The 56,466-nt window shown below is 63.8% G+C and carries 45 protein-coding genes; 23 read left to right on the top strand and 22 right to left on the bottom strand.

Going from position 1 to position 56,466, the window contains the following annotated elements; genetic code table 11:
* The 3 genes from RMO95_RS22440 to pedF all read right to left on the bottom strand — a co-directional run.
* Nucleotides 1–88: 4Fe-4S binding protein (locus RMO95_RS22440; protein WP_310452922.1), on the bottom strand; the 88-nt coding region annotated here is incomplete at its 3' end.
* A gap of 340 nt (nucleotides 89–428) precedes the next feature.
* Complete coding sequence (locus RMO95_RS22435; protein ID WP_310452919.1) at nucleotides 429–1,226, bottom strand: transporter substrate-binding domain-containing protein; 798 nt, start codon at nucleotides 1,224–1,226, stop codon at nucleotides 429–431.
* Nucleotides 1,227–1,470: 244 nt separating this feature from the next.
* Nucleotides 1,471–2,163, bottom strand: coding sequence for a cytochrome c-550 PedF (gene pedF, locus RMO95_RS22430; protein ID WP_310452918.1), 693 nt, complete (start codon nucleotides 2,161–2,163; stop codon nucleotides 1,471–1,473).
* Between the two features lie 311 nt (nucleotides 2,164–2,474).
* Between pedF and RMO95_RS22425 the strand changes: the two genes are divergently transcribed.
* The 5 genes from RMO95_RS22425 to RMO95_RS22405 all read left to right on the top strand — a co-directional run bounded on the left by RMO95_RS22425 (nucleotide 2,475) and on the right by RMO95_RS22405 (nucleotide 9,503).
* Nucleotides 2,475–4,544, top strand: a complete 2,070-nt coding sequence (locus RMO95_RS22425; protein ID WP_310452917.1) for a sigma-54-dependent Fis family transcriptional regulator — start codon at nucleotides 2,475–2,477, stop codon at nucleotides 4,542–4,544.
* Between the two features lie 245 nt (nucleotides 4,545–4,789).
* Nucleotides 4,790–5,311: a DUF1097 domain-containing protein gene (locus RMO95_RS22420; RefSeq protein ID WP_310452916.1), complete on the top strand. Its 522-nt coding sequence runs from the start codon at nucleotides 4,790–4,792 to the stop codon at nucleotides 5,309–5,311.
* Nucleotides 5,312–5,535: 224 nt separating this feature from the next.
* On the top strand, nucleotides 5,536–7,845 hold the full coding sequence (locus RMO95_RS22415) for a TonB-dependent receptor (protein ID WP_310452915.1): 2,310 nt from the start codon (nucleotides 5,536–5,538) through the stop codon (nucleotides 7,843–7,845).
* Nucleotides 7,846–7,863: 18 nt separating this feature from the next.
* Nucleotides 7,864–8,430, top strand: coding sequence for a YceI family protein (locus RMO95_RS22410; protein WP_310452914.1), 567 nt, complete (start codon nucleotides 7,864–7,866; stop codon nucleotides 8,428–8,430).
* A complete protein-coding gene (locus tag RMO95_RS22405) occupies nucleotides 8,430–9,503 on the top strand; it encodes a hypothetical protein (RefSeq protein WP_310452913.1) in 1,074 nt (357 codons plus the stop codon). Before RMO95_RS22410 ends, RMO95_RS22405 begins: the two co-directional genes overlap by 1 nt.
* Before the next feature lie 45 nt (nucleotides 9,504–9,548).
* Here the strand turns inward: RMO95_RS22405 and RMO95_RS22400 are convergent, their stop codons facing one another.
* The 6 genes from RMO95_RS22400 to RMO95_RS22375 form a co-directional block, all read right to left on the bottom strand.
* Nucleotides 9,549–10,112: a hypothetical protein gene (locus tag RMO95_RS22400; RefSeq protein WP_310452912.1), complete on the bottom strand. Its 564-nt coding sequence runs from the start codon at nucleotides 10,110–10,112 to the stop codon at nucleotides 9,549–9,551.
* A 124-nt stretch (nucleotides 10,113–10,236) separates the two neighbouring features.
* Nucleotides 10,237–11,994 (bottom strand): PQQ-dependent methanol/ethanol family dehydrogenase, encoded by a 1,758-nt coding sequence (locus RMO95_RS22395; RefSeq protein WP_310452911.1) that lies wholly within the window; start codon nucleotides 11,992–11,994, stop codon nucleotides 10,237–10,239.
* 208 nt (nucleotides 11,995–12,202) lie between these two features.
* Entirely contained in the window at nucleotides 12,203–14,332 is a 2,130-nt protein-coding gene (locus tag RMO95_RS22390; protein ID WP_310452910.1) for a TonB-dependent receptor, read from the bottom strand.
* 109 nt (nucleotides 14,333–14,441) lie between these two features.
* A complete protein-coding gene (locus RMO95_RS22385; protein WP_310452921.1) occupies nucleotides 14,442–15,062 on the bottom strand; it encodes a response regulator transcription factor in 621 nt (206 codons plus the stop codon).
* Nucleotides 15,063–15,079: 17 nt separating this feature from the next.
* Nucleotides 15,080–16,348: an ATP-binding protein gene (locus RMO95_RS22380; protein WP_310452909.1), complete on the bottom strand. Its 1,269-nt coding sequence runs from the start codon at nucleotides 16,346–16,348 to the stop codon at nucleotides 15,080–15,082.
* Between the two features lie 93 nt (nucleotides 16,349–16,441).
* A complete protein-coding gene (locus RMO95_RS22375) occupies nucleotides 16,442–17,179 on the bottom strand; it encodes an energy transducer TonB (protein ID WP_310452908.1) in 738 nt (245 codons plus the stop codon).
* Between the two features lie 208 nt (nucleotides 17,180–17,387).
* Here RMO95_RS22375 and RMO95_RS22370 point away from each other — a divergent pair, with 208 nt between their 5' ends.
* On the top strand, nucleotides 17,388–19,571 hold the full coding sequence (locus tag RMO95_RS22370; protein ID WP_310452907.1) for a 4Fe-4S binding protein: 2,184 nt from the start codon (nucleotides 17,388–17,390) through the stop codon (nucleotides 19,569–19,571).
* 23 nt (nucleotides 19,572–19,594) lie between these two features.
* On the opposite strand, the gene RMO95_RS22365 is transcribed toward RMO95_RS22370, so the two are convergent.
* Nucleotides 19,595–20,224, bottom strand: coding sequence for a DUF4126 domain-containing protein (locus RMO95_RS22365; protein ID WP_310452906.1), 630 nt, complete (start codon nucleotides 20,222–20,224; stop codon nucleotides 19,595–19,597).
* 191 nt (nucleotides 20,225–20,415) lie between these two features.
* Here RMO95_RS22365 and arsS point away from each other — a divergent pair, with 191 nt between their 5' ends.
* From arsS to RMO95_RS22325, 8 genes are all read left to right on the top strand, one after another.
* Complete coding sequence (gene arsS / locus RMO95_RS22360) at nucleotides 20,416–21,414, top strand: arsenosugar biosynthesis radical SAM (seleno)protein ArsS (RefSeq protein WP_310452905.1); 999 nt, start codon at nucleotides 20,416–20,418, stop codon at nucleotides 21,412–21,414.
* Nucleotides 21,415–21,847: 433 nt separating this feature from the next.
* Nucleotides 21,848–23,119, top strand: coding sequence for a (Fe-S)-binding protein (locus RMO95_RS22355; RefSeq protein ID WP_310452904.1), 1,272 nt, complete (start codon nucleotides 21,848–21,850; stop codon nucleotides 23,117–23,119).
* 6 nt (nucleotides 23,120–23,125) lie between these two features.
* The gene (gene glpA, locus RMO95_RS22350) at nucleotides 23,126–24,730 is read left to right on the top strand and encodes an anaerobic glycerol-3-phosphate dehydrogenase subunit A (RefSeq protein WP_310452903.1); all 1,605 of its coding nucleotides are present in this window, start codon (nucleotides 23,126–23,128) and stop codon (nucleotides 24,728–24,730) included.
* Nucleotides 24,731–24,767: 37 nt separating this feature from the next.
* Nucleotides 24,768–26,087 (top strand): glycerol-3-phosphate dehydrogenase subunit GlpB, encoded by a 1,320-nt coding sequence (gene glpB, locus RMO95_RS22345; protein WP_310452902.1) that lies wholly within the window; start codon nucleotides 24,768–24,770, stop codon nucleotides 26,085–26,087.
* A 118-nt stretch (nucleotides 26,088–26,205) separates the two neighbouring features.
* Nucleotides 26,206–27,516: a sn-glycerol-3-phosphate ABC transporter substrate-binding protein UgpB gene (gene ugpB / locus RMO95_RS22340; protein ID WP_310452901.1), complete on the top strand. Its 1,311-nt coding sequence runs from the start codon at nucleotides 26,206–26,208 to the stop codon at nucleotides 27,514–27,516.
* 28 nt (nucleotides 27,517–27,544) lie between these two features.
* The gene (ugpA, locus tag RMO95_RS22335) at nucleotides 27,545–28,426 is read left to right on the top strand and encodes a sn-glycerol-3-phosphate ABC transporter permease UgpA (RefSeq protein WP_310452900.1); all 882 of its coding nucleotides are present in this window, start codon (nucleotides 27,545–27,547) and stop codon (nucleotides 28,424–28,426) included.
* Between the two features lie 10 nt (nucleotides 28,427–28,436).
* Nucleotides 28,437–29,285, top strand: coding sequence for a sn-glycerol-3-phosphate ABC transporter permease UgpE (gene ugpE / locus RMO95_RS22330; protein ID WP_310452899.1), 849 nt, complete (start codon nucleotides 28,437–28,439; stop codon nucleotides 29,283–29,285).
* A gap of 10 nt (nucleotides 29,286–29,295) precedes the next feature.
* Nucleotides 29,296–30,306, top strand: a complete 1,011-nt coding sequence (locus RMO95_RS22325; protein ID WP_310452898.1) for a sn-glycerol-3-phosphate import ATP-binding protein UgpC — start codon at nucleotides 29,296–29,298, stop codon at nucleotides 30,304–30,306.
* 198 nt (nucleotides 30,307–30,504) lie between these two features.
* On the opposite strand, the gene RMO95_RS22320 is transcribed toward RMO95_RS22325, so the two are convergent.
* The 6 genes from RMO95_RS22320 to RMO95_RS22300 all read right to left on the bottom strand — a co-directional run bounded on the left by RMO95_RS22320 (nucleotide 30,505) and on the right by RMO95_RS22300 (nucleotide 35,387).
* The gene (locus RMO95_RS22320; protein ID WP_310452920.1) at nucleotides 30,505–31,308 is read right to left on the bottom strand and encodes an HAD-IIB family hydrolase; all 804 of its coding nucleotides are present in this window, start codon (nucleotides 31,306–31,308) and stop codon (nucleotides 30,505–30,507) included.
* A 192-nt stretch (nucleotides 31,309–31,500) separates the two neighbouring features.
* Nucleotides 31,501–32,319, bottom strand: a complete 819-nt coding sequence (locus tag RMO95_RS22315) for a hypothetical protein (protein WP_310452897.1) — start codon at nucleotides 32,317–32,319, stop codon at nucleotides 31,501–31,503.
* Nucleotides 32,320–32,404: 85 nt separating this feature from the next.
* On the bottom strand, nucleotides 32,405–34,264 hold the full coding sequence (locus RMO95_RS22310; RefSeq protein ID WP_310452896.1) for a diguanylate cyclase: 1,860 nt from the start codon (nucleotides 34,262–34,264) through the stop codon (nucleotides 32,405–32,407).
* A gap of 139 nt (nucleotides 34,265–34,403) precedes the next feature.
* Nucleotides 34,404–34,610, bottom strand: coding sequence for a cysteine-rich CWC family protein (locus RMO95_RS23160; protein ID WP_409574982.1), 207 nt, complete (start codon nucleotides 34,608–34,610; stop codon nucleotides 34,404–34,406).
* Between the two features lie 5 nt (nucleotides 34,611–34,615).
* Nucleotides 34,616–34,795, bottom strand: coding sequence for a zf-HC2 domain-containing protein (locus RMO95_RS22305; RefSeq protein ID WP_310452895.1), 180 nt, complete (start codon nucleotides 34,793–34,795; stop codon nucleotides 34,616–34,618).
* A gap of 1 nt (nucleotide 34,796) precedes the next feature.
* Entirely contained in the window at nucleotides 34,797–35,387 is a 591-nt protein-coding gene (locus RMO95_RS22300; protein WP_310452894.1) for a sigma-70 family RNA polymerase sigma factor, read from the bottom strand.
* A gap of 162 nt (nucleotides 35,388–35,549) precedes the next feature.
* On the opposite strand from RMO95_RS22300, the gene msrB reads away from it, so the two are divergent.
* The 3 genes from msrB to RMO95_RS22285 all read left to right on the top strand — a co-directional run bounded on the left by msrB (nucleotide 35,550) and on the right by RMO95_RS22285 (nucleotide 38,176).
* Nucleotides 35,550–36,050: a peptide-methionine (R)-S-oxide reductase MsrB gene (gene msrB / locus RMO95_RS22295; RefSeq protein WP_310452893.1), complete on the top strand. Its 501-nt coding sequence runs from the start codon at nucleotides 35,550–35,552 to the stop codon at nucleotides 36,048–36,050.
* Nucleotides 36,047–36,655, top strand: a complete 609-nt coding sequence (gene msrA / locus RMO95_RS22290) for a peptide-methionine (S)-S-oxide reductase MsrA (RefSeq protein WP_310452892.1) — start codon at nucleotides 36,047–36,049, stop codon at nucleotides 36,653–36,655. Before msrB ends, msrA begins: the two co-directional genes overlap by 4 nt.
* A gap of 189 nt (nucleotides 36,656–36,844) precedes the next feature.
* Nucleotides 36,845–38,176 carry a TIGR04283 family arsenosugar biosynthesis glycosyltransferase gene (locus tag RMO95_RS22285; RefSeq protein ID WP_310452891.1) on the top strand — a complete coding sequence of 444 codons (1,332 nt, stop codon included), beginning with the start codon at nucleotides 36,845–36,847 and terminating at the stop codon, nucleotides 38,174–38,176.
* A 230-nt stretch (nucleotides 38,177–38,406) separates the two neighbouring features.
* Here the strand turns inward: RMO95_RS22285 and RMO95_RS22280 are convergent, their stop codons facing one another.
* The 3 genes from RMO95_RS22280 to RMO95_RS22270 form a co-directional block, all read right to left on the bottom strand.
* Entirely contained in the window at nucleotides 38,407–41,313 is a 2,907-nt protein-coding gene (locus RMO95_RS22280) for an EAL domain-containing protein (protein ID WP_310452890.1), read from the bottom strand.
* A gap of 97 nt (nucleotides 41,314–41,410) precedes the next feature.
* Nucleotides 41,411–42,187: a hypothetical protein gene (locus RMO95_RS22275; RefSeq protein ID WP_310452889.1), complete on the bottom strand. Its 777-nt coding sequence runs from the start codon at nucleotides 42,185–42,187 to the stop codon at nucleotides 41,411–41,413.
* 317 nt (nucleotides 42,188–42,504) lie between these two features.
* Nucleotides 42,505–43,368, bottom strand: coding sequence for an alpha/beta fold hydrolase (locus RMO95_RS22270; protein WP_310452888.1), 864 nt, complete (start codon nucleotides 43,366–43,368; stop codon nucleotides 42,505–42,507).
* Nucleotides 43,369–43,679: 311 nt separating this feature from the next.
* Between RMO95_RS22270 and RMO95_RS22265 the strand changes: the two genes are divergently transcribed.
* Both RMO95_RS22265 and RMO95_RS22260 read left to right on the top strand, forming a co-directional pair.
* Entirely contained in the window at nucleotides 43,680–45,419 is a 1,740-nt protein-coding gene (locus tag RMO95_RS22265) for an Eco57I restriction-modification methylase domain-containing protein (protein WP_310452887.1), read from the top strand.
* A complete protein-coding gene (locus RMO95_RS22260) occupies nucleotides 45,420–46,160 on the top strand; it encodes a PaeR7I family type II restriction endonuclease (RefSeq protein WP_310452886.1) in 741 nt (246 codons plus the stop codon).
* A gap of 33 nt (nucleotides 46,161–46,193) precedes the next feature.
* Here the strand turns inward: RMO95_RS22260 and RMO95_RS22255 are convergent, their stop codons facing one another.
* Nucleotides 46,194–46,382: a hypothetical protein gene (locus tag RMO95_RS22255; protein WP_310452885.1), complete on the bottom strand. Its 189-nt coding sequence runs from the start codon at nucleotides 46,380–46,382 to the stop codon at nucleotides 46,194–46,196.
* Between the two features lie 119 nt (nucleotides 46,383–46,501).
* Here RMO95_RS22255 and RMO95_RS22250 point away from each other — a divergent pair, with 119 nt between their 5' ends.
* The 4 genes from RMO95_RS22250 (at nucleotide 46,502) to RMO95_RS22235 (ending at nucleotide 52,702) form a co-directional block, all read left to right on the top strand.
* Nucleotides 46,502–47,815, top strand: coding sequence for an IS1380 family transposase (locus tag RMO95_RS22250; protein ID WP_310452884.1), 1,314 nt, complete (start codon nucleotides 46,502–46,504; stop codon nucleotides 47,813–47,815).
* 343 nt (nucleotides 47,816–48,158) lie between these two features.
* A complete protein-coding gene (locus tag RMO95_RS22245) occupies nucleotides 48,159–49,439 on the top strand; it encodes a DNA cytosine methyltransferase (RefSeq protein WP_310452883.1) in 1,281 nt (426 codons plus the stop codon).
* 9 nt (nucleotides 49,440–49,448) lie between these two features.
* A complete protein-coding gene (locus tag RMO95_RS22240) occupies nucleotides 49,449–51,809 on the top strand; it encodes an ATP-binding protein (protein WP_310452882.1) in 2,361 nt (786 codons plus the stop codon).
* On the top strand, nucleotides 51,806–52,702 hold the full coding sequence (locus RMO95_RS22235) for a hypothetical protein (protein WP_310452881.1): 897 nt from the start codon (nucleotides 51,806–51,808) through the stop codon (nucleotides 52,700–52,702). The genes RMO95_RS22240 and RMO95_RS22235 overlap by 4 nt, the downstream gene beginning before the upstream one ends.
* Here RMO95_RS22235 and RMO95_RS22230 read toward each other — a convergent pair.
* Nucleotides 52,686–53,120, bottom strand: a complete 435-nt coding sequence (locus tag RMO95_RS22230; RefSeq protein ID WP_310452880.1) for a very short patch repair endonuclease — start codon at nucleotides 53,118–53,120, stop codon at nucleotides 52,686–52,688. The two genes, RMO95_RS22235 and RMO95_RS22230, sit on opposite strands and share 17 nt — an antisense overlap.
* 76 nt (nucleotides 53,121–53,196) lie before the next feature.
* The gene (locus tag RMO95_RS22225) at nucleotides 53,197–56,391 is read right to left on the bottom strand and encodes an error-prone DNA polymerase (RefSeq protein ID WP_310452879.1); all 3,195 of its coding nucleotides are present in this window, start codon (nucleotides 56,389–56,391) and stop codon (nucleotides 53,197–53,199) included.
* Nucleotides 56,392–56,466: the final 75 nt, after the last annotated feature.

Genomic DNA, 56,466 nt, shown 5'->3' with positions numbered 1-56,466 from the left:
AGACTCCGTAGTTGTCATAGGAACAGGCCATCTCGCACTGCAGACAGCCGGTGCATTTGTTGGCGTCGATGTGCAACGATTTTTGCATTTCCAACCTCCTGTTTGATTCGAATATTCTTGGACTGAATCGTGTCCCTGTTCAGCATGCGACAGGACAATTGCCATTCGCAATTCGCATGCCATGTCTTTATCCGCGGTAACTTTGTATTTCGGCATCCTGCTGCATAACTGTCGCAGCAAAACGCTACAACTGTCGCAAAGCGAGACAGTACCGTCTCAGAAAATTGCCAGTAATCGGTCAACAAGGAAAAGGTGCATTCCCTGTAGGAGCGAGCTTGCTCGCGATAAGCCGTTGTCGCGAGCAAGCTCGCTCCTACATCCATCGGTTTCAACATGTCTGCGTACCAGGTCCCGGCAGACACTCAGCTTCACGGCTGACGATGCTGCACGCCGTGCCGCAGCATGATGGCCTTCAGGGTTCCGTCAGCCATCAGTTCGTTGATCGCCGCCTGCAGCGCTTGCGCCAGATCGTCGCTCTGCTTCTTTACGGCAAGGCCCAGCGGCCATTGGCGTTTCTGCAGGATCGGGTGCGGCGGCAAATCGATGGCCATGCGCGCATCGCCCTTGAGGCCGCCTTCGAGTTCGCCCTGTTGCGCCAACACCGCGGCGACTGCGCCTGCCTTCAAGGCGGCCACCGCCTCGCCGGCGGTACGAAAGGTCTTGATGGTATTGCGATAGCGTCCGTTATCGGCGGAAAGCATGACGCTGGCCGCTAGGGTATCGCCCTCGATGCCGAGCGGGAGTTTTTCGAAGGGCTCGAAACCGTCCAGCGTCGGCAGCTTGTCGAGTTGGCGTGCGATCGCATAGCGTTCCCGGTGATAGGGCGCAAAGAACTTGACCCGGTCCACCTTGGCCATGTAGGCCGGATCGATCGGCGCATGCATCATCACGTCGGCCGGTCCGTAGCCGAGATAGTGGCCCTTCCAGACCATGTTGCGCAGGTCGTCCTCCATGTTCTCGTCGGCATCGAACCACAGCGGCGACATCTTGACGCCGAGCTTTGCCGCCAGCGCCTCGGCGAGATCGACATCAACACCGCGGCCGTCATGCGAGAAGGGCGCGAAATTCCTGTAGAGCGCCACCTTGAGCACGCCGCTTTGCCGGATCTTCTCCAGCGCGGAGAGTTCCTCGGCGTATGCCAGCGGCACGGCAATGAACGCAAACATACCAAACGCTGCAACGGCAGGAATACCCTGCAGAAAACTTCGCCAAGCGACAACAAGCCATCGAATCATGGTGACACCCTCCTCGGTTCTATTGTTTTGCCGCCGGGCGACGGTTGCAACGGGCTAGACCCGGACGGAGCGGGCGCAACCAGGCTGTCGGAGCTGTCGAGCATGGCACGGATGGCGTTGCAACGGGCTAGGCCCGGACGGAGCGGGCGCAACGGGCGCAGCGGACGCTGCGGCATCAATTTGCGCCGGCCATGATCCACTTGATCAGCGACTTCAGGTCATATTCAGGCACGCTGTCCATCGGCGGCATCGGCACCTTGCCCCAGGTTCCCGACCCGCCTTTCTTGACCTTGGCCAGCAGCTTGGCTTCGGCATTTTTGTCCTTCGCATATTTCTTGGCCACTTCGCGGTAGGCCGGCCCGACACCGCGCGCGTCGACCGCGTGGCAAGACAGGCAATTCGACTTCTTGGCCAGCGCCTCCATCTCATTCACCGGTGCCGTTTCCACCTCATGCCGGGTGTCGAGATAGGAACGGATGGCCCAGATCGCTTCCTGCGACAGAATGCCTTCGAAGGGCGGCATGTACACCGCACCGTTGCGCACCTTGCCGCGCATCACGGAATCCCGGAAATAGATGTCGGTCTCCTTGTCCAGGTCGAGCTTGCGCAGATCCGGCGCAATGCCGCCGCTGATGGCTTCCAGGCCGTGGCAGCGCGCGCAGTTCTGGTTATACGCCGAGGTGCCGATACGAATGGCCTCCTTGTCGCCGCGAAAGGGATTTTCGTCCCGTTTCTGCTCGCCCAGCGGCTTCAGGGTGCTGACGTCGACCGCCTGCGGCGTCACGTCGCCATGGGCCAGGGCCATCGGCGAAAACACCGCGCCGGCCGCCAGCGCCAGCGTGGTGAAAAATCGAATCCTTGCGTGCATGTATGGTTTCCTCCAGGAGTAATTGGCCTCGCTTGTGCCGGAACTTGGTCGGCACTGAATCGTTCTGAGAGAGCACTTAGCGTGCCAAAGGGGGGCCCGGGTGCGCAATGTTCTGATTCAAAATGATCCGAAACCGCAGGCACGAAACCTGCACACAGCCTGTTCTGGTTCTCGACATGGGCTGTCGCAAGTTGAAACATCGGATGTATCATTACCGGCCAAGTAGCACATATGGTGCGTTCCAAGAAAACGACACCGACAGCTTTGCGCGCTCCTGGAGCGCAGCGGGGCCGGAGCGAGGAGATCGGTCCATGAAACAAACCAATAATCATGGCGGGCTGGGGTTCACCGCAGCGGCCCGCGCGCGCGACGTGGTGCGCAACGCCGGGTCCGTTCCTGCCGGACTGCTGCCCTCGGCAATCGAAATGTCATGGGCGCGCTGCCTCGATTACGGGCTGGACAGCGACCAGGGCGCCGAGTTCGATCCGCTGGCACGCGTGCTGCTGGCTGAACAGATGGAAAAAAGCCGTCACCTGCTGACCCATGCCCAACCGGTGATGGACGTGCTCTTCGAACAGATCGTCGACACCCAGAACGTGGTGGTACTGGCCAACAACGCCGGTTACATTCTGCACAGCTGCGGCGATCCGGAGTTCCTGACGCAGGCGGAAAAGGTCGCCCTGGCGCCGGGCGTCGAATGGTCCGAAGCCAATCGCGGCACCAATGCGATAGGCACCGCGCTGGCCATGGGCATGCCGGTCGTGGTCAATGGCGGCCAGCACTTTCTTGCGGCCAATCGCTTCCTGACCTGTTCCGCCTCGCCGATCTACGATCCCCACGGACAGTTGACCGGCGTTCTCGATGTGTCCGGCGATCACCGCAGTTCGAACCGCCACACCATTGCCCTGGTACGCATGTCGGTGCAGATGATCGAGAACCGCATGTTCGCGGCTGCCTTCAACGAAATGCTGACCCTGCGCTTCCACGCCCGGCCGGAGTTCGTCGGCACGCTGTGCGAAGGCATGGCCGCCTTTGCCGACGACGGCACCCTGCTCTCGGCGAACCGCAATGCCTGCTTCCAGTTCGGCCAGCACCTGGAGCAGTTGCGCGGCGCCAACTTCAGCGCGCTGTTCGGGCAACCGATCAGCCGCCTGCTCGACCACTTGCTGGTACGCCCGCAGGATTCGATGGCCCTCACCCTGAGTACCGGTGTTCGCGTCCAGGCGCGCGCCGATTTTCGTCCTTCGCACCTGCGTCGGCATTCGCGACTGGCCATCGCGAGCCAACCCGGCACCAATCAAGTCACCCATGCAACGGAAGTCTTGGCGCCGTCGGCCATAAGCACCGCCCGCCGCGACTGCCCCATGGATCGACTGCAGACCGGCGACCCGCAGATCAATGCCGTGGTCAGCAAGGTCAAGAAGGTGATCGGCAAGGACATCCCGATCCTGATCCAGGGTGAAACCGGCACCGGCAAGGAACTGCTGGCGAACGCGATTCATTGTGTCGGGCCGCGCGCGGCCAAGGCCTTCGTCGCGGTCAACTGCGCCGCCATCCCCGAGGGCCTGATCGAGTCGGAACTGTTCGGCTACGAGGACGGGGCATTCACCGGCGCCCGGCGCAAGGGCAGCATAGGCCGCATCCTCCAGGCCGACGGCGGCACGCTGTTCCTCGACGAAATCGGCGACATGCCGCTGTCTTTGCAGGCGCGCCTGCTGCGCGTGCTGCAGGAACGCGTGGTGGTGCCGCTGGGCAGCGCGAAGTCCTACCCGGTGAACATCGCCGTGATCTGCGCCACCCACCGCCGCATCCGCGACAGCGTCAGCAGCGGCCTGTTCCGCGAAGACCTGTATTTCAGACTCAACGGCCTGACCGTCATGTTGCCGCCGCTGCGCGCGCGCACCGACCTCGACGCCCTGGTTGGCTCGCTGCTCAGGGAACTCGGCGGCGAGCACCCGCCGTCGCTCGATCCCGAAGTACTCGAACTATTCCGCCGGCATCCCTGGCCCGGCAACCTGCGCCAGTTGTCGAACCTGTTGCGCACGGCAGTGGTCATGGCGGAAGGCGAATCGACCATCCGCCGCGAACACCTGCCCGACGACTTCGTCGAAGACATCGAGCAGATTCTGGTCGCCGTGCCGACCGCGGAAGCCGCCCCGCCGGCGCCAGAGACTGCCGGCGCCGTCTCGCCAGCGCCAACTTTCGCGCAGCATCCGGCGCAGCATCCGGCGCAGCCACCCGAAGCCGGCGCCGGACGCCTGCAGGATCTGGCGCTGCAAGCCATCCGCGATGCGCTCGCGCGCAGCGGCGGCAACATCTCGGGCGCCGCCCGCGAGCTCGGCGTCAGCCGCAGCACCCTCTACCGCAAACTGCACGGCTGAGAGTCGGCCTTGCAAGGCCCGGCCGGCTGACCGGCTATGGCATGTTCATTGCTGAAATCACTGCCAGGGCGATGGCAGAAGCATGAAGTGTCCAACAATGATGCATAAGCGCACAGGCTTTGCTTCATTTGTCGACACCTGACCGCAAGTTCTGATCGACTGACGGGCCGTTCGCCCGAACAATCGATCGGCGTCGCTGCTTTGAAAACCTGATCGATACGATACCAATCAAAGGAGACGACAGAATGAAGAGTTTGAACGCACTTGCCATAAGCATATCCGTGCTGGGAGCCCTGGCCACCTATCTTGCGCTGGGCCCGCTGGGCGGCGTGTACCTGATCTGGGCGGCGTTCGTTGCCTGGGGTGCGTTCTATGCCCTTGGCGCCGATGTCGCGGCGCTGCAGAAGCTGGTCATCTGCGGGATCTTCGGCGCGCTGGTGGCCTGGGTCGTGGCCGTGGTGATCCTGACCGTGCCGCTGGCAGCTTCCCTGGGCCTGCCGCTGTGGGCCGCGCTGGTGGTCGGGGCAGGCGTCGTGGTGGTAGTGCTGGCCGCCAACTTTCCGGCACTGGCGACCATTCCCGCCACCGTGTTCGGGTTCGCCTCGTCGTTTGCCTACCTGCTGCAAACCCCCGACGTGCTGAAGCCCGACGTGCTGCTGTCGCTGAGCCTGAAGAATTCACTCGTCGTCATTTCGCTGTCGCTGGTGGCCGGCGGCCTCTTCGGCCTGCTCTCGGCGCGCTGGGGTGCGGCCATGACGAAGTCCTGAGCATCAGCTCAGCAAGCCTGTTGCTCAGGGCATGAAAAGGCCGGGGCTTGCCCCGGCCTTTTTCGTCATGATTTTCATGATTCGGCTGCCGGCGATCGCCGTCCCGGCGCGACGGGCTTAGGATTTGCTCGAATCCGGGCACCGTTAACCCTGTTTGCGCTTGTTGCGCGATTGCCGCCGTGGTGACTTCATCTTCCGCAAATTTCAAACCTGCTGCCGACCTGATGCTTGCCGTCCTGTTGTCGACGATGGTGCCGTCCCTTGCCGCGGCAGCCGACATCGAAGCACCGACGGTCGAGGTGGTCGGCCTCTCGCCGATCAAGGGCCTCGAACAGCCCCGCGACGAGGTGCCGGCCCATGTCCAGTCGCTCGGCACGCGGGTGCTCAGGGAAAACAGGCTGCAGCCTCTGCCCGAACTGCTGGGCAGCCGCATCTCCGGCATCAATGTCAATGAGATACAGGGCAATCCCTACCAGGCCGATGTGAACTTCCGCGGCTTCAGCGCCAGTCCGCTGCTGGGAACGCCGCAGGGGATATCGGTGTATCAGGATGGCGTGCGCATCAACGAGCCCTTCGGCGATACCGTGAACTGGGATCTGGTGCCGCGCGCGGCGGTCAGTTCGATCGACCTGATTCCGGGGTCGAACCCGCTGTTCGGCCTCAACACCCTGGGCGGCGCGCTGTCGATTCGCACCAAGGACGGTTTCGCCAACCCCGGCGCCGCGCTGATGGCCGGCGGCGGCAGTTTCGGCCGGCGCGAACTCGAAGCGGAATACGGCGCCAAGCGCGGCGACCTCGCTTTGTTCGCGGCCGGCTCGACCTTCCGCGAAGACGGCTGGCGCGACTTCTCGCCTTCCCGGGTAGCCCAGTCCTTCCTCAAGCTGTCGCAGCAGCGCGGCCCACTGGAATGGGATCTCGCCTACACCCACGCCGATACCGACCTGGTCGGCAACGGCCTGTTGCCCGAGTCGATGCTGCAGGCGCGGCGCCAGGGCATTTTCACCAAGCCCGACAACACGCGCCACCGCCTGCACCTGCTGAGTCTTGGCGCCAGCTACTGGCTCGACGACAAGGCGCGCCTCACCGGCACGCTCTACCATCGCAGCAACCGGGTGCGAACCCTGAACGGCGACGCCAACGATGCCTTCGAAGGCGATGCCGCCCTCGACGGTAGCGCCGGCGCCAACGGCGGCCTGGGCTTCAACACCGACACCGCGGCCAGCAACCGCACCGCGACCGAGCAGCGCGGCTGGGGCGGCGCCCTGCAGTGGTCGCGGATCGACGACAACAACCATGTGGCTTTCGGCCTGACCGCGGATTTCGGCAGCTCGACATTCCAGCAGACCACCGAACTCGGCATTTTCGACAGCCAGCGCGGCGTCACTTCCAGCGGCGCCGGCGAGCTCGCGAACAATCGCCTGAACGGAAAATCGCGCAGTTGGGGCCTGTTCGCCACCGACACTTACAAGCCATGGGCCGATCTGGCGATCACGACCTCGCTGCGCCTGAACCAGACCCGCGTCACGACCCAGGATGAACTCCGGGCGGCGGCGCCCAATCTCGACGGCGACCACCTCTACACCAAGCTGAATCCGGCCTTCGGCGCGACCTGGACGCTGGCGCCCGGCTTCTCGCTGTTTGCCAATGCGGCCCAGGGCAACCGTGCGCCGAGCCCGATCGAACTCGGTTGCGCCGATCGGGCAAATCCCTGCTCGCTGCCCAACGCCATGCAGGCCGATCCCTTCCTCGATCAAGTGGTGACGCAGACTTTCGAAGCCGGCGCGCGCGGCAAGACCGGCAGGCTGCGCTGGAACGCGACCCTGTTCCGTGCCGACAACCGCGACGACATCCTTTTCGTCGGCACCTCGACCAGCCAGGGCTACTTCACCAATTTCGGCCGCACGCGCCGCGAGGGCATCGAGCTCGGCGCCGCCGCCGAAATCGGCGCGCTCTCCTTGCGCGCCGACTACGGCTACGTCAAGGCCAGCTATCAGTCGGCGGCCTGCTTGCTCGCGGCAAACAACAGCACGCGCGGCCAGACCGCGGCCTGCACGGCCGGCGGCCAGGACGACGAAATCCTGGTGCAGGCCGGCAACCGGATCCCCGGCATCCCGCTGCACAGCCTCAAGCTCGGCGCCGACTGGCATGCGAGTACGGACTGGACCCTGTCCGCCGACCTCGTCGCCTATTCCAGCCAATACCTGCGCGGCAACGAGAACAACGCCCATCAGCCCGGCGCCACCGCCGACCTTCTCGGCGGCGGACCGCGCAACTTCCTCGGCGCCGGCACCGCGCCGGGCTACGCCGTGCTGAATCTTGCAACCCGGGTCAAGCTCGACTCGCGCTGGCAGCTTTCGGCACGGATCAACAATCTGCTCGACCGGCGCTATGCCACGGCGGGCGCCCTGGCCGAAAATCCCTTCAATGCCGCCGGCGTGTTCCAGACCAATTCGGACGACTGGACGCGGGAAAGCTTCTACGCCCCGGGCGCGCCGCGAAGTATATTTATTGCAGTCAATCTCAGCCTCGACTGAGTCCACCAAGGAGCCCGCATGAAGCCCCGCCACCTCGCTGTCCTGCTTTCGATGTTCGCTGCCACGGCAGCCGGCGCCGAGAGCTATACCATCGACTCGCGCCACACCTTTCCCGTCTTCGAGGTCAGCCACTACGGCTTCTCGCTGCAGCGCGGGCGCTTCAACAAGCTGGCCGGCAAGCTGGAACTGGACCCCGGCGCGAAGAGAGGCTCGGTCGAGATCACCATCGACATGACGTCGGTGGACATGGGTTTCGAGGACTGGAACAAGCAGATGCGCGGCGAGCGTTTCTTCCAGACCGACAAGTTTCCGCAGGCGCGCTTCGTCGCCCGCGACTTCGCCTTCGACGCCGACCAGCCGGCCCCGATCGGCGGCGAACTGACCCTGCTCGGCGTGACCCGCAGCGTCCAGCTCAAGGTTGGCCAGTGGCGTTGCGCCAAGCATCCGATACTGCCGCGCCAGCTTTGCGGCGCCGATCTGGAGACCGCCATCAAGCGCTCCGATTTCGGCATGACTGCCAACCTGCCCGGCATTGCCGACGACGTAAGGATTACGATTCCGGTCGAAGCTCTCAAGGACTCCTGATGAAACTCAAACCGCCCCGCCCCGCCCGCCGGCTGTTCGCTGCCCTCGGGCTGATCCTCGCGCTACCGGCTGTTGCCGCCGGCGGCGTCGCCTATGTCAGCAACCAGAAGGGCAATGTCACCACCATCGATCTGGACAGCTTCGAAACTGTCGGCGAAATCGACGTCGGCGGCGCCTCGCCGCGCGGCCTAGGCGTCACCGCCGACGGCAAGCTGCTGGTGGTCGCGGCGCGCGACAAGGGCGATCTCGCCGTGGTCGAGCTCGCGACCGGCAAAGTCCTCAAGCGCATTGCTATCGGCAAGAACCCGGAGTTCGTCCGCGTCCGTGGCGACCAGGCTTTCGTCTCCTTCGAACCGGCCTCGGCCGGCGGTCCGCCGCCCAAGCCGGGCTCGAAGGAAGCCGTGGAACTCAAGCAGAAGCGCACCGACGACAAGGAGGAGCCGGCGCGGATTGCGATCGTCGACCTCAAGGCCGGCAGGAAAATCGCCGAGATCACCGGCGGCATGGAAACCGAAGGCATCGAGTTCTCCGCCGACGGCAACAAGATCATCGTCACCAACGAATCCGACAACAATCTGACAGTGCATGACATCGCCAGCGGCAAGCTGCTCCAGACCATCGACACCAAGCCTTACGGCAGCCGGCCGCGCGGCATCAAGATGGCACCCGACGGCAAGTCCTACGTCGCCACCATCGAGTTCGGCAACAAGCTGGTGGTGCTCGACGCCGGGTTCAACGTGGTCAAGGTGGTGGCGACCGGCGACACGCCCTACGGCGTGGCCTTCGGCCGCGGCGGCAGCCGCCTTTATGTCGCGCTGGCCAAGGGCAAGGCGCTGCAGGTGTTCGACGCCGCAAGCCTCGTCAGCATCGCCGAATACCCGATCGGCGACCGCTGCTGGCATTTCAGCTTCACGCCCGACGACAGGCACATCCTGCTCGCCTGCGGCCGCTCCAACGACGTGATCGTGCTCGATGCCGCCAGCGGCAAGCTCGTCAAGCGCATCGCCGACAAGCAGATGCCCTGGGGCATCGTCACTTATCCGAAATCCTTCGGCAGCCTCGATACGCCCTGAGACACAGGCGGCCCAAGAGTTGGCGCTGACAGCACGGCGCCGCGCTCACTCTATGGTCAAGATGGGCAGCCAATGGCTGCGCGGATCGCCCGGCGTCAGGTCGGCCGCGCGAATCGGCCGCAGGCGCCGCTCGACAGGAACGCTGTCCGGGGTGATGAAGGGGTCCATGTCGACATCATGCAAGCGGCCGACGATGCCGCCGCGCCCGGTCAGCTCCATGCGGTAGTAGAGGCCGTTGAAGGGATCGATGTGCAGCGATTTCGGCGCGGTACGCATGAACAGCAAGGCATATTCGAGCGGCACCAGGTCATCGGCGCTGATCAACTGCGCCTCGCGCTCGACCGGGAAATGGCATAGTCGCTGCCGCGGCCCGGTCAGGCAACGAAACGGGCGCATGGCGAGAAAGTATTCTTCCAGCGTTTCGGCCATGGCGATGCTGAAACGGGTCCGCCCCGCCGCCTCGGGCGTGAACACGATGGTGCCGATGCGCTGCCGCTCGCCCTCGGCATTGCTCAGCCAGATGCCGCGACTACCCGACAGCTCGGCGGCCAAGCCCGTCAGCGACGCCAGCATGGGGGCCAGCAGGATCAGCACGTAGCGCAGCTTCATGGTTCGACCGCCTTTCCGATCACAGGCAAAGAAAAAAGGCCGGCGGCAACTTGCGCTGCGCCGGCCTTTGAATGAGGCAATCCGCATTCTCGAACGGATCACATCAGGAGGAGCCCATGCTGCCCTACTTGCCGCTCTTGTGCAGCTTGAAGACCCACATCGAACCACCCTGGTTCAGATAGTTGACCTTCTTCGCCACGTCCCCGCCCCACAGCGGAACCGCACCACCCCAACCCGAAGCGACGCCGATGTACTGCTCGCCATCCTGTTCCCAGCTGATCGGCGGTGCCACGATGCCGGTACCCACATTGAATGACCAGACTTCCTTGCCGGTCTTGGCGTCGGCCGCCTTGAGGAATCCTTCCGGCGTGCCCCAGAACACCAGGCCGCCCTTGGTCGTCATCACGCCACCCCACAGCGGAGCGTTGTTCTTGACTTCCCAGACGATCTTGCCGGTGGCCGGATCGACCGCACGCATGGCGCCGATGTAGTCGCCGCCGATTTCCTTCGGATCCAGCGTCTTGATGGTGAAGCCGGCGCCGAGATAGGCCGCGCCCTTCTTGTAGCTGACCGGCTCGTTCCAGATTTCCATGCCCCATTCGTTGGCCGGCACGTAGAAGTAGCCGGTATCCGGGCTGTAAGCCATCGGCATCTGGTTCTTGCCGCCGAGGAAGGACGGCACGGAGAATACGGAGGTACCCTTCTTGCCGTCGGCGCTCTTGGCCGGATCGCCGGGACGGTTGGCCGCATCGAACTTGGGCCGGCCATTCTCGTCGAGGCCGGTGGCCCAGGTGATCTTCTTGACGAAGGGGAAGCCCTTCTGGAACTTGCCGGTCTTGGCATCGAGCACATAGAAGAAGCCGTTGCGGTCGGCCTTGCCGCCCAGATGCTTGCCGTCCTTGCTCTTGAAGGTGACGAACTCGTTGACGCCGTCATAGTCCCAGCCGTCGTTCGGCGTGCCCTGGAAGTGCCAGACGATCTTGCCGGTGGCGACGTCGATGGCCACGGTGGAGCAGGAATACAGGTTGTCGCCGGGACGCAGCGCGCTGTTCCACGGCGCCGGGTTGCCGGTGCCGAAATAGGCCAGGCCGGTTTCGGAATCGTAGGTGCCGCCGAGCCAGGTCGCGGCGCCGCCGGTCTTCCACAGGTCGCCGGGCCAGGTCGCGTTGGTGGTGCCGGAGATACCGTTTTCCTTGCCGTCCTTCATGCCCATGTGGCCTTCGACCGTCGGGCGCACCCAGACCAGCTTGCCGGTCTTGGCATCGCGCGCCTCGACGCGGCCGATGACGCCGAACTCGCCGCCCGAGACGCCGGTAAGGACCAGTCCCTTGGCGATGATCGGCGCCGCGGTGGCGGAGTAGCCGGCCGAGTATTCGTCGATCTTTTCCTTCCACACCACCTTGCCGCTGTCCTGGTTCAGCGCCACCAGTTGTGCATCCAGCGTGGCGAAGATCACCAGGTTGTCATAGAGCGCCGCGCCGCGGTTGACCACGTCGCAGCAGGGCATGATGCCGTCGGGCAGACGGTGCTCGTATTGCCACAACTTCTTGCCGGTCTTGGCGTCGAGGGCGAACAGGCGGGAGTAGGAACCCGTCACGAACATCTTGCCGTTGTGGATCACCGGTTGCGATTCCTGGCCGCGCTGCTTCTCGCCGCCGAAGGAGAAAGACCATGCAGGCACCAGGTCCTTGACGGTCTTGGTGTTGATCTTGGCCAGCGGGCTGTAGCGCTGGCCCTGGGTGCCGAGGCCCCAGGACAAGACGTCGCCGGTGGTCTTCGCATCGCTTTCGATATCTTTGTCGGTGACCGCGGCGAATACCGGTGCCGTTGCCAGGGTCATCAGGGCGCTGGCAACCAGCACCGACGTCAGGGTACGTTTCATCAAATCTACCTCCTGCCAAGTGTTTTATTGATCATCGGACATGCCCTCGCATATCCGTACGGACTTGGTCAGCAAATAGGATGCCAGCGCATCTGGGCTCATGAAAAGCCGCATGGCGACAGCTTCGCGATGATCGAAGCGTCGCCTGCGGCAGAAGCCACCTGCCGCAAAAGCAGGCAGATGTAGCAGAACGAGACAGCCGCGTGTCTCAGAAGCCGTAGCTGGCGGTCATCCCCAGCAGGTAGTTGCGGCCGGGGGCGGGTTCGAAGAAGTTGCTGTTGCCCTCGTTCACGATGACCGAGCCCGCGTAGTTCCGGTCGCCGAGATTGTCGATGCGCAGGAACTCCTTGAACTTCCAGCCGCTCCTTGCCTGCTCGAAGCCCAGCCGCAGGTTGGCGATGGCATAGGCCTCGGCAGCGTCGGAGTTGCGGTCATCGACATACACCTTCGACACGGCGCGCGCTTCCAGCGCCGCGAGAAAACCGCTGGCCGGATGGCGCCAGGACAGTTCGGCAAAGGCCGTGGTCGCCGGCACGCCCGGAATCCGGTTGCCGGCATTGACCACGGTTGTCGGTACCAGGCAGGGCGTGCCGGTACAGGTCAGGAAGGCCTGGTCATACACGGCACGCAATGCGGTGAGGGCGCCATAGACGCGGAAGTTCCCCGGCAAGCCCACGTCGGCGCTCAGTTCGGCGCCTTCGCGCTTGGTGCCGGCGACGTTCTGAAACACGGCGCGGCCGCCGCTGTTGGACAGCGTCACCAGCTCGTCGCGGGTCTTGACCTGGAAAATCGCCGCGTTCAACAGGGCATCGCTGCCCAGCGCCGCCTTGACGCCGAGTTCGAGGTTGTCGCTCGTGCTCGGGCGCAAGCCGAAATTGAGTCCGGCGCCACCGGCCCGGTAGGACAACTCGTTCAGGGTCGGCGTCTCGAAGCCGCGGCCCCAGGCCGCGTAGAGATTCACCGCATCGCTGACGCGGAAGGTGGCGCCCAGCGATCCGGTCACGGCGGCAAAGTCGGTACGACCGCTGTCGTCGCCGTTGCCGGTGATGACGAAGTGGTCCTTCGAGGCCACCTTGACCATGCTGTTGCGCAGGCCGGCCACCAGACGCCAGCGCGGCGTCGGCTCCCATTGCGTCTGCAGGTACTGGTCGAAGTTGAAAATCTCGTTGGCCTCGTCGCGCTTGATCCGGCCCAGCACCCCCAACTGCGCGCCGATGAAGTTCTGGAAACCGCGACGGGTTTCGTTGAGCATGTCGTAATTGATCCCGGCGCTGGTCGTGACGGGACCGCCGGCCAGTTCGCCGCGATGCGTCCAGCGCAGATCGACGCCCCAGTAGTCGCGCACCAGGTCGATCACGCCGCCGGCCTGCCCGGCGGGCACTTGCGCGCCGACGGTGATCGCCTGGAATTGGATCGTGTCGCGATGACCGCGATAGAACATCAGGTTCGCCGTGTCGCCAGCGCCAACTTTCAGTTCGTAATTGAGCCCGACCTGCTGCTGGCTGACGCTCTTGCGCACGTCGAAGTCGTACGCCGCCTGACGTGCCTGCTTCGGGTTGGCTTCATAGGCGGCGCGCGTGAGGCCGAGCGGATCCTGGATGTCGGGCATATCCACGCTGTTGACCACCAGCGTCAGCCTGGAATCGGCCGCCGGCGCCCAGCGCAGCTTGGCGTTGAGGTTCTCGCGCTTGGCGGCGCTGTGGTCGCGATAGCCGTCGGTGCGGAAAGTCGAGGCATCGACCACGTAGTTGAGGCCGCTGCGCTCGCCCGACAGCTTGGCGCCGATGCGCTGCGTGCCGTAGCTGCCCAGCGCGATGCCGGGTTCGAGGCGCATCCCGGGCGCGCCGTCTTCGGTGAATACGCTGATCACCCCGCCCGACGAATTCCCGTACAGCGACGAAAACGGCCCGCGCAGGACTTCGATGCGCGCCGCCGAACCGAGGTCGATGTGCGAGACCTGGCCCTGGCCGTCGGGCATCGTCGCTGGAATGCCATCGGCGTAGATGCGCAGGCCGCGCACGCCGAAGCTGGCGCGGGCGCCGAAGCCGCGCGAGGATATCTGCAAGTCCTGCGCATAGTTCTGCCGGTTCTGCGCGACGATGCCGGGAATGCGCGCGAGCGATTCGGAGAGATTGATCTGGAGCTGGCCGTCCTGAATCTGCGCCTGGTTCAGGCTGTCGATCGAGACCGGCAGGTCGAAGCCCGATTGCTCGACGCGCGTCGCCGAGACGATGACGGGGCCGGTGGTCAGGGTGGGCGGTGCGGCGAGCGCGCCGGCGACATGGATGCCGCCGATCAGGGCGGGCAGCAGCAGGCGGGCGGTAGTGGGCAGGGACATGGGTTTTCCAGGGAGATTCGACAGAAGCTGGATTGTTGCCGGGATCGCCCGGCAACGCCCGCGTCGAATCGCGCGTCTTCGGCTCATGATTTTCATGAGCCGGATTTTTTTAGGCGTCGATCAGCCCGTTGCGGATCGCGATCAAGGTCAGCTCGGCGGAATTTCCGGCGCCGAGTTTCTGCTTGATGTTGTAGAGGTGGGTGCCCACCGTGCGCGGGCTGAGGAACAGCACCTCGGCGATGTCGGCCACCGACTTGCCGCGCGCCAGCATCACGAACACCTCGAATTCGCGCGCCGACAAGGCCTCCAGCGGATTGCCCTGGCTGCCGACCTGCTCGACCACGATTTCCTGCGCCAGCGCCGGTTCGAGAAACAGCTTGCCTGCCGCCACCTGGCGAATCGCCTCGATCAGGGCATCGGCCGCGCTGCGCTTGGTCAGGTAGCCGAGCGCCCCGGCCGCCAGGGCACGCCGCGGATGCGCGGTGTCTTCATGCGCGGACAGCACCAGCACGCGCACCGCCGGCCACTTCGCCAGCAACCTTGAGAGCGTTTCCAGGCCGCCCATGCCGCCCATCGAAAGGTCGAGCACCACCACGTCGGGAGCGACCTCGGCAAAGCACTTCAGCGCCTCTTCGCCGCTGCCGCATTCGCCCACCACGCGCAAGTCGCTGGTGGTATCGAGCAGCAGGCGAAAGCCCATGCGGACCACGGCGTGATCGTCGACCAGCATGATGCGCAAGGTCTGGGTCACTCGGAATCTCCCGGCAGCGGAAGCACCATGCTAACGCGGAAGCCGCCACCGGCACACGCCGCCGCATCGAGGCTGCCGCCCAGCGCCACGACCCGCTCGCGCATGCCGACCAGGCCGTGGCCCGCACTTGTCACGCCGGTTGCCACGCCACTTGCCGCGCCACTTGCCGCGCCACTTGCCGCGCCGTCCGCCGTGGAACCCCGACCGTTGTCCTCGATGCTGGCTTCCAGGCGGCCCTCGCGACGCGCCACCGCGAGCCGGATATGGCTCGCCTGCGCATGCTTGAGCACATTGGTCAGCGCCTCCTGCATGCAGCGAAACACCGCCAGCGTCACGGCCTCGCCGAGATCGCCAAGATCGCCTTCGAGCGTCAGCGCAAGTTCGATGTCCGGATGCAGGATCCGCCATTCGCGCCCGAGGTCGGCCAGCGCCGCGGCAAGATCCTGTTGCTCGAGCACGGCCGGGCGCAGTTCGCGCACGATGCGATGCACACTGTCATAAAGACCGGCGGCAATCCCGTCGATCCTGGCCGAGCCCTGCACCGCGCCGCCCGACTCGCCGCTGCGCGCGATCGATGCCGCGATGAGGCGGATCGCCGTCACCGACTGGCCGAGCTCGTCATGCAATTCGCGCGCCAGGCGCTTGCGCTCCTCCTCGACACCGGCCTGGATCAGGCGCGTCACCTCACGGTTTTCCGCCAATTGCTGGGTGGTCGCCACCAGCCGCCGCGCATCGGCCTCGGTCGGCCGCAACAGGCGGCGCAGGAACAGCAGCAGCGCCATATGCAGCACGGCAACGAAACCGAGGCCGAGCAGGAAAATCGCGGTCATGCTGTCCCAGGCATCCAGCACCGCACGCGAGGCATCGGGGACGATCTCGATACGCGCTCCCGGCAAGGCGATCACGGTCCCCTCCAGCCGCGGCCGCATGCGCGCCTCGAACCAGTCGGGAGCGCGGCGACCGGCCTTGTAGGTCGTCGGGGGCGAGGTGTAGCGCAGCACGCCGTCGTCGGAATAGAGGCGGATATCGTTGGCGCGGACCCGCCCCAGGTTTTGCAGGTAATCGACCATCACCGCCGGCGCCGAGCCGAATACCCGGCTGGTCTGCGCCGCGGTGCCGAGCACCTGCACGGTGACCCGGTGCGCGGCCTCGATCTCTTCCTGGATCGAACTGCGGTGGTTGTCCACCAGCAGCCAGGTCAGGGCCGCCAGAAAGCCCAGGTTGAGGCCGGCCACCATCAGGTTCAGCCGCAGGCGCAGGCTCATCGATGCATCACTCGGCTTGGTGGCAAATGTCCAGGGAGTCTAGTAGTCAGTCAACGGGGAAAAGGCGCATATCGGTTTCAACATGTCTGCGTACTAGGAAGTGATCCGGAAAACAACAGGCACATCGACGATGAGCGGCCGCCCGGCCAGGGCAGCGGGCAGGGACGGCAGGGGGACGGCCTCGCGCACCATATCCAGCGCCTGCCGGTCGAGTGTGTCATGGCCGCTTGAGCTTAGCACGCGGACCATGAGCAGGCGGCCGTCCGCCGCGAGTTCCAGCTGCAGCACGGCCGTGCCCTGCCACTGGCGCAGCAAGGCGATGCGCGGGTAGCGCTGGCGCGTGGCGACCGCGCCGGCCAGTTCGCGGCCGTAGGCGGCCAGCGCTCCCGCGTCGATCGCCGGCGGACGCGGCGGCACCGCGGTCGGGCTGGGGCGTGGCACCTCGATCGGCGTCGCGACAGCCGGCGCCACCTCGCGCAGGACGGGGGCGTCCTGCCCCACTTCCCGGGCCGGGCTGGCAAGCACAGGCGTGCTTCGCTGCGGTGCGGGCGCGGGACGGGCCAGAGGCTGTGTCGCGGCGGCTGCGAAAGTTGGCGCTGGCGGCACGGCGAGCGCCTGGGGTTCGGGTGCAGGTGCGGCGAGGCGGATATGCAGGGCTTGCCGCGGCTCGGGCTGGTCCCTGCGGCCTTCCAGTCCGGGCAGCCAGCCCAGGGCAAAGCCATGGATCAGCACCGAGGCGAGCACGGCCGCGCCAAATGGCCAGTCGGCCCTGGCGCTGGGCCGGGCCATGGCGGGAAAACTGAAGGGATATCCGAGTACGGCGGTATTCATGCCCCAAAGCTAGCGCATCCGGCGGCCGGGTTCCATTCCCGGCCGGCAATTCATGAAAATCATTACCGGTGCGGACCTGGCCGCGGCACCCGGCGCGGCAATGAAAAACTCCTTGGCCTCATCCTTGCTTTGAATTTCGGGTTGATCTCGAAGCCGGCGCGGAAACAGATCCGACGCGGGCCGCAAACATGAGGAGCAGCAGTGGCACTTGACCAAACACGCACGACCCTGGCGGCGCCGACGCGCGCCACCCCTGCCGATGCGCGGGCATAGGCTGATCCGCGCCGCCCTGGCTTGCGCAGGCCTCCTGGCGGGCTTGTTGCTGGGCTTGCTGTGCTGCCTCCCGGCGACGGCCGGCGACCTGAGCCGGACCGATGTCGAGCGGCGCTTTCCGCGTCCCCTGCATGTCGGCGAAAAACTGCGCGACGTGCCCGCCTGGCCGCTGACCAGCGAACTCCAGCCCGATGCCGGTCCCGTCGGCTATGTCTTCGAATCGATCGACCTGGCGCCGATACCGGGCTTCGAGGGCACGCCGATCAACCTGCTGGTGGCGATCGATGCCGACGGCAAGTTCCTGGATGTCGAAGTATTGCGCCAGCACGAACCGGTGTTTCTCGGCGGCCTCGGCCCGCTGCCGCTGCAGGACTTCGTCAGGCAGTACCAGGGCAAGAGCCTCAAGCAGGAAATCACGGTTTCCAGCATTTACGGCAATACCCGCGCCGCTGGCGGCGGCAACCGCGTCGTGCTCGACGGCGTGACCAAGGCCACGGCCTCGGTGCGCATCGTCAACCAGTCGGTGCTCGCCGCGTCCCTCGCCGTCGCCCGTGTCCGCCTCGGTTTTGCCGATCCCGGCAGCGGTGCGCCGGCGGCCGTGCCCAAGCCGCAGCCCTTCGAAGCCATGGACCTCGCCGCCCTGGTCCGCCGCGGCTACGTGCAGCGCCTGTCCCTGAGCAACGCGGATGTCGAGAAATTGTTCGCCGGCAGCGAAGGCGCCGGCAGCGACGAGCAGGCACTGAGCAAGCCCGACCAGCTCTTCGTCGAAATCCATGTGGCCTATCTCAATGCGCCCAACATCGGCCGCAACCTGCTCGGCGATGCCGCCTGGGCCAAGTTCCGCAGCTATCTGGCGGACGAGCGCCCGGCGTTCTGGATCGCCACCCGCGGCCGCTATGCCCTGGTCGATGAAGCCTTCGTGCCGGGCACCCCGCCGCCGCGCCTGGCGCTGGTGCAAAGCGAACTGCCGATCGAACTGCGCGATGCCAACCGCGATTACGCGCGGCTGCCCGCGCTCGGCGAACTGAGCAGCGCCCTGATATTGACCGCGCCGGCCCATGCCGGACTCGATCCGGGGCGGCCGATGGAGTTTCGCTTCAGCGTCAGCCGCGCGCGCGGCATGATCCTGCTGGTGGTGACGCAAAAGCACATCAGCCTGCGCTACGCGCCGCCCGCCGAACTCTTCGACTACCCGCCCAGGCCGCTGCCGGAATGGCTGCAGGCCTGGCAGGGACGGCTGCCCGACCTGCTGGTGATCGGCGCCGCGCTGCTGCTGCTCGGCGCCGCGCTGCTGCGGCCGCGGTGGATTGCGCTGAAACCGCGCCGCCTGTTCTGGTTTCGCAGCGGCTTCCTTGCCTTCACCCTGGCCTACATCGGCTGGTACGCGCAAGGCCAGTTGTCGATCGTGCAGATCACCGGCGCGGTCAAATCCCTGGTCGCCGGCGCCGGGCTCAAGAGTTTTCTCTACGATCCGGTTTCGCTGTTGCTGATCGCCTTCACCCTGCTCAGCCTGGTGATCTGGGGCCGCGGCACTTTCTGCGGCTGGCTGTGCCCTTTCGGCGCCCTGCAGGAGTTCGTGGCGCAGCTCGCCGGCGCGCTGCACCTGCCGCAATGGCGCATGCCGCCGCGACTGGCGCGACTGCTGGCGCGCGGCCGCTATGCGCTCCTCGCGCTCCTGGTCGGCGCCGCCGCGCTGGCCCCCGCCGCGGCCGGACGCATGGTGGAAATCGAACCCTTCAAGACCGCCATCACGGTCGGCTTCCAGCGCGAACTGCCCTTCCTGCTCTGGGCCGGCGGCCTGCTGCTGGCCGGCGCCTTCGTGTACAAGTTCTTCTGCCGCTTCGTCTGCCCGCTCGGTGCGGCGCTGACCCTGGGCGGCCGCCTGCGGCGCTGGAACTGGTTGCCGCGCATCGAGGCCTGCGGCCAGCCCTGCCAGAAATGCCGCAACACCTGCCGCTACGAGGCGATCCTGCCCGGCGGCGCCATCGACTATGACGAATGTTTCGAGTGCCTCGACTGCGTCGGCATCTACCACGACATCCGGCGCTGCGGACCGCAACGGCTCCAGGCCGCCAGGGGCAAACCCATCGACTTCCGGCGGCGCCGGGAAAATCCCTGAGCGCCATGGCCTGAGCCTTACGGCTAGGGATTGGTGCCCGGGGTCCAGCGCGGCAGCGACAGGCCGCGAATCATCCCGGCGACGCCGCGCCAGAGTTTCGGCAGCAGCCAGACGATCAGCGCGACCAGCACCAGCAGCAGCGCCAGCATCAGCCACGGGTGGGCGAACATCAGCCACAGCGCGGCGAGCACCGCGATGTCTTCGCCGGCCGATGCGGCGATATTGGTGAAGGGTTCCGGCGAGGCGTTGATCAGGGCGCGCGTTCCGGCCTTGGTGAAGTGCGTGCCGGCCGCCAGCGTGCCGCCCAGCAGCCCCATCGCGGTCTGCCATTCGACGCCCTGGCCGCCGAACACCAGCGCGGCGAGCGCCGCACCGGCGGGAATGCGGATGAAGGTATGCACGGTGTCCCAGACCGAATCCAGCAGCGGGATCTTGTCGGCGAAAAACTCTATCGTCAGCATCAGGCCGGCGGCGCCCAGCACCCAGGAGTGTTCGAGCAGCTGCAGGCCCGGCGGCAGCGCTATCCAGCCCAGCCTGCCGGCCAGGCCGACGACGAACAGCGTGGTGTAGAGCCGCAACCCCGAGGCCCAGCCGAGCCCGGCGGCCAATGCCAGGAGGCCGGCAAAGTCGAGCGGCAGATGGGCCAGGTCCATGATCGATGCTCCGTCCTGAGGAAAGCTCACGCCGCCACTATAGCTCCTGGCCACAATTCCTCAAGCCGAGTCCGCAGGGAACTGTGCAAACTGCCACATGCGCCGGCAATCTGCGGCACGCTTTTTGGGGCACACTTGTAAAAAATCGCGGATCTGTCCGACCAAACCTGACCATCCCCCGGAGACACGGCATGCATGACACGCTGCACCTGCTGACCCACACCGACTTTCCCGCCATCAGGCGACGCGGGATCGAAACCCTGCAACTCAACCTCGGCTACCGCTGCAACCAGAGCTGCCTGCACTGCCACGTCAACGCCGGGCCGAAGCGCACCGAGGAAATGACGGCCGAGACCATCGATGCAGTATTGGACTTCATCGCCGTCAGCCCCGGCATCAGGACCATCGACCTCACCGGCGGCGCGCCGGAACTCAACCCGCAGTTCCGCCGCCTGGTGATCGCGGCGCGCGCGCGCGGCCTGCATGTGATCGACCGCTGCAACCTGACCATACTCGAAGAGCCGGGCTTCGAGGATATGGCCGATTTCCTCGCCGGCCACCGGGTCGAGATCGTCGCCTCGCTGCCCTGCTACCTCGAAGAGAACGTCGACCGGCAGCGCGGCAAAGGCGTGTTCGAAACCAGCCTGCGCGCGCTGCAGAAACTCAATGCGCTGGGTTACGGGCAGGAGGGCAGCGGCCTCGGCCTCAACCTGGTCTACAACCCGCAGGGGCCCAGCCTGCCGCCGCCGCAAGCCGCGCTGCAGGCCGACTACAAGCGGCATCTCGGCGAAAGTTACGGCATCGTCTTCAACGAATTGTTCACCCTGGCCAACATGCCCATCCAGCGCTTCGGCAGCACGCTGATTTCCCGGGGCCAGTTCAATTCCTACATGCAGCTGCTGCGCACGGCGCACCATGACGACAACCTGGACCAGGTGATGTGCCGCAGCCTGGTCAGCATCGACTGGCAGGGCTATCTCTACGACTGCGACTTCAACCAGCAACTGGGCCTGGCGATTCCCGGCGCCCGCAGCGGCCGCCTGCATATCACCGAGGCCGCCGCGATCGGGCTGGAAGATCAGCCGATCCGAGTCGCCGATCACTGCTATGGCTGCACCGCCGGCCAGGGCTCGAGTTGCGGCGGCGCGCTGGGCCATGAGACCGCCGCCGCGCCGAGCTGCGGCAGTTGAAGCGGATACCCGCGACGCCGGACGGCGAGAACACCAACCTCGGCGCGCTGCCAGCCGTGCTCAAGCCGGCCTAGTAAGCGGGCATGTTGAAACCGATGGATGCAGGAGCGGGCTTGTTCGCGACAACGGCTTATCGCGAGCAAGCTCGCTCCTACAGGGAATGCGCCTTTTCCTTGCGCCTTTTCCTTGTTGACTGACTACTAGCCCGCGCCCACAGCCCGGCCCGCCGCGAAGAGTTGGCGCTTGCCGGCGCGCGAAGCGCTTTCCCCGGCAGGCAGAGTCCGGCCCGGCGACGGCAACGCGGGGTGGACGCCCGGTTGCCAAATGAGTATGCTGATCCAGGAGGTCGGCGGCGGGCTGCCGCAATCCGCAGCAGCCCGACCCGAGATGCGGGCCCAGCCCGCAATTGTCCGGTCAGCGCGCGATTTGGATCATGGCGGAATCTGCGATAGCAAGCATCAACTTCAAGGCCGCAGCGCTTGAGTTGCTGCCCGAGGGTGCCAACTTCGAGGCCTGCCTGACCTGCGGGCTCTGCTCCTCGGGCTGTCCGGCCTCGGGGATGGAGAACATGGATCCCCGCAAGTTCATCCGCATGGCCCTGCTGGGCATGGACGAGGAACTGTCGACCACGCCCTGGATCTGGTGCTGCACGATGTGCAAGCGCTGCCAGTACGTGTGCCCGATGAGCATCGACGTCTCGCAGCTGGTGTTCCTCGCCCGCGGCAACTGGCCCGAAGACCGAAAGCCCGCGGGCATCGTGCGCTCCTGTCAGCTCGCCACCTCCAGCGATTCGACCAGCGCCATGGGCATGCCGCCGGCCGACTTCGTCTCGGTGGTCGAGGAGGTACTGGAGGAAGTCCGCGCCACGCAGCCGGATTTTCGGCACCTGCAGGCGCCGATCGACAGGCGCGGTGCCCACTTCTTCGTCAACCAGAATTCCCGTGAGCCGATGAACGAGCCGGAGGAAATGGTTCCGCTGTGGAAGATCTTCGATGTCGTCGGCGCCGACTGGACCTATGCCTCGAAGGGTTGGGCGGCGGAGAACTTCTGCATGTTCTCGGGCAACGAAGACGCCTGGCGCGAAGTCGTCCGCAAACGCGTCGACGCGGTCAATCAACTCGGCTGCGAGGTCTGGCTCAATACCGAGTGCGGCCACAGCTACTACTCGATGTGGCAAGGCATCGAACGCTTCGGCCTGGAGGCGAATTTCCGCCTCGAAAGCATCGTCACCTACTACGCGCAATGGATCCGTGAAGGCAAGCTGCCGGTCAATTCGCGCTGGAATACCAAAGGCATCAAGTTCACCGTGCAGGATCCCTGCATGATCGTGCGCAAGGCCTATGGCGATTCCATCGCCGAGGACATGCGCTTCGTCGTCAGGACCCTGGTCGGCGAGGAGAACTTCGTCGACATGCAGCCCAATCGCAGCGCCAACTACTGCTGCGGCGGCGGCGGCGGCTTCCTCCAGGCCGGCATGACGGAACACCGGCGGGCCTACGGCAAGCGCAAGTTCGACCAGATCGCCGCCACCGGCGCCGCCTACGTGCTGACGCCCTGCCACAACTGCCATTCGCAGATGCACGACATCGGCCGCTTTTACGGCGGGCATTACGGCGTGGTGCATCTGTGGACGCTGATCTGCCTTTCGCTGGGGATACTCGGCAAGAACGAGCGCATCTATCTGGGACCGGAGCTGCGCGGCTGAACCTTCATGAGCGCGAACTCATCACCGACCGCCACAACACCTGAAGCAACGACCCTGGAAACCGAGGTCCTGATCATCGGCGGCGGCGTGACCGGCGCCGGGATCATGCGCGACCTTGCGCTGCGCGGCATCCACAGCCTGCTGATCGACAAGCGCGACCTGTGCGCCGGCGCCTCCGGCGGCAACCACGGCCTGCTGCATTCCGGCGCCCGCTATGTCTCGACCGATCCCGACGCGGCGACCGAATGCCGCCGGGAAAACTCGCTGCTCAAGCGGCTTGCGCCGCAGTGCATCGAAACCGCCGGCGGCCTGTTCGTCGCGGTCGAGGGCGACGACCCGGAATTTGCCGAACGGTTTCCGGCGCTGTGCCAGCGTGCCGGGATCGAGTGCGAAGAACTCAGCCCCGGCGAGGCGCGCAGGCTGGAACCCGTGCTTTCGGAAAAGCTGTTCAAGGCCTATCGGGTGCCCGACGCCACGATCGATCCCTTTCACCTGGCCATGCTGAATGTCGATCACGCCCGATTGCTCAACGGCAGCATCTATCGCCCGCACACGGAAGTCCTGGGCTTCGAGATCGCGGCGGGAGAAATCCGCGCGGCCATCTGCCACGACCATCTGCACCAGCGCCAACTGACGATCCGCGCCAGGCAGTTCGTCAATGCCGGCGGCGCGTGGGCCATGAACATCGCACGGCTGGCGGCATGTGCCGACGTGCACCTGCTCTACGCCAAGGGCACCATCCTGGTCAGCAACGACCGCCTGGCGCAGCGCGTCATCAACCGACTGCGGCCTCCCGGCGACGGCGACATCCTGGTGCCGGCCGGCACGGTTTCCCTGCTCGGCACCACCTCGACCCGCGTCGAGGATCTGGAACAGGTCGCCCCCACCGCGGAGGAAATCGACCGCAACATCCGCGAAGGCGCGGTGATGATTCCGGCACTGGCCGGCGCCCGCTACATCCGGGCCTTTTCGCGGGTGCGACCGCTGTTGCAAACGAGCGGAACCACGGACCGCGCCGCGACGCGCGGCTTTGCCCTGCTCGACCACGCATCGCAGGGCGTGAGCAACTTCTGCACCATCACCGGCGGCAAGCTCACGACCTTCCGCCTGATGGCCGCAAGGACCGCCGATCTCGTCGCCCGCCGCCTCGGCAACGACCAGGCCTGCGTCACCGCGACCGTGCCGCTGCCCGACGACGAAGCCAGCAGTTGGGCCGATCCCGCCGCCGCGCCGAAACGCTGGCATCACGACAGGGATCCCGATGACATGATTCTCTGCGAATGCGAAATGGTGCCGCAGTCGGCGATCGAACAGGTCTTCGCCAACTCGCCGGGCATCGAGAAGGAGCGGACTATAGACTTGATCGCGCTACGTACCCGGGCCGGCAAAGGCCCCTGCCAGGGATCGTTCTGCGGCATCCGCATCGGCTCCTATCTTTACGACCAGGGCTACTACCGCGACGCGACCGGCCTTGCCCACTTGCGCGACTTTCTCGACGAGCGCTTCAAGGGCCAGCGCAGCGTGATCTGGGGGCCGCAGGCGGCGCAGATGGAACTGGCCGAAGCCCTGCACTGCGGGCTGCTCGGCCTCGACACGCTGAAGGACGAATGATGCGCAGCGCGCGGAAGACGCGGCAGTGGAGCGACAGATGAAGGACACGCCGCGGCATTTCACCACGCAACTGGCCGTGATCGGCTCGGGGATCGCCGGTTTCGCCGCGTCGATCTTCGCCCTGAACCGCAAGATCGCCATCGCGCAGGTCGGCAACTCCGGGGCGCTGGCCTACACCACGGGCTACCTCGATCTGATCGGCAAGCGCAACGACGCCGTCGTCAGCGACCCCTGGCAGGCCCTGGCCAAGCTGCGCGAATCGGAGCCGAAGCATCCGCTGAGTCGGGTCGACGCCGGCGACATCCAGCGGGCCTTCACCGAATTCACGGATTTTCTCGGCGCCTGCGGACTGGCCTACAGCGCGCCGGGGGCCGGCAATATCACGGCGCTGACCCCCGTCGGCACCCTGAAGCAGACGCTCTGCGTACCGGCCACCATGGCCGCCGGGCCGCGCGCCCTGACCGCCAACTCGCCCTGCGTGATCGTCGATTTCAAGGGCTTGAAGGGTTTCAGCGGCGTCGAGCTGGCGGCCAACCTGCGCGAGCGCTGGCCGCAGCTGACGACGCAGCGCATCGGCTTTCCCGGCATGGAGCGCGGCGAGATCTATCCCGAAGTCATGGCGCGGGCGCTGGAAGTTGCCACGACCCGGGAACAGCTGGCCGAGGCATTGAACGCCGTTGCCGGAACCGCCACGGTCATCGGCGTCCCGGCGATCCTCGGCATGCACCGGCCGGACCAGGTGCGGGCGGAACTGAAACGACTCACCGGCCGCGAAATCTTCGAGATTCCCACCATGCCGCCTTCGGTGCCGGGCATCCGCCTGCGCGAATTGTTCCAGCAGGTGTTGCCGCAAAAAGGGGTAAGCCTGATTCCCCAGCAAAAGGTCACCTCCCTGAGCTTCGACGGCGACGGCGCGACCCTCGCCCTCCGCGACGCCTTCGGCCCGATCCGGATCCATGCGCAGGCGGTGATCCTGGCCACAGGCCGTTTCCTCAGCGGAGGCCTCGATGCGCATCCGGCGGGAATCCGCGAGCACCTGCTGGACCTGCCGGTGACCCAAGCAGCGGACAGGGCCGACTGGTACCGCGCCCGCTACACGGATCCGCGCGGCCACCCGATCAATAGTGCCGGTATCGAGGTCGATGATTCATTCCGGCCTTTGACCCGCGAGGGTCGTCGCTACCATGAGCGCCTGTTTTCCGCCGGAGTCATTCTTGCCCACCAGGACTGGATTCGGGGCCGCAGCGGAGCGGGCATCGCCATCGCCACGGCCTTCAAGGCGGTGACCGAAGCGGAACGGTTTCTGGCAGGCCGGCAAGCCATGTTCCCCGGCGCCCCGCCGGTACAATGTCATTGACATTATTGCCCACTTACCCCGCATGATGCCAATTGTGAATATCATTACTGGAATTCACGTTATATTGATGCAACTTCCCCAGCGAAAATCGGAATTCAGGCAACCAAAGGAGAACACCATGCGATTCAAAGCACTCAGCGCTACGTTATTCGCCGCCGGACTTCTTGGCAGCGCCACGGTCCAGGCCCAGACCGAGATTCAGTGGTGGCATTCGATGGGGGGCGCGCTCGGCGAGGCGCTCAACGGACTGGCCACCAAGTTCAACGCCAGCCAGCAGGAATACAAGGTAGTCCCCGTCTACAAGGGGCAGTACCCCGAATCGATGACGGCTGCGATCGCCGCTTTCCGCGCCGGCAACGCGCCGCACATTCTGCAGGTGTTCGAGGTCGGCACCGCGACCATGATGGCGGCCAAGGGCGCCATCGTTCCGGTGGCCAAGGTGATGACGGACGCCAAGGAACCGTTCGATCCGCAGGCCTACCTGCCCACCGTGGCGGGCTACTACTCGGACATCAAGGGCAACATGCTGTCCCTCCCCTTCAACAGCTCGACCGCGCTTTTCTACATCGACCGGAACAAGTTCAAGGCGGCCGGCCTGCCGCCGGTGCCGCCCAAAACCTGGAAGGAGTTGATCGCAGTCGCGGAGAAGCTGAAGGCGGCCGGGCAGGACTGCGTTTATACGTCCGGCTGGCCAGCCTGGGTTCACATCGAGAACTTCAGTGCCTGGCACAACGTGCCGATCGGCACCAAGCAGAACGGCATGGGCGGCGTCGACACCGAGTTCAAGATCAACTCGCCACTGCACGTGCGCCACGTCGCGATGCTCGGCGACATGGTGAAGAAAGGCCTGTTCACTTACGCCGGGCGCACCAACCAGGCGGACTCCAAGTTCCAATCCGGGGAGTGCGCGATGGCAACCATCAGCGCTGGCGCGCTGGCAGGCACCATCAAGGCGGGCAAGACAGATTGGGAACTGAGCTTCCTGCCGTACCACGACGATGTGAAAGGCGCACCGCAGAACTCGATCATCGGCGGCGCTTCGCTGTGGGTGATGGGCGGCAAGAAACCGGCCGAGTACAAGGGCGTGGCGAAGTTCCTGTCCTTCCTCTCGCAACCCGAAATCCAGATGGAATGGCACACCACCACGGGCTACGTGCCGATCACCAAGGCCGCCTACGAACTGACACGCAAGTCAGGGTTCTATGACAAGAACCCGGGGCGGGACATGGCCGTCAAGCAGCTGACCTTGAACACGCCGACCGAGAACTCGAAGGGCCTGCGCTTCGGCAACTACGTGCAGGGCCGCGAAGTGATCGAGGAGGAAATGGAGGCCGTATTCGCGGGCAAGAAGGACGCCAAGACGGCGTTGAACGACGCCGTGAAGCGCGGCAACGAGATCCTGCGCAAGTTCCAGGCAGCGAACAAGTAAGCTCAGTGACACCGGCACGCCGAACGGAATGGAAAAGCGCGTAGTCTTCCGCTCGGCGTGGCTGCCCTATGTTCTGCTGGCGCCGCAGCTCGCCATCACCATCATTTTCTTCTTCTGGCCGGCGGGACAGGCCGTCTGGTATTCCTTCCAGTTGCAGGATGCATTCGGCCTGCACAGCGAATTCGTCGGCTTCGACAACTTCACGGCCCTGTTCAGGGATCCGCACTACCTGGAGTCGTTCAAGACCACGGCCGTGTTCAGCGTCTCCGTGGCAGGCCTCGGCATCGCGATCTCACTGCTGCTCGCCACCATGGCCGACCGGGCGGTACGCGGCGCGCTGGCCTACAAAACGGTCCTGATCTGGCCTTACGCGGTGGCGGCAGCAGTCGCCGGCGTGCTGTGGGCGTTCATGTTCGCGCCGTCGATCGGCATCGTCACCTACGTGCTCAAGGGCCTCGGCGTCGACTGGAACTGGATCATCAAGGGCGACCAGGCGATGCTGCTGATCATCATCGCTTCGGTGTGGAAGCAGATCAGCTACAACTTCCTGTTCTTCCTCGCCGGGCTTCAGTCGATTCCGAAATCCCTGATCGAGGCGGCGGCGATCGACGGCGCGGGGCCGGCGCGGCGTTTCTGGACCATCGTGCTGCCGCTGCTGTCGCCGACCGCCTTCTTCCTGCTGGTGGTCAACATCGTCTACGCGTTTTTCGAAACCTTCGGCGTGATCGACGCGACCACCCAGGGCGGGCCGGCGCAGGCAACCCAGATCCTGGTGTACAAGGTGTACCACGACGGCGTGAAGTCGGCCGACATCGGCGGCTCCTCGGCGCAATCGGTGATCCTGATGATCATCGTCATCGCGCTGACAGTGATCCAGTTCCGCTTCATCGAGCGCAAGGTGCAGTACTGATGGGTGTCCGATGGTAGAGAAACGGCCGTTGCTCGACTTCGTCACGCACGCCGTCCTGATTGTCGGCGCCTTGGTGATCGCGTTCCCGCTCTACGTCACCTTCGTCGCGTCCACGCTGTCGCTCGAAGAGATCATGACGGTGCCGATGCCGCTGCTGCCGGGCGGCCATTTCATCGAAAACTATTCCCAGGTGCTGTTAGGCGGGTCGACCACGGGCTCGAAGGCGGCGGTGCTGGACATGCTGATCAACAGCACGGTGATGGCCCTGGCGGTGCCGCTGGGCAAGACCACCATTTCGATCCTCTCATCGTTCGCCATCGTCTATTTTCGCTTCCCGCTGCGCAACTTCTTCTTCTGGATGATCTTCGTCACGCTGATGCTGCCGGTCGAGGTGCGCATCATCCCGACCTTCAAGGTGATGGCGGACCTCGGCCTGCTCAATACCTATGCCGGCCTGACGCTGCCGCTGATCGCCTCGGCGACCGCCACCTTCCTCTTCCGCCAGTTCTTCATGACCATCCCGGACGAGCTGGCCGAGGCGGCGCGCATCGACGGCGCCGGGCCGATGCGCTTCTTCTGGGACGTGGTGGTGCCGCTGTCGAAGACCACCATGGCGGCGCTCTTCGTGATCCAGTTCATCTACGGCTGGAACCAGTACCTGTGGCCGCTGCTGATCACCAGCGACGAGTCGATGTACACGGTGGTGATCGGCATCAAGCGCATGATCGTTGGCGGCGACTCGGCCAACGAATGGAACCTGATCATGGCCACGGCGATGCTGGCCATGCTGCCGCCGGCGGCAGTGGTGCTGCTGATGCAGAAGTGGTTCGTCAAGGGACTCGTGGAAACCGAAAAATGAGAAAGCAATAATGGCCAGCGTATCGATCCGCAACGTGCACAAATCCTTCGGCGCGGTCAAGGTGATCCAGGGCATCAACGTCGACATCGGCGACGGCGAGTTCGTGGTGATGGTCGGGCCTTCGGGCTGCGGCAAGTCGACGCTGCTGCGCATGGTGGCGGGGCTGGAGACCATCACCTCGGGCGAGATCGCGATCGGCGAGCGCGTGGTGAACGACATCGAGCCCAAGGACCGCAACATTGCCATGGTGTTCCAGAACTATGCGCTCTACCCCCACATGTCGGTACGCCAGAACATGGCCTATGGCCTCAAGATCCGCCGCATGGCCCCGGCCGACATCGAGGCGCACGTCAAGCGGGCAGCGGAGATCCTGGAACTCGGGCCCTATCTCGATCGCAAGCCGCGCGAGCTTTCCGGCGGCCAGCGCCAGCGCGTCGCCATGGGCCGCGCCATCGTGCGCGAACCCGCGGTATTCCTGTTCGACGAGCCACTTTCCAACCTCGACGCGAAGCTGCGGGTGCAGATGCGCGCCGAACTACAGGCGCTGCATCGCCGCTTGGCGACCACCAGCCTCTACGTGACGCATGACCAGGTCGAGGCCATGACCCTGGCGCAACGCATGATCGTGATCAACGCCGGGCGCGCCGAGCAGATCGGGGCGCCGCTCGACGTGTACGAAAAACCGGCCACCACCTTTGTCGCCGGTTTCATCGGTTCGCCGCCGATGAACCTGATTCCGGCCCGGCGCAAGGACCGGGACATCCTGCTCGGCCTGCGCCCGGAGCACCTCGAACCCTGTGCGCCGAGCGAAGCGATGCTGACGGTCGACGTCGACCTGGTGGAGCCACTCGGCAGCGACACGCTGGTCTATGGCCATCTCGCCGACGACGCGAACGGCGCCCGGGTCACGGTGCGCCTGCATCAGTCGTTTGCGGCGCACGTCGGCAAGTTGCCGGTGCGCTACGCGCAAGAGCACGAACACTATTTCGATGCGGCCAGCGGGCTGCGCATCGAGATATGATCCCAAGAAGCATCAGTTCAATCCGCAGATGACGCAGATTACGCAGAGAGAACAACAAAGTGGCCGGTACCCTCGGCTGACCCGGCAGGTGGTATGACCTGACCAAGTAACGCCCTGATCCATCTGCGTTAATCGGCGAAATCTGCGGATCAAATGGTTTTTGCAGGTTGATGCACGGCCTCGCGCCGTTCGCGAGGACTACCGTGCTGCCAGCAGCAACTCGCTGAGTTCGACGAATCCCGCGCCGGCACGCGCGGCGGTGACCCAGGCCGGTTTATGCGCCAGACGGCCGGCACAATCGAGCACGTTGGCGACGCCCACTGAATTCGGAAAGAAACCGAACATCGGCGCGTCGTTGGGCGAATCGCCGACGAACACCCAGCGCTGTCGTTCCGCCCCGGCCTCCAAAGAAATTCCGAATTCTTCGGCCAGCATGCGGCGCGTCGTGCTCAGCTTGTCGTAGTCGCCGAACCAGCCGTTGACGTGGATGGAACTGATCTTGGCGCGCATGCCGGCCGCTTCCATGCGCCGCACGATGGCGTCCACGGCGGCCGGCGGCAGGGGCGCGACATCCTCGCAAAAATCGATGGCCAGATCGGCAACGCGGCAGAACTGGTCCGAGGCCAGCGCGGACCCCGGCACGGCAGCGAGTATTTCGGCAGCCAGAGCGTCGATCCGCCTTTGCCGGTCGGCCGGCGGCAGGCCGGCGAACACGGTCTTGAGCCGCCTGGCGCCGGCCTCGTAGCGCATCCAGAAGGCGCCATTCTCGCCCACCACGGCATCGACCGGCCACATGCGTGCGATGTGGTCGCACCAGCCGGCGGGTCGGCCGGTCACCGGAATCACCTTGATACCGGCGTTTTGCAGGCGCTCCAGCGCAGCGTAAGCGGCGGCGGTGAGGCGTCCTGCCGTGGTGATCGTGTCGTCGATATCGGCCAGCACGCCGACGGTCCGCGCGCGCGCCGCCAGGGAAAATCCAGCCAGCGGCTGCATGTCGTCCATCGCGCTCACTGGACTACCCTCCAATCCTTGGTAGCGAATGAATTGGCTTGGATTGTCATCGATCGGCGCTTGCGGGATGGTGGCGGGATTACCCTTTTATCATCCAATGAGCGCTCGCGCAATCGGCCGCCGACAAGGCCGGCAACATCGGTTTGCGGCGCTCGTGGCGCCCATCGCCGGGCAGGAGCGCCGTCAGTACTGCTGATTGCGCAGCCGCTGGGCCTCGTTGTAATTGCCCCGCGCGATGGCGTCCTGGATCGCCTGCTGGCGGATGGCCCGGGTCTGGTTGGCGGCTTCCTGGTCGCGGCGACGCGCGTCGGCCAGAAGCCGGGACTGTTCCATCTGCTGGCGGTATTGCTCCGCATGCGCCGCCTGCTGCTCCTGGCGATAGGCGGAATCGAGCCGCGCCTTGTCGTCCCGCATGCGCGCCTCCAGCAGTTGCCGGTCCCGCAATTCGGCGGCGCGCTCCTGCGCCGCGATCGAAGCCTCCAGCGCGACCTTCTGGTTGTCGACGACCCGGTCGCTGATCTCGGCCTTGCGCCGGATCTCCTCGCTGCGAATTTCGGCGTCCTTCAGGCGCAGTTCGCGATCCGATTTGTCCTTCATGTAGCCCAGTCCGAGATAGCCGGCGCCGAGCAGCACGATCGCGACCAGCAACACCTTCATTCCGCCGCCGGCCTGCGCGGCAAGCGCCGGTTCCCAGGCCTGATCCATGCGCGCGGATGTGGCCGGCCGACTCTTGAGCTGTTCCATCAGGCGCCGGTCGAACTGCTCGCGCGCAACCGCATCGCCCAGGGTTTCCACGGCATAGCGCGTCTCGGCATCGAGCGGCTGGCCGGATTTCCTGAGGCCGCCGATGAGCTCGGCCAGTTCGGCGTCGCTGCAGTCGGCAGGCATCCCGAGAACCGAATACAGGGAGTTCTTGCGCCGCATCGCAAGTTGCCCGCGCAAATCGACGCGCAGACGCTGGAGGTCGTATTCCGCCTGCCGGTAACTATCTTCGGATGTCATGACGCTCCCTCAATATCCATTGCCAAAGTAGGGGAATATAACCCAAGCTCATGACGCCGGCAATATCCAAAACCCATACGACAGGTCAATAGCTGGCGCTGGCGTCCCACATCGCGGGCGCGAAACGCACCACGCGATTGCGGCCGCCCGACTTGGCCTGATACAGGGCCACGTCGGCAAACTTGACCACCTGCCAGAAGGTGTCCGAATCGGCCGGAAATTCGGCGACGCCGATCGAGATGGTTTTTTGCAGGATGCCGCCGGCCAGCGGGATCTTGGTCGCCTCGACCTGGCCGCGGATTTTTTCCGCGACTTCCATCGCCGCAGCGGCGCCCGTGTCGGTCAGCAACAGCAGGAATTCCTCGCCGCCGTAGCGCACGGCGATGTCCGAGGCGCGCACGCTGCGCACCAGGATATCGGCCAAGGTCTTGAGCACCTTGTCGCCGACCTCGTGCCCGTGGGTGTCGTTGACCTGCTTGAAGAAATCCAGGTCGAGCATCAGCACCGAGAACGCGCTCTTGCGCCGCTGGCTGCCGGCCACCAGCGCGCCCACGTATTCTTCGAGGAAGCGGCGGTTGTAGAGGCCGGTCATGGCATCGCGCAGGGCATTTTCGCGCAGATGTTCCATCAGGCGCCTGGCCTCCAGCACGGGTCCGGCCTCGCGCAGATAGACGCTGACAAACGGCATCATCAGTCGCGCCAATGCGCCTTCGTCGGCCGCGACGACGACTTGCACCACGCATATGGCCGAACCGGACTGGGTGATCGGCATGCAGATGTGGGTTTCGCCGGCCGATCCGGGACGGAACATGGTGCATAGCCCGGGATAATCCACTGCATTGACTTCGTGGCCGGTGCGGTGGGCGCGGCAGAAACTGGCATCGACCACCACCTGCGGATCACAATGGCGGCACGCGGCGCCGGCTTCGCCATCGACCAGGATCGGCGTCATGCGGTTCTTGCTCGCCGCAACTTCATAAATCGAGAAGCGCTTGAAGTCGTATTTGCGCTGCAGCATGTCGGACAGGCGCTGATAGATTTCGAGCTTGGTCTGGTCCTCCTCGATCGCCTGCTTGAACTGCGAGGCCTCGACCAGGCTTTCCACCAGCTCCGTAGTGTGCACCAGCTGGTTGCCGCCTTCGCGGACCACCTGGTGGCCTATCAACTGGCCGACGCGGGTGCGAATGGTGCCTACCTCGCGTTCGAGGAAGGCCATCAGTTGATTGATGTTGAGGGCGATCTCGTCCACTTCGTCATTGCTGCGCTGGCGGACGCGCCCGGAAAAATTGCCGCCCACCGCCAGCGAGGTGACCTCCTGCACGCTTTGCGCGGCTTCCGCCAGCGGATTCATCATGCGCCGCAGCAGCCCCAGTGCCAGCAGCGCAGCCACCAGCACGGCCAGGCTGACCATGACCACGGCGATGATGCCCTGGCGCCGCACTTCGGCCAGGGATATGTCGATGCTGACCGCGCCCAGCACCGTGCCGGCGCTCACCACATGGCATTGCAGGCAGTTGGGTACGCCGTCATTGCCGGCAACATAGGGAATCACCGCACGAAACATCAGTTCGCCGTCGACGTCGGTCACCTCGAAGCTTTCCTTGCCGGTGCGCAATACCGCGGTGACATCCTGGCTGGCGGCGCCTTCGCTGGACAAGCCCGGCCCGAACTGCTTGACCACTGCCGGGCCGCGTGCCACCCGCACCTGGTGCACGCCGGGAACTCCGGCCAGCCGTGTCAGTAGCTGCTCGCGCTTGCTTATGCTGCCGTTGATCATGCTCTCGGTCAGGGCGACCTTGACCGTCTCGGCCACCGAGCGCGCATGGCGTTCCGCGGTATAGATCGAGAAGCGGCGAAAGCTCAGTGCGGAAAGCACGGTCAGCACCACCACCAGCACGGCGAGGATGCCGACGAAGAACACCTGGGTTTTGTCTTTGAGTTTCATGGATTCAGGCCGCCGCGTCCCTATGCTGTTTGCCTGCGCGAAAAATGACGCATGCTAGCAAATAACCATGACTTCGGGATGGTAAATCGAACCGGTGCATGCAGGCATGCGTAACGCCGAATGCCGCGATCATCGGCGCTCAAGTCGCGTCTATCGAAGACAGCCTTTGCCTGAGGCAGGCCGGGCAGAGACAGGTCGCCGGCGCTGCGGGATCGGCCGGCGCCGGCAGCGGCAACAGCGGCGGCAGCCTGGCGCACCAGCACTCCGCGTCGCCGGCTTCCATGTCGCAGCGAAATGGTGCACCGCATTGCGCACAGACACCGGTCGGCGCGGCGCTTGCCGACACGGCATTCACGGCGTGCCGCTGCCGAAGCGGCGGCACGCCGCGCGCAGCACCGCCATCTGCCGGCGGTAGTTGCCGCAGCCGGTGCAGATCCAGACATGCAGGCGCAGCCCTGCCCGCTCGGCCAGGCTCAGCGGGCGGTCCTGTTCCTGCGACATCAATTCGGTGGCTTGTTTGCAACTCAACATCTCAGGTTTTCGCTCCGGCAAACCAACTCTCTTCAAGGCAGGTACGCAGCCCCATCCGGGCGCGATGCAGCACCACCCAGCAATTGGACGCGCTGATCCCGGTTTCCTTACAGATTTCCCCGGTCTCGAAGCCGAGGAATTCACGCATCATGAAGACGCGCGCGGTCTTCTCCGGCAGGTGATCGAGGCAGGCCTCGAACACGCGCCAGAACTGCTGCTGCTCGAACGAGGCTTCGGGATCGGCCCAGCGTCCGGGCCGCGCAGTCTCCTTCCAGTGCCCGCGCCGATCGAACAGCGACTCGCTCAGCAGCTCGTCGCCAGCTTCGCTTCCGTCCTCATCCCCGGCCAGCGAGGTCGCGGTGATTTCGCGGCTCTGGGCGCGGATGATGTCGATGATCTTGTTGCGCAGGATGGAAATCAGCCAGGTCTTGTAGGACGAGCGGCTTTCGAAGCGATGGCCGCCCGTCAGCGCCGCGAGCAGAGTTTCCTGCACCGCATCCTCGGCGGCACCGGCGTCGCGCAGCTGCAGGCGTGCGAAGCGCAGCAGGTCGGGCCGCAGGGCGTTCAGCTCGCTTTGACGATCCAGTTCCATGGCGCTCGCAGGGCTATCGGAGGGAACGCATTTTGACCCAGGATGACTAAGATGGGCAAACCTTCCGCATTTGTAAGGAATGCGGGAGCCGGCACGACTAAGGCACATCGCACGCCACAAGCACGCGCATCCCCGACAGCGCCCCGACCACAGGAGAACAACATGAACCGTCGCCACTGGATTTCCCGGATTTCCGGCCTCGCCGCCGCAACGGCGCTGCCCTGGGGCAGCGCCGGCGCCACCAGCGCCTTTGCGCTGAGCAAACCGAAACAGGAATGGAAGAAGCTGCTGAGCCCGGACGCCTACCGCGTGCTGTTCGAGGAAGGCACGGAGCCCGCCGGCAGCAGCGCACTGAATGCGGAAAAACGCGCAGGCAGCTTCATCTGCGCCGCCTGCAACCTGCCGCTGTTCGACAGCGCCCACAAGTACGAAAGCGGCACCGGCTGGCCCAGCTTCTGGCTGCCGCTGGCCGGCGCCGTCGGCACCTCGACCGACTTCAAGCTGATCCTGCCGCGTACCGAGTATCACTGCTCGCGCTGCGGCGGACATCAGGGCCATGTCTTCAACGATGGCCCGCAGCCCACCGGCAAGCGTTACTGCAACAACGGCGTGGCCCTGGCCTTTGTGCCCAAGGGCGCGCCATTGCCGGCGCTGCGGACATGAAGCCGCTGGGAAGGATCGCCGCACTACTCTGCGCGCTGCTGGCGGGCACCGCTTATGCCCAGGCACCCGCGGCGCCAGGGGCCGGCCGCGCCACGGCGATCTTCGCCGGCGGCTGCTTCTGGTGCATCGAAAAGGACTTCGAGAAGCTCGCCGGGGTGATCGAAGTCGAGTCCGGCTATACCGCCGGCAAGACGCCGAAACCGAGCTATGAACAGGTCAGTGCCGGCGGCACCGGCCACGCCGAAGCGGTGCGCGTGATCTACGACCCGCAGAAAGTCGGCTACCCGCAGCTGGTCGATTATTTCTGGCGGCATATCGATCCGACGGCAAGGGACAGGCAGTTCTGCGACGCCGGTACCCAGTATCGCAGCGGCATCTACTGGCAGAACGAGGCCGAGCACAAGGTCGCCGAAGCCAGCCGCGACGCCCTGCTGAAGAGCGGCAAGTTCAAGACCATATACACCGAGCTGGCCCCGGCCTCGACCTTCTGGCTGGCCGAGGAATACCATCAGGATTATTACAAAAAGAACCCGATCCGCTACAACTACTACCGCAAGTCCTGCGGCCGCGACGCGCGGGTGGAGGAAATCTGGGGCGGCAAGTGAAGCGAGCGGATGGCGTGCGCGGCTGCCCGCCCGCTTCATCCGCCTGTTTCTGCCCGTTCGCCCGCAAGAGTTGGTGCTGGCGACCCGCCAAAGACCTGGCACCGGCGGGTAAGGTATGCCAATCCCCTGCGCCGCAAGCGCTGCCGGCCTGGGTGGGGCGCCTCCATGCCTGGCGGCGAGGCTAGCCACATGACGCAGGCCGAACTCTCGATCGTCATGCCGGTGCTGAACGAGGCACCGCAGATCGCGGCACGCCTGCAGGCGCTGCAGCCTCTGCGCGCGCAAGGTGTGGAGCTCATCGTGGCCGATGGCGGCAGCAGCGACGGCACCGCGCAACTGGCTGCGCCGCTGGCCGATCGGGTGCTTGCCGCGCCACGCGGCCGCGCCGCGCAGATGAACGCCGGGGCAGTCGCCAGCCGGGGCCGGATCCTGCTGTTCCTGCATGCCGACAGCGCGCTGCCGGAAGCGGCCCTGCCGGCGCTACGGCAGGCCATCGCCGGCGGCGCGGACTGGGGGCGCTTCGACGTGCGCATCGACGGACGCCACCCACTGCTGCGCATCGTCGAGCGCATGATGAACTGGCGTTCGCGCCTGACCGGCATCGCCACCGGCGACCAGGCGATTTTCGTGCGGCGCGAGGTTTTCGAAAACCTGGGCGGCTACCCCGAGCTGCCGTTGATGGAAGACATCGCGCTGTGCGCCGCGCTCAAGCGACGGACTGCGCCCGCCTGCCTGCGCGAAATCGTCACCACCTCGGCGCGGCGCTGGGAACGGCATGGCGTGCTGCGCACCATCCTGCTGATGTGGTGGCTGCGCGCGGCCTGGTTCCTCGGCGCCGACCCCGCGCGCCTGGCGCGCCGCTATGGCTACCGGCCGCGTGCCGCCGGGCTGGATTCCGCTCCGATCGGGATCGCCGTGATGGCCAAGGCGCCGCTTGCCGGCTACGCCAAGACGCGCCTGATTCCGGCCTTGGGCGCCGGGGGCGCGGCGCGCCTGCAGCGCCAACTGACCTTGCGTACCCTGGCCACTGCCCATGCCGCCGGCATCGGCCCGGTGACGCTGTGGTGCGCTCCCGATGTTCGCCAGCGTTTTTTCCGCGCGCTACGGCGGCGCTGCGGCTTGGAGCTGCGCGTCCAGACCGAGCTCGATCTCGGCGCGCGCATGGCGCACATCTTTGCCGAACACGGCAAGCGGCCGCTGTTGCTGATCGGCACCGACTGCCCGGCCCTGACTCCCGAACACCTGCGGCAAGCGGCGCAGGCCTTGCACGATGGCGCCGATGCCGCCTTCATCACCACGGAAGACGGCGGCTATTTTCTGGTCGGCCTGCGGCAGCCGGTTGCCGAGCTGTTCGCCGGCATCGACTGGAGCACCGAGCGCGTCATGGCGCAGACGCGCAGCCGCTTGTCGGCACTGAATCTGCGCTGGCGGGAAACCGCAAGCCTGTGGGACGTCGATCGTGCCGAGGATGTCGCGCGCTGGCAGGCGCTGCAGCAGGCTGCGAGTTCAGGCTGGCAATAGTTGGCGCTGGCGCTGCGGGTACGCGGCCGCAGTGAGCGCAGGCACTCAGAGCCTGAGAAGAAATCGTCCTCCAAGGGGACTTCCTACGGGGCGTAGCCGCGAGCCGCAGCGGGGTGCGGCCGGAGCGCAGCTACCGGAACGTACGTTGTTGTACATGAGGATAGCCGGGGTTGGCAAATGAGCCGCCCAAGCCCCGATCCGGCACGCGCAGTAGATTTATTCACAAGCTCTCAGTTGAACCGGTCGCGGCCGGGCTGGTCGGCGCGCGCCAGGATGGCGGGCAGTTCATCGCGGACGAATTGCACCGTGCGCGGATCCTCGATGAAATCGGCGGCGGAGGTGCCGAGCAGGATGCGCTCCGGCGCCAGCGGCTCGGAAACCACGTAACCCTGCACGTAGTCCACGCCCATCTCGGCCAGCGCGTCCAGTGTCGGGATGTCCTCGGCCCATTCGGCGATGCACTTCATGCCCAGGTTTCGAGTCAGATCCACTATGGCCTGGACAATGGACTGATTGGCCGGGTGCGCCAGCAGATCCTTCACGTAGGCGCCGTCGATCTTGATTGCGTCCGCCGGCAAGCGGCGCAGGTAGGAAAACGAGGTGTAGCCCGCGCCGAAGTCGTCCAGCGCGAGCTTGGCGCCGAATTTCCGCAGGCCGTCGATGAACTGCTGGGTATTGGCGAGATCGTGAAGTGCCACGCTTTCGGTGATTTCGATGCACAAGCGCTGCACCGACGAGCGATGGCGCGCCAGGATGGCGAAAGCCTCCTCGATGAACTTTTCGTCATTGAGCGAGCCGCCACTCAGATTGACCGAAACGTAGCTGGAGTTCTTCAAGTGTTGGGCGTTTGCCTCCAACCATTCCAGGGTCCTGGTCAGCACCCATTTGTCGATTGCCGCAATACGGCCGTTCCTCTCTGCCGCGGGAATGATCTTCCAGGCGGGAACGATCGACCCGTCCGTATCGCGCATGCGCAGCAGCACTTCGAAGTTCAGTGAGCCGTATGGATCGCGCAGGGACATGATCGGCTGCATCAGCAGAAAGAGTCCTTCCGGCTGGGCCTTGCCAAGACGGTGGATCAGGCGCAGTTCATCCCGATGGTCGGAAAACACCGACATGTCCCGCTGGTAGATCACCAGGTTGCCCTCACGCTCGCTCTTGGCTTCGCGACAGGCGCGGTCCGCGAGGGACACGGCGTCATCCTCCTTGATGCCTCGCGTAATCTCAACCAGCCCGATCGAGCATTTCACGTTGAACGCACGCTCTCCTTCGGTGAATGGCCCGGTCGATATCGCCGTGATGATGCGTCGACAGGTGTCCGTGGCTTCCTGCAGCGCCCCTTTGGGAAACACCACCACAAATTCGTCGCCGCCGACGCGCCCGAGCATTTGGCCGCCGCCCAGTGTCTGGTTGATGCGCTCACAGACCTGGCGCAGCACCATGTCGCCCGCGATATGGCCGAACAGGTCATTGATGAGCTTGAAGCGATCCAGATCCACATAGGCCAGCGCCATCGCCTCATCGTCCGCCAGCGCCTCACTGGAGGCGTTGAACACGCGCTCGATGCCGCGCCGGTTGAGGGTGACGGTCAAGGGATCGTGGTCGGCCAGGAAGCGCAGCCGCGCGCTGGCTTCGACGCGTACCGTAATGTCCTGTACGGACCCCTCGATCCGACCTTTGTCCAGCGTGGCTTTGACCAGGAAGGACTTCCTGCGCCCATCGGCGCCGGCGCGGCCGGTGAGTTCCAGATCCTCGCTCGCGGCGCTGACGAGGAAGGTCTGCAGGCGCTCCCATGCGCCGGCATCGAAATCGTCGCCCCACCGGCCTGCGCATGAACTGCGCTCCATCATGACTGTGTAGGCCGGGTTGCATTGCAGAATGCAGCCTCGGCTGTCCAGCGAGAACAGCCCGATCGGTATTGCCTCATAGGTATTGCGCAGTTCGTCCTGGGCCTTTCTTCGCTCCAGCTTTTCCTGCCTTATCTGCTCGGCGATCGCCAGGGCCGCCAGCAGGCTGGACGCCAGCGCCGCCGTCACGCTGTTGACGCTGCCAATCAGGTCGCGGAAGGCAAGTGCCGCCGCTACGACCTCGTTGAGACTGGCCAGCAAGGCCACGGCAATTCCCGCCCCGTACCACATGGCGACCTTGGACCGCGTCTCGACCAGGATCCTCCCCAGCAAATAGACGAGCATCGCGCCGCCGGCGGCGGTCAGCACCCAGAGCACTGGCAGAAAGATCGCGTATGGAAGAAACATGGCCGCCATCAAGAGCGGGACGCAGGACCACTGCCCGGCGCGCAGCAACCATTGAAGCGCCGGCCGTTTGAGGTCTTCTACGAACAGGCGGCTGAAGAGAACCAGGGTCAGGACATAGTAGGCCGTGGTGGTCAGCTTGCGCAGGGGCGTCAGCCAGTCCGGCGGGATGGTACGCTCCAGCCACTGTGCGTCCCATCCTGCGGATATCGCGGCAAGGCGCAGGTTGGCCACGAGCCAGGCGGCGAACAGGACGTACAGCCACTCGCGGTTGATCAGGGCCACCATCAGGACAAAAATGGAGAGCACGATCAGTCCGCCGTCGAGCAGACCGGAGTTGCGATGGAATTTGTGCTCAGAAGTCTCGAACTTTGGTTCGGACCACATCGTCGCAGCAATCTGCGCGGGGCCGGTATGGGTTGCCCGGCACAGAACGCCGGTGGCAGACGTCAGGGGGGTAAGGCGCAGGGCAAAACCGGTTTTGGACGCCCGCATGGCGCCTTGGGCCGTGCTTCGGTTAGCCCGTCCCAATGGGGTTAGGTCGAGGGCGCTCCAGCACTCCACATCCAAGGCATGCCTCGACGGAAGCTCAACGATGGCGGGTTGATCGCTGGCCGGGACGGTGAAGCTGAACCAGAACGGCGCTTCAGACAAATGGGTGCTGAAGTCGGTAACCTGCTCTTGCCCAGCCAAGACGCCGAGAGCGTCGGATGACGACATCTCGGCTTCGTCCTGTTGCACCACAGCAAATTCGATCCGACTCGCGCCGTCTTGTGGATACTGGCTCGGCAGTAGGAGCAAGACTGCCAGCGACGCCAGGGTTACCGCTATCGGGACCGCATAGACCGACAACCGATAGAGAAAACCATCAAGGGTGGCGCTCAACTCCCCGGCAATTAGTCGCTGCATTCTGTCCAACGTAAAGGGTTCCGATGGCTTCCTTCAGCGATTGTACTGCCCTATTTGCCAGATATATTTCTCCTCAGCAGGCTACCTTGGCCCTATATCTCGGTTGAAACGAGATCCATCCCGGCGTGGCATCCAAGTCAATATCGGGGTGCTTGGTGTGGATCACGAAGTTGTAGAGCGGATGATTGGCCTGGCTCCATACAGCCCGGGCGCGGTCGATGTTGAACGCCAGTACCCGGTGAGGAATGTTGCCGGCGTGGCGCATCGGGATGAATCCGCCATCGGGGAACACGTCTTCGAACAGCAACGCCTGATACTGGCGGTCGAGCGGCGAGCGCGCCGCAATGACCATCCATTCGATGCCTTCCATGACGCAAAACTGGTAATAGGCCTTGAACAGGGCGGTTTTAACCAGGCGCCCGGTGCGACCGAGGGCCACGCCGAGACGGGTGGCTTCGGCGTGGCTGCCGCCTTCGAGCCATGACGGCAGTTCCACCGACTGCTCAAGGGCCAGCTTGCGGTATCGATTGGTCTGAATTCGCATCGTGCCTACAGGTGATCCGTCCAGTTTGGATTCCGCCAGCAGCACCACGGAACCTGGCTCGCTGTCGGCGACTTCCTCCTTCTCCAGGAGCGACGCCACCTCGGGAACATGGCGCCCATAGGCCGAGTGGCGAATGAGAACCGCCTTGTCGAGCTGCTCCTGGCTGGTGACGATCCTGACGGTGAAAGGAAGCCGTTCTTCGACCAAGCCACGCGCTGCATGTGGCTCTCTGTCGTTGGCCAGAATGCTGCCAAGCTGTGCCGCGTTGAACTGGTGTCCTGATTGCACGGAAGAATTCAGATTCATTGCAGATCTCCTGATTTGGGAAAGTTGGGTGAGAAACTCCTACGGCGGAATGAAACGGCTGACCACGCCAGCAGCCGCACGAGGCCATGCCGCGGGCTTGGTCAGCCATTTCGCACTTAAGTATGATGGATGCAGTGATGCGGGACCAAGCGCCAACAACGATATGGATCGTCACTCCGTGGCGGGAAAACGACGGATTCTTGGTGTGAATCAGGATGTTGGGGTGCTTTGCTGCATTGCGTCAGCGATTCGGTATGCCAAATATCGCGTCCGAACCGGACTGCCGTCCCGCCAACGCCAACTTTTGCGGCTCGCCGTCAGCCCGCGGTGCGCTCCATCCAGTCTGTCACCAGCGGCCACAGCGCAGCTTCGCTCTGCGGCTTGAAGAAGCCGAAGTGGCCGATGCGCGCCAGGCCCAGCGAAGCCGGATCGACCAGGCGGTAATCCACGGCCCGCCGCCGATAGGCGCCGTGCAGCAGGCGCGAGCCGGCTTCGAGCAGCAGTTCGTCGTCGCTGAATGTCAGCGCCAGCACCGGGTAGTCGGCCGTGGCATAAGCCTCGCGCGCGCCGGGTTCGCCGCTCAGCAGATACTCCGGCGTCAGGCACCAGCGCCGCCACTGGAACATCGCGCCGCTCGGCAGGTCGCCGACGACGCCGATGCGGGCGCCGGGGAAGTAGCCGAAGAGCGGGCACAGCGCCGGCGCCAGCACATGCCACATCAGCGGCGCCGAACGCCGCACGCGCGGCGCCAGGTGGCGCGTCGAACCGCTGCCGACGGCGATATTGGCCAGGCCGGCAATACGCTCTCGCGACGGCAAGAGCGGCGCCACCTGACCGCCGAAGCTGTGGCCGACGACGAACAGCGGATCCTGCGGCGACGCGGCGGCGATCATCTGCAGCAAGGCGTCGTAATCCTTGCGCAGCCAGTCGCCGAGGTCGGCCTTGAGCTTGCGCCGCGGCCCATTCAGCGATTCGCCGATGCCGCGGTAATCGAAGGTCCAGGCGGTGTAGCCGCGCCGCGCCAGGTAGCGCGCAAACGGCGCGTAGAAGGCTTGCGGCACGGCCATCGCCGCGGCGATCACGACCTGGCCGCGCACCTGACCGTGCATCTGTCCTACCGCGTCGAAACGGTAGGCGGCGAGGCGGTGGCCGTCGCTGGCGGCGAAGCTGATGGGCGTCATGGTTTGCTGCCGGTGGTGGCGATGCGGGTTTTTACCATGCAGTACAGGTTTCAATGAAAATCCCGGCTCGCCGTGACCAGGCTGCCGCGCAAGAGTTGACGCTTGCCGGCCCGCGAAGCGGAGTCCCCGGCAGACAGAGTCCGACACGCCAGGTCATTGGACACGACGCCGCTGGCGCATGGATGGCTTTGCGGATCAACTGCGTGGGCAGGCATAATGAGGTTCTGAGTTTTCAATCCAGTCATGGATGCTGTTGTTCGACAAAAGCCACCGATTGCCTGTCGAACATGAGGCGCCAAACATTAAGGATCATGAGTTTGACATCCCGGCAGCTCCACCTCGATTTGGATGGCGGTTCGAGCCGGCCTCATTCCGCCAAGGTCGCTGCCGCGATCGAGAAACTATCCGCCGCATCCGGAGCAGAATCGCGCGGCGCAATCTTCACCCGCGCCGAAGTTGTCGAATTCATTCTCGACCTCGTCGGCTACACGGAAGACAAGCCCTTGACCCGGCAGCGACTGCTGGAGCCCTCGTTCGGCGGCGGCGATTTTCTGCTGCCCGCGGTGAGCCGCCTGCTGGGAGCGTGGCGGACTGGAGCCGGCACCAAGTCGGCCCTGGAGGATCTGGGCGACGCAATTCGCGCAGTGGAGTTGCACCGCGAGACCTTCGATGCCACGCATGCCGCGGTAATCGCCCTGCTGAAGCAGGAAGGCTTGGCGCAGAAAACCGCGCAGGCTCTTGCCGATCGCTGGCTGACGCATGGCGATTTCCTGCTGGCGCAGTTGAATGGTCAATTCGACTTCGTCGTCGGCAATCCTCCCTATGTGCGCCAGGAGATGATTCCCGCTGCCTTGCTGGAGGTGTACCGAAGCCGCTATCCGACCATGTATGACCGCGCCGACCTCTATATTCCCTTCATCGAGCGCTCGCTGTCGGTCCTGTCGCCTGGCGGCAGCCTGGGCTTCATCTGCGCCGATCGCTGGATGAAGAACCGCTATGGCGGACCGCTGCGCAGCATGGTTGCCGAGCAATTCCACTTGAAAATGCACATCGACATGGTGGGCACCCCGGCCTTCCATTCCGACGTGATCGCCTATCCGGCCATCACCATCATCAGCCGGGAAAACCCCGGCGCAACGCGCATCGCCCATCGCCCGACCATCGACCGCGCCACCCTGACCAAACTGGCCGCGGCCCTGCGTGCCGATGACTTGCCCAAGGATTGCACGACAGTCCGCGAACTCGCCGGTGTCACCGACGGTGCTGAACCGTGGCTGCTCGAATCCGCGGATCAGATGACGCTCATCAGGCGACTTGAGCGGCAGTTTCCGACGCTGGCAGAAGCGGGTTGCACCGTCGGCATCGGCGTCGCCACCGGGGCGGACAAGGCCTTCATCGGCGATTTCGACAGCCTCGATGTCGAAGCGGATCGCAAACTGCCACTGGTAACCACTCGCGACATCGCGTCCGGCGAGGTGCATTGGCAGGGACAGGGCGTCATCAATCCCTTCGCCGAAAATGGCGGTCTGGTCGATTTGCAGGACTATCCACGTTTGCGCCATTACCTCGAAGCGCGACGGGAGATCATTGCCTGCCGCCACTGCGCGCAGAAGTCGCCGGACAACTGGTATCGCACTATCGACAGAATCACGCCGGCACTCGCAAAAAGGCCGAAGCTGCTGATCCCCGACATCAAGGGCGAAGCCCACATCGTGTTCGAGGGTGGAAATCTGTACCCGCACCACAATCTTTATTACCTCACGTCGGAGGAGTGGAACTTGCGGGCCTTGCAGGCCGTGATGCTGTCAGCCGTCACCCGCCTGTTCGTGGCAACCTACTCAACCAAAATGCGTGGCGGTTTTCTCAGGTTCCAGGCGCAATACCTCAGACGGCTGCGCTTGCCGCATTGGCGCAGCGTTTCCGAGTCGTTGCGAGGCGAGCTGATAGCGGCGGCGACGAAACGCGACATACAGGCCTGCAACCAGGCGGCATTCAAGCTGTACGGCCTGAACCACGAAGAAAAATCCGGTCTGGGAGGCAACGGGGACTAAATGGCGCTTGATCTTGTCGATTACGAACAGAAGGCCCGCAAAGCCATGAAAGCCTTCTGGAAAAAGCGGAAAGCCGCCACACAAAAGCAAATCGAATCCGGCAAGGCCGACCAGGGCGAACGGGCGGGCGTCACCAGCGGCAAGAACATGGACGGTTTCGTCGCGCTGGTGGTCGATATCGTGCGCGCCAACGGCCTGGCCCATGCACAGATTCATCAGAAGCGCGCGGTACTGACCTTGCCGGGTTACTTCCGGCCGACCAAGCTCTGGGATCTACTGGTCATCCACAAGGGCGACCTGATCGCCGCCATCGAGTTGAAGAGCCAGGTCGGTCCCTCATTCGGCAACAACTTCAACAACCGCACCGAAGAGGCCATCGGCACCGCGCACGATCTTTGGATCGCCTACCGTGAAGAAGCCTTCGGCAAACAGCCGCGCCCGTTTGTCGGCTGGCTGATGATGGTCGAGGATGCCGCGAAGTCCAGGTCGCCGGTCAAGGACACGTCGCCGCATTTCCCGGTATTTGCGGAATTCAAGAATGCGTCCTACCTCGAACGCTACGACCTGCTATGCCAGAAGCTGGTGCAGGAACAGCTTTACACCACCGCCAGCATCATCACGTCGAAGCGCAGTGCCGCCACCAACGGCGAATTTGCGGAAATGTCGGCGATGACCGGGCTCAGGACCTTTGTTACTGCGCTGGCGGGTCACGTTGCTGCAGAGGCGGCACGGCTTGGATGAAATGCTGCTGTAAAACCGTTGCTGCGGATATGCTCAATGAAAATCCCTGCTGCTCGTCGCCAGCGACCCGAGCAGCTCGCTGTGGTCGAACAGGCGCTTGGCGACCAGGTGCACCACGGCATGTTCGCCCTCGCCTTCCACCTGCAAAGTCCCGGCCACGCCCAGTAGCCGGCTGCCGAGCAAGAGTTGGCGCTGGCGACACGCCAGGTCATTGAACACCACGACGTTGGCGCAGCCGGTTTCGTCTTCTAGCCCGAATATTTCACCAAAGTAGGTCGGCGGAATCGCCGTGAGGCGCGTTAATACTGGTGTCTAGACAGGATTAACGGAGTATTCCGCCGATGCCAAATTGTACGCGTGGGGAAATGGAGTTTGGGCGCCTGGGTCGTTGCAAGATCGAGGCGAATTTTGAGGGCGGTGCGCTCAGTTCCGATGGCGGCCTGATGCTGCTGCGGCAAGTCGACCGACGCATTGGATTGTCACGGGCGGTAGCGGAAGCCCTGCACGACCCACGGCGTCCGGAGCGCATCACGCATGAAATGCGCGACTTGGTCGCGCAACGGCTGTATGCCCTGTGCTGCGGCTACGAGGACCTGAACGACCACGCCGCCCTGCGCAACGACCCACTGATGCAAACAGCCGTGGGCACGTGTGATGAACTGGGCAGCAGCCCGACCTTGTGTCGGCTGGAGCAACGGGCCACGCGATCGGATATCGTGGCCTTGAACCGGGTGCTGATCGACCAGTTCATCGCCAGCCATACGCAGGCGCCGGAGGAACTGGTGCTGGATATCGACGCCTCCGACATTCCGCTGCACGGGGAGCAGGAACAGACCGAGTTCCATGCCTACTACGATCACTATTGCTACCTGCCGCTGTATGTCTTTGCCGGCCGCGCCATGCTCGCCTGCGTCTTGCGCCGCAGCCGGATCGACGGTGCCAAACACGCCGCCGCCGTGATCAAGCTGATCGTGACCCGGCTGCGCCAGACCTGGCCGGCGGTGCGGATCATCGTGCGTGGCGACTCCGGGTTCTGCCGGCAACGACTGATCCGCTGGTGCGAACGCCACGGCGTCGGCTACGTGATCGGAATGGCGAGAAATGCCCGCTTGCAGCACCACGTGGCAGACTGGGAGCGCCTCATGGAGCAGGCCTACGAGGAGACTGGGACCAAGCAGCGGATGATTGGCCAGTTCTCCTATGCGGCCAAGAGCTGGGATCGGGAACGGCGCCTGATCACCCGCCTGGAGTTTGGCGCCCAAGGCACCAATCCGCGCTTCATCGTGACCAACCTCGACCGTCCTGCCGAGGAACTGTATGACGACCTCTACTGCCAGCGGGGCGAGGCCGAGAACCGGATCAAGGAAACTCAGCTCGACCTGTTTGGCACGCGCGCCAGTTGCCACAAGTTCCTGGCCAACTGGTTGCGCATCCTGTTCTCGGCGCTGGCCTATACGCTGATGCAGCGCCTGCGCGAGATCGCGCTGGCCGCCACTGATCTGGCGAAGGCCACCGCGGCGACGATTCGCGTCCGCTTGCTCAAGATCGGCGCGGCGGTGATTCGCAATACGCGGCGCATCCGCATCTTGCTTGCCTCCCACCATCCGCTGCGCGATATCTACTTCATCGCCGCCAACGCCTTGGCGTCTCCATAGCGACTACCGAGTGCGTCCCCGACATGCTGATCTTCGGGGGTTGGGGGTGGTCCGTCCAGATTTCGCTCAATTGATCAAAACTTGATCAATTGCCGCCCCTGGCATCGCGATCAACCCGTTCGACATAGTTCCACAGCCAAATCATGGGGCTGGTGAAATATCCGGGCTAGGGTGATGAAGATGACGCCGCTGGCGGTGCCCGGACGCTGACGACAGGTGACGAAGCCGGCGCAGCGCACCAGGGCGTGATCGCTGCGTTCGCGCAGGGCGTCGGCGGGTCAAATGGTGTCTCAGCATCCCCAGCCTGACTGTTTTCGTATATCCTTGTAGCATGGACATGCGGGTGACTAAACAAGCGAAACTAGCAGGAAGCGCCAACAGCCTTGCGCTTAACTTTTCGGATGTTTTTGCTGGTTGTGGCGGGCTGTCGCTTGGGCTAACAAACGCTGGGTGGCGAGGCTGTTTCGCAATTGAGAAGAATTCGGAAGCATTTGGCACCTTAAAGGCGAACTTGATTGCCGGTCGACGGCGACGATTTAATTGGCCCGATTGGCTTCCCCAAGAAGCCATTTCAACCAAGGGTCTGTTGGAGGGTTACCGAACCCAACTGGAGCATCTCAAGGGTACCGTGACCTTGTTAGCAGGGGGGCCGCCATGCCAAGGGTTCTCCTTGGCCGGTAGGAGAACACACGCCGATCCCCGAAATTCGTTGGTCAATGATTACATTGAAATCGTCAGTATCTTGAAACCCCGTTTCTTGGTCATCGAGAACGTCCAAGGATTTCAGCTTCCGTTCAAGAAAAACGTGGATGATGGAAAAGGGGATATCCCCTACTCCCAAAGAGTGCGGGCGCAATTGGAGGGGATCGGTTATCGGGTCTTTACCGAACTTGTTGATCTAAGCGGCTTTGGTGTTCCACAGACTCGGCGACGATTTATCCTAATAGCGATTCGGAACGATGACGTAGCGCTCGTTAAATTGGGCGAGAGAACGCCGTTCGACTTACTTCGGGGCCAGCGGAAACATTTCCTGGCAGGAAAGAAACTACCAACAAGTAGGCCCGTAACGGTGAAGGAAGCCATCGGCGATTTGGAAATTTCCGGCAAGCAATTGGAAGAGAACAAAGAAACCAAGTTCAAAGGTTTCACTCAGATTTGCTACCACACCGGGACATCCAAATCCCCGTTTGTCAAATTAATGAGGAAGCAAGCGCCCAAGATGCTGAATAGCCTCCGGCTACCTCGGCACAACAACACGACCATTGGGCAATTCGAGCGAATCATGGCGACTTGCAAGCCTGGCCAAACAATTGGTGACATAGACAGGAAACGGCTGGGAATTAAGAAACAAGCGCTCACCCCACTTGCGGCAAACGCGCCCGCCGCGACGATTACGACGCTCCCCGACGACATCGTCCATTACTCTGAACCTCGCATCTTGACGGTTCGCGAAAACGCACGGATACAAACCTTTCCCGATTGGTTCAAGTTCACCGGCAAGTACACGACGGGCGGGAAGGCGCGCAAGAACGACTGCCCGCGCTACACACAAGTAGGCAACGCCGTCCCGCCCCTCTTCGCGGAAGCACTCGGCCGAGTCTTGAAATACCTTGCTTCGGCATAGAGACTGAAGATGGCCGCGCCGCTTCATTTCAAGACTAATACGCTGCTCAAGAATCTGGTCGGGAAAGACCTAATCAACGATGACGACATCGCTATCGTTGAGCTGGTAAAGAATGCTTATGACGCTAATTCGGAGTCAGTTTCGGTCAAGTTCGAGGGGTTTTCTGATAACGGTGAAACCACTCCTGATGCGCGCATTGTTGTAGCCGACGAAGGTACAGGGATGTCACTTGCCGATATCAAAGACAAGTGGCTCAACATCGCGTACTCGGAAAAGAAGCTAGCCCCGCAAGAAAACGGGGCTTATTACGCAGGCAACAAGGGGATCGGTCGCTTTTCATGCGATCGACTTGGTACTCATCTCGACCTGATTACTCGCGCCAAGGGCGGCAAGCTACTCCATCTTGAACTCAACTGGCCCGACTTCGAAATAGAGGGGGAAATTGATCTCACCATCCAAGAAATTGACATTGCAATATCGAACATCAGGGAAAGCCGGGCAGTTGAGCTAGCAGGTATTAAGGCCTTCCCTGAACATGGCACCGTACTGGTAATTTCCAACCCGAGAAGCAAATGGGACAGAGATCGACTGCTACACCTTAAGCGGTCGCTGGAGAAATTCCTCAATCCCAATCAAACATTCCTCAGAAATCGCTTCAAGGTCACCCTGTCTGTTCCTGAGCTAAAAAGTGGGGATAAAGATAAGGACTACACAGACAGGGTTCATGGTGAAATCAAAAATCAAATTTTCGACAAGCTCCAGTTCAGGAGTTCGTACATAGAGGCCACGATCTCACCGAAGGAAGGCACGATCGCGACCGAGTTATTTCACGAGGGTGAGCCTGTATTCAGGCTTGTGGAACGAAATGACGCTTACCCCTTATTGAAAGATGTTCGGGCCGTTGTCTATTTTCTCAACCCTTACAAGAAAGCCTATTTCAAGCGCCAAACAGGCTTACGGCTGGTCAGCTTTGGGTCGATCTTCCTGTTCCTCAATGGATTCCGTGTAGCTCCTTACGGTGATCGTGGGAACGACTGGTTGGGACTTGATGTTCGGAAGACTCAGGGGACAACGCGCTATTTAGGCAATCGCGATATCGTAGGCAGAATTGAAGTCAGCGGTTCCGAAGACGACTTTAAGCCGGTGTCGAGCCGAGAAGGCCTTAAGAATACCAAGGCATTTGGTCAACTCAGGGAGGGGTTCTTTCTTGATGTTCTGCGCCGGCTAGAGCGGTTTGTAGTCGATGGGCTCGGATGGGATAGCGTGTCTCCGACCTTGAATAGCGCCCTTCGTAATGAAGAAGGACTTGATTGGAATGACACGCCAGAAGAGTACACGGAATCGTGGGATCGAAAGCGCCAACGAATCGCCCTTTCCATATTGACCCTTATAGGCTCCTCGCCCGACAGGATAGTTAGTTTTTGGTTTAGCCCAGCCTTGCTGGAGCACGTCTACCAAACACGGACGGACGAAGTTAAGAGCCTTCTCGCGACCATTGAAGGCGTCGATCCCGAAAAAGTCGACAAGAACCTCAAGCAAGGCCTAGCCCGAATTCGCGCCTTGGTCGAGCAGAAGGAGCAAGAAGCCGCTGCCGCGAAAAAGCAGTCATCAGAATTGCGCGTAACAGTCGCAAGTCAAACCCAGAAGATTCGGAAACTGGAGGGAGAACGGGAAACCTATCGCGCACAAACGCTCTTCCTCCAATCGGTGGCAACACACGACGCCAAAGATTTGGTGGCCTTCCATCACCAGATCAACCTGGACTCGGAAATAGTCCAGAACTACCTCGCCAAAGCGATTAGGGCAGCCAAGGGTTTGTCCGGCAGCAAGTCGGTCATTGAGTTTCTAGAGAAAGCGGCGCTCACCAATCGTCGCATTGCTGCCGTGGCTCAATTTGCAACTAAGGCCAATTTCCGCGCCGCGGCGCGGAAGGAACTCACCGATATCCCTGCATTTGTTCAGCAATACCTAACGCATGTCGCAAAGGACTTTAGCGCTGCCAGTCTCGATCTCAAGGTCGACAACTCGGTTGCGGAGGCGTTCGAGGTTAAGGTTAGCCGAATAGAGCTTTCGATTCTGATTGACAACATCATTAACAATGCCAGCAAGGCTCTTGCTGGGAAACTTCTCGTAACGATCAAGCTAGTCGGCAGGAATACGCTCAACATTTCCTTCCTGGACGATGGGCAAGGGTTATCAAAACAACTGCCATCTGTGGATGCGATGTTTGACATTGGGATAACCACCACTTCTGGCTCTGGCCTAGGCTTATTCCACGCAAGGAAGATCGTCGAGGAGATGGGCGGAAAGATTGTGGCGATCCCGCGCTCACCGAAAGGGATGGAAATCAGGGTGGAGGTGACGCGATGAAATTGACCTATTCGATACTGTGGTTCGACGACAACGAAAGCTTTCTGGATGGCCTCGACCTAGACTACCTCAGGGATGAGATACAGAAATGGGGATTCTCTCCGCGCATTGTTCTAGTCACTACGGATATAGATTTCAAGTCACACGAACCCTACGACGCCTTCGACTTGCTCGTTGTTGATTACGAGCTTGAACAGTATGGGCATGGGCAAGAATTCATTGCCCAATTGAGGGAGCACCAAGTTTTCACGGAAGTCATCTTTTACTCAGCCGGTGACGCTGGATTGCTGTGGAATGCTATCCACGACCGGAAACTAGAAGGTGTCTACGTTGCGAACAAAGGGGCGGTTGGCTCAAAGATACTCAGGGTGGGTCACCAATCAATTCGGAAGGTGCTTGACCTTGAGAATATGCGCGGCATAGTCATGGCAGAGGTTGCGGAATTGGACTTACTGCTGGATTCCATTCTCGCCCGTGCGATTGACGGGCTACCCGAGGAAGCCAAAGCTGAATTTTTCAAGCGATTCCACAAGAGCGCCGCCGAGCAGGCAGACCAACACAGTGCGCTCCTTGCAGTATTCAGTGAAACCCCCACGACGGAAATCCTGATGCAGCTATCCGGTAGCGCAAAGCGTTGGCATAACTTCAACCGCCTTAAAAGGTTTCAAGAGCGGCTTGCTCAAGCCGCAATTGGCGACTATGAGAAAGACATAGTACACCCACGCAACCACCTTGCCCATGGCATTGCCGCGGCGCATCCCGAAACTGGGGGAACGGTATTCCGGTTCAATGGCAAGGAATACCACTTCGACAACGAAGTGAGTATCACGCTGCGCCACACGATCATGGGATACAAGAGCGCATTCGAGCAGATTCTTACCGACTTGAAATAGCAGATGTCCGACAGGGGCGGCCGAGAAATTTCCTGAGCAACCTCCTTACGCTATCGACATCGGCCAGATCGCATTCCCAAACAATCATCCACTTCCAGCCAAGGTCCGCTAAGGCTTGCTGCGACCTCTTATCCCCCTTTTGGTTGTCCCTGAGTTTTTTTCGCCAAAACGCATTCTTGGGAATATGCGCTATGTCGCAATCCTCATGGACGTGCCAAAAGCATCCATGTACAAATACCGCTTTCCTCCGTCCGATGAAAACAATATCGGGGCAACCAGGAATGTCCTTTCGATGGAGTCGATACCTGTATCCCATTGAGAACAACATCCTGCGGACGGCCATTTCCGGTTTTGTATCGGCTGACCGGATCGAGCGCATGATCTTGCTACGCTTGGCTGGTGAGAGATTATCGACCATTGCCTATGTGCCGGGAATGTTGGTACCTGGAATATTGGAAGTAGAAGCGCCATGGGATAGTAGCGCTGGAAGGTACTCAGTGAAAATCCCGGCTCGCCGTCGCCAGCGACCCGAGCAGTTCGCTGTGGTCGAACAGCCGCTTGGCGACCAGGTGCACCACGGCATGCTCGCCCTCGCCTTCAACCTGCAAAGTCCCGGCCACGCCCAGCAGCCGGCTGCCGAGTAAGAGTTGGCGCTGGCGACACGCCAGGTCATTGAACACCACGACGTTGGCACAGCCGGTTTCGTCTTCCAGGGTGACGAAGATGACGCCGCTGGCGGTGCCGGGACGCTGGCGGCAGGTGACGAGGCCGGCGCAGCGCACCACGGCATGGTCGCCTCTGCTGCGCAAGTCCAGCGCCGACAGGTAGCGCTTGGCCGCGAGCCGCGCGCGCAGCAGCGCCAGCGGATGGCGGCCCAGCGTGAGGCCGAGGCTGCGGTAATCGGCGGCGATGTCTTCGCCTTCGCGCGGCGCCGCGAATATGACATCCTCTTCGCGCAAGGCGACGCCGGCAAACAGGTCGCGCTGCAGCGGCAGCGCGGCGGCCGCCCAGGCCGCCTGGCGGCGGTGTCCGGCCAGCTGCGTGAGCGCCCCGGCGGCGGCCAGCGCGTCGAGCTCGCTTTGGGTCAGTTCGGCGCGCCGCGCCAGATCGGCCAAATCGGCAAAAGGCGCGGCAAAGGGCGCGGCCGCGCGCGCGGCGACGATGCGCTCGCCGGCCGCTGCGGCCAGGTTGCGCACCTGCTGCAGGCCGAGGCGCACGCCGGCAAGCCGCGCGTTTTCCATCCCTGCTTCGAGCGTGCATTCCCAGGCGCTAACGGTGACATCCACCGGCCGCACCTCGACGCCGTGGCGGCGCGCGTCCTGCACCAGTTGCGCGGCGGAATAGAAACCCATGGGCTGCGAGTTGAGCAAGCCGAGCAGGAAGGCCGCCGGCTCGTGGCGCTTGAGCCAGGCCGAGTCATAGGCGAGCAGCGCGAAACTCGCGGCGTGCGATTCGGGAAAACCGTAGTCGCCGAAGCCCTGGATCTGCCGGTAGAGCGCCGCGGCGAACTCGTCGGCATAGCCGCGACTCTTCATGCCGCCGAGCAGCTTGTCGCGGAAAGGCTCCAGACCGCCCTTCTTTTTCCAGGCAGCCATGGCACGGCGCAACTGGTCGGCTTCGCCGGGCGTGAAACCGGCGGCGACGATGGCGATCTGCATCGCCTGCTCCTGGAAGATCGGTATGCCCAGCGTGCGTTCGAGCACGCTCCGCACCGCCGCGGAAGGGTAGCTGACCGGCTCCAGGCCCTGCCGCCGCCGCAGGTAGGGATGGACCATGTTGCCCTGGATCGGTCCCGGGCGCACCAGCGCCACCTCGATGACGAGGTCGTAGAAACAGGCGGGCTTGAGGCGCGGCAACATGGTCATCTGCGCCCGCGACTCGATCTGGAACACGCCTATCGTGTCGGCGCGCGAGATCATGGCGTAGGTGGCGGCGTCCCTGTCCGGCACATCGGCCAGCGCGAAAGGCCGGCCGCGACGCTGCGCCACGGCCTCCAGCATGCGGCGGATGGCCGAGAGCATGCCCAGGGCAAGCACGTCGACCTTCATCAGGCCCAGCGCGTCGATGTCATCCTTGTCCCACTGGATCACCGTGCGTTCGGGCATCGCGGCGTTTTCCACGGGCACCAGGCGATCGAGCCGGCCGCGCGCGATGACGAAACCGCCGACGTGCTGCGACAGGTGGCGCGGAAAACCGATCAGCATTTGCGCGATGGCCAGCCAGCGCTGCACGTCGGCGCCGGCCGGGTCGAGCCCGACCTCAAGAAAGCGCTGCGGCAGCTCGTCGCGCTTTTCCCACCAGGCCAGGTTGCCGGCCAGGCGGTCGATGGCGCCGAGCGGAAAGCCCAGCGCCCGCCCGGCATCGCGCAGTGCACTGCGAGTGCGGTAGCTGATCACGGCGGCGGCCAGCGCGGCGCGTTCGCGGCCATATTTGGCGTAGATGTACTGGATCACTTCCTCGCGCCGCTGATGCTCGAAATCGACGTCGATGTCGGGCGGCTCGTTGCGCTCTTTCGAGACGAAGCGTTCGAACAGCATGGCGGCGCGCCCCGGGTCGACCTCGGTAATTCCCAGCGCATAGCACACCGCCGAATTCGCCGCCGAGCCGCGCCCCTGGCACAGGATGCCCTGCCCGCGCGCCCAGGCGACGATGTCATGCACGGTCAGGAAGTAAGGCGCATAGGCCATCTCGGCGATCAGTTGCAGTTCGTATTCGACCTGCGCCCGCACCTTGTCCGCCACGCCGGCCGGATAGCGCCGAGCAAGGCCCTGCTCGGTCAGTTGCCTCAGCCAGGAGTCGGGCGTTTCGCCGGCCGGCACGACTTCCTCGGGGTATTCGTAGCGCAGTTCGGCGAGCGAAAAAGTGCAGCGCGCGGCGATGTTCAAGCTCTCTGCCAGCAGCTCGGGCGGATACAGGCGCGCCAGCGCCAGGCGCGAGCGCAGGTGGCGTTCGCCATTCGGGAACAGCGCAGCGCCTGCTGCCGCCACCGTGGTGTTCCCGCGCAGCGCGGTCAGCACGTCCTGCAGCGGCCGCCGCGAACGCGCATGCATGTGCACGTCGCCGGCGGCGACCAGCGGCAACTGCGTCGCCGCCGCCAGCTCGCGCAAGCGCGCCAGGCGCTCCGGGTCGTCGGGCCGCAGGTGGCGCTCGAAGGCGATCCAGGCGCGGCCGGCGAAGTGTGCGGCAAGCCAGCGCGCCGATTGGCCAATAGCGGCGTCCTCAATTGCCGTGTCGCCAGCACCGTCCGCAAGGGATACCGCCTCCGGCCCTGCCGGAGGCATAACTTTCAGGGAAGGCACCCACAGCGCCAGGCAATCCGGCACGCCGCCGCCATCCCAGCCGGCAAGATCGTGGCGCGTCAGCTGGTAGCTTCCCTTTTCCGCGCGGCGACGGCCCAGGGTCACCAGCGCCGAGAGATTGCCGTAGCCGGCGCGATTCTGCGCCAGCAACACCAGCTTCATGCCGCAGGCCAACTGCAGTTCGGTACCGTGAATCAGTTGCAAGCCGGAATCCCGCGCCGCCAGATGGGCGCGCACGCTGCCGGCGAAGCTGCATTCGTCGGTGATCGCCAGCGCCGCGTAGCCCAGCCGCACGGCCCGCGCCACCAGATCCTCGGCATGCGAGGCGCCGCGCAGGAAGCTGAAGTTGGACAGGCAGTGAAGTTCGGCGTAGGCCGGCAGGGAGGACATGGCTGGATCGGTAGCTGTGTTTATATATGGGGTATCCACTTAGCTCCACTAAGCGGTTTTCCTTGCTTTTTTGCT

The sequence above is a fragment of the Sulfuritalea sp. genome, assembly GCF_031426875.1.
Taxonomy (GTDB): Bacteria; Pseudomonadota; Gammaproteobacteria; order Burkholderiales; family Rhodocyclaceae; genus Sulfuritalea.
Note: the sequence above shows the minus strand (reverse complement) of the source record. Positions and strands in the feature narration are given on the sequence as shown.

Bases quoted from the DNA above. Each gene is read 5' to 3' on its own strand.
- msrB (WP_310452893.1), top strand. From the start codon at position 35,550: ATGAACCGTCGCCACTGGATTTCCCGGATTTCCGGCCTCGCCGCCGCA.
- RMO95_RS22260 (WP_310452886.1), top strand. From the start codon at position 45,420: ATGGCGCTTGATCTTGTCGATTACGAACAGAAGGCCCGCAAAGCCATG.
- RMO95_RS22415 (WP_310452915.1), top strand. From the start codon at position 5,536: ATGCTTGCCGTCCTGTTGTCGACGATGGTGCCGTCCCTTGCCGCGGCA.
- RMO95_RS22230 (WP_310452880.1), bottom strand. From the start codon at position 53,120: ATGGTCGATAATCTCTCACCAGCCAAGCGTAGCAAGATCATGCGCTCG.
- RMO95_RS22425 (WP_310452917.1), top strand. From the start codon at position 2,475: ATGAAACAAACCAATAATCATGGCGGGCTGGGGTTCACCGCAGCGGCC.
- RMO95_RS22270 (WP_310452888.1), bottom strand. From the start codon at position 43,368: ATGACGCCCATCAGCTTCGCCGCCAGCGACGGCCACCGCCTCGCCGCC.
- RMO95_RS22235 (WP_310452881.1), top strand. From the start codon at position 51,806: ATGAAATTGACCTATTCGATACTGTGGTTCGACGACAACGAAAGCTTT.
- RMO95_RS22420 (WP_310452916.1), top strand. From the start codon at position 4,790: ATGAAGAGTTTGAACGCACTTGCCATAAGCATATCCGTGCTGGGAGCC.
- glpB (WP_310452902.1), top strand. From the start codon at position 24,768: ATGAAGGACACGCCGCGGCATTTCACCACGCAACTGGCCGTGATCGGC.
- RMO95_RS22225 (WP_310452879.1), bottom strand. From the start codon at position 56,391: ATGTCCTCCCTGCCGGCCTACGCCGAACTTCACTGCCTGTCCAACTTC.
- RMO95_RS22275 (WP_310452889.1), bottom strand. From the start codon at position 42,187: ATGAATCTGAATTCTTCCGTGCAATCAGGACACCAGTTCAACGCGGCA.
- RMO95_RS22410 (WP_310452914.1), top strand. From the start codon at position 7,864: ATGAAGCCCCGCCACCTCGCTGTCCTGCTTTCGATGTTCGCTGCCACG.
- RMO95_RS22390 (WP_310452910.1), bottom strand. From the start codon at position 14,332: ATGTCCCTGCCCACTACCGCCCGCCTGCTGCTGCCCGCCCTGATCGGC.
- pedF (WP_310452918.1), bottom strand. From the start codon at position 2,163: ATGCACGCAAGGATTCGATTTTTCACCACGCTGGCGCTGGCGGCCGGC.
- RMO95_RS22240 (WP_310452882.1), top strand. From the start codon at position 49,449: ATGGCCGCGCCGCTTCATTTCAAGACTAATACGCTGCTCAAGAATCTG.
- ugpE (WP_310452899.1), top strand. From the start codon at position 28,437: ATGGTAGAGAAACGGCCGTTGCTCGACTTCGTCACGCACGCCGTCCTG.
- ugpA (WP_310452900.1), top strand. From the start codon at position 27,545: ATGGAAAAGCGCGTAGTCTTCCGCTCGGCGTGGCTGCCCTATGTTCTG.
- RMO95_RS22310 (WP_310452896.1), bottom strand. From the start codon at position 34,264: ATGAAACTCAAAGACAAAACCCAGGTGTTCTTCGTCGGCATCCTCGCC.
- RMO95_RS22325 (WP_310452898.1), top strand. From the start codon at position 29,296: ATGGCCAGCGTATCGATCCGCAACGTGCACAAATCCTTCGGCGCGGTC.
- RMO95_RS22385 (WP_310452921.1), bottom strand. From the start codon at position 15,062: ATGCTGGTCGACGATCACGCCGTGGTCCGCATGGGCTTTCGCCTGCTG.
- RMO95_RS22285 (WP_310452891.1), top strand. From the start codon at position 36,845: ATGACGCAGGCCGAACTCTCGATCGTCATGCCGGTGCTGAACGAGGCA.
- RMO95_RS22395 (WP_310452911.1), bottom strand. From the start codon at position 11,994: ATGAAACGTACCCTGACGTCGGTGCTGGTTGCCAGCGCCCTGATGACC.
- RMO95_RS22380 (WP_310452909.1), bottom strand. From the start codon at position 16,348: ATGAGCCTGCGCCTGCGGCTGAACCTGATGGTGGCCGGCCTCAACCTG.
- glpA (WP_310452903.1), top strand. From the start codon at position 23,126: ATGAGCGCGAACTCATCACCGACCGCCACAACACCTGAAGCAACGACC.
- RMO95_RS22265 (WP_310452887.1), top strand. From the start codon at position 43,680: ATGAGTTTGACATCCCGGCAGCTCCACCTCGATTTGGATGGCGGTTCG.
- RMO95_RS22305 (WP_310452895.1), bottom strand. From the start codon at position 34,795: ATGTTGAGTTGCAAACAAGCCACCGAATTGATGTCGCAGGAACAGGAC.
- RMO95_RS22320 (WP_310452920.1), bottom strand. From the start codon at position 31,308: ATGGACGACATGCAGCCGCTGGCTGGATTTTCCCTGGCGGCGCGCGCG.
- RMO95_RS22300 (WP_310452894.1), bottom strand. From the start codon at position 35,387: ATGGAACTGGATCGTCAAAGCGAGCTGAACGCCCTGCGGCCCGACCTG.
- RMO95_RS22375 (WP_310452908.1), bottom strand. From the start codon at position 17,179: ATGAATACCGCCGTACTCGGATATCCCTTCAGTTTTCCCGCCATGGCC.
- RMO95_RS22250 (WP_310452884.1), top strand. From the start codon at position 46,502: ATGCCAAATTGTACGCGTGGGGAAATGGAGTTTGGGCGCCTGGGTCGT.
- RMO95_RS22435 (WP_310452919.1), bottom strand. From the start codon at position 1,226: ATGTTTGCGTTCATTGCCGTGCCGCTGGCATACGCCGAGGAACTCTCC.
- RMO95_RS22315 (WP_310452897.1), bottom strand. From the start codon at position 32,319: ATGACATCCGAAGATAGTTACCGGCAGGCGGAATACGACCTCCAGCGT.
- arsS (WP_310452905.1), top strand. From the start codon at position 20,416: ATGCATGACACGCTGCACCTGCTGACCCACACCGACTTTCCCGCCATC.
- RMO95_RS22355 (WP_310452904.1), top strand. From the start codon at position 21,848: ATGGCGGAATCTGCGATAGCAAGCATCAACTTCAAGGCCGCAGCGCTT.
- RMO95_RS22365 (WP_310452906.1), bottom strand. From the start codon at position 20,224: ATGGACCTGGCCCATCTGCCGCTCGACTTTGCCGGCCTCCTGGCATTG.
- RMO95_RS22405 (WP_310452913.1), top strand. From the start codon at position 8,430: ATGAAACTCAAACCGCCCCGCCCCGCCCGCCGGCTGTTCGCTGCCCTC.
- ugpB (WP_310452901.1), top strand. From the start codon at position 26,206: ATGCGATTCAAAGCACTCAGCGCTACGTTATTCGCCGCCGGACTTCTT.
- RMO95_RS22400 (WP_310452912.1), bottom strand. From the start codon at position 10,112: ATGAAGCTGCGCTACGTGCTGATCCTGCTGGCCCCCATGCTGGCGTCG.
- msrA (WP_310452892.1), top strand. From the start codon at position 36,047: ATGAAGCCGCTGGGAAGGATCGCCGCACTACTCTGCGCGCTGCTGGCG.